Here is a 47,367-nt window from a genome sequence, read left to right as displayed (position 1 = left end):
AAGGAAGCCGGCCTGCCGGACGGTATCCTCCAGGTTGTTCATGGCGACAAGGAGATGGTTGATGCGATCCTCGACCATGACGAGATCAAGGCGATCAGCTTCGTCGGCTCCTCCGACATCGCCCAGTATATCTATGCGCGCGGCGACATCCAGCGCGGCCTCGAGGTGATCGAATATGCCTGCGGCATCCCGCACGCGCTGAAGGGCGAATATACGCAAGGGGCCGGCCCCGGCATCGACGTCTATTCGATGCGCCAGCCGCTCGGCCTGGTCTGCGGCATCACCCCGTTCAACTTCCCGGCGATGATCCCGATGTGGATGTTCGGCGTCGCCATCGCCTGCGGCAACGCCTTCATCCTGAAACCCTCCGAGCGCGACCCGTCGGTGCCGGTGCGCCTTGCCGAGCTGATGAAGGAAGCGGGGCTGCCCGACGGCATCCTCCAGGTCGTCCACGGCGACAAGGAGATGGTCGACGCGATCCTCGACCACCCGGAGATCCACGCGATCAGCTTCGTCGGTTCCTCCGACATCGCCCAATATATCTACGGCCGCGGCACCGCCAACGGGAAGCGGGTGCAGGCCTTCGGCGGGGCAAAGAACCACGGCATCGTCATGCCGGACGCCGACCTCGACCAGGTGGTGAACGACCTGACCGGCGCCGCCTTCGGCTCGGCCGGCGAGCGCTGCATGGCGCTGCCGGTCGTCGTTCCGGTTGGCGAGAAGACGGCGAACGATCTGCGCGCCAAGCTCATTCCGGCGATCGAAGGCCTGAGGGTCGGCGTCTCGACCGATGCCGAGGCGCATTACGGGCCGGTTATCAACGCCGCCCACCGCGAGCGGATCGAGAGCTATATCCAGATGTGCGCCGACGAGGGCGGCGAGCTGGTCGTCGACGGGCGCGGCTTCACGCTCCAGGGCCATGAGGAAGGCTTCTTCATCGGCCCGACCTTCTTCGACCATGTGAAGCCTGATTTCCGCTCCTACCAGGAGGAGATTTTCGGCCCCGTCCTGCAGATGGTCCGCGCCGACAGCTTCGAGGACGCCGTCCGCCTCCCGTCCGACCATCAGTATGGCAACGGCGTCGCCATCTTCACCCGCAACGGCCACGCCGCCCGCGAATTCGCCGCCCGCGTCAATGTCGGCATGGTCGGCATCAACGTGCCGATCCCGGTGCCGGTCGCCTACCATACGTTCGGCGGCTGGAAGCGCTCCGGCTTCGGCGACATCGACCAGCACGGGCCGGAGGGCGTGCGCTTCTGGACCAAGGTCAAGAAGATCACCCAGCGCTGGCCCGACGGCTCTGTGACGGGCGAGAACGCCTTCGTCATCCCGACCATGGGTTGAGGCGATGAGGCTTATCCGCACGCTCCTCGCCCTCCTCCTCGTCCCGCTGGTCGCCACAGCGGCGCACGCCGCGCCCGAGCACAAGCGAATCGCGCTCACCTTCGACGACGTGCCCCGAATGCCCGGGGCCTTCATGACGCCCGATGAGCGGACGCGGCGGCTGATCGAGGCGTTGCGCCGGGGCGGCGTCCGGCAGGCCGCCTTCTTCGTCAATCCAAGCGGTATCGAGGGACCTTCGGGCCAGGCCGGCGCCGAGCGGATCGCGGCTTACGTGCGCGCAGGCCACGTCATCGCCAACCACAGCTACAGCCACCAGCATCTCTCGCAGCTCACCGCCGACGCCTATATCGCGGATCTCGACCGGGGCGCTGCCTGGCTGAAGGGCCGGCCCGGCTTCCGCCCCTGGTATCGCTATCCGTTCCTCGACGAGGGGGGGAGCGACATCGCCAAGCGCGACGCGCTGCGCGCAGCGCTCCGCGCGCGCGGCCTTCACAACGGCTACATCACCTCCGACAGCAACGACTGGCTGATGGAGCAGCTCACCGTCGAGGCGAAGCGGGCGGCGCAGCCGATCGACATGAAGGCGCTGCGCGACCTCTACGTCCGCACCGTCGTCGGCTCCGCCGACTTTTCGGACGCGCTGGCGAGGAAGGCGCTCGGCCGCTCGCCCATTCAGGTCATGCTGATGCACGAGACCGACGTCGAGGCGCTGTTCGTCGCCGATGCGATCCGCGCCCTCAAGGCGGATGGCTGGGAGATCGTCACCGCCGACCAGGCCTTCGCCGATGCGATCGCGCGGGAGGAGCCGAACTCTATCCGACTCCCGATGGGGCAGATCGGAGCCATGGCGGACGCCCGCGGCGTCCCGGTGCGCGAGATTTACAACCCGGCTTTCCAGCAGGAGTGGATCGCCGCCGCCTTCGCGACCGAGGTTCTTCACAAGGCCCCTGCCCCATGAGCCAGTACGATCTCACCGACGAGCAGCGCCAGATCCAGGAGATGGCCCAGGCCTTCACCGCCGACGCGATCACGCCCCATGCCGCCGAGTGGGACGAGAAGCACATCTTCCCGCGCGACACGATCCGTGCAGCGGCCGAGCTCGGCTTCGGCTCGATCTACGTCAGCGAGGAGAGCGGCGGCATCGGCCTCGGGCGGCTCGAGGCGGCGTTGATCATGGAGGCGATGGCCTACGGCTGCCCCTCCACCTCTGCGTTCATCTCGATCCACAATATGGCGAGCTGGATGATCGACCGCTTCGGCTCGACAGCGGTGAAGGAGAAATACCTTCCCAGCCTCGTGACGATGGAGCGGATGGGCTCCTACTGCCTCACCGAGCCTTCCTCCGGCTCCGATGCCGCCGCGCTCAAGACCAAGGCGGTGAAGGACGGCGACGCCTACGTCGTCTCCGGCTCCAAGGCCTTCATCTCCGGCGGCGGCGAGAACGAGATCTACGTCGTCATGGCCCGCACCGGGCAGGAAGGGCCGAAGGGCATTTCCTGCCTCGTCGTCGAGAAGGACATGCCCGGCGTCAGCTTCGGCGCGCAGGAGAAGAAGCTCGGCTGGCACTCCCAGCCGACGGCGCAGGTTAATTTCGACGAGGTGAGGGTGCCGGCGGAGAATCTGGTCGGCGCCGAGGGCGAGGGCTTCCGCATCGCGATGATGGGGTTGGACGGCGGCCGCCTCAACATCGGCGCCTGCTCGCTCGGCGGGGCGCAGCGCTGCCTCGACGAGGCGGTGAAGTACACCAAGGACAGGAAGCAGTTCGGCCAGGCCATCGCCGACTTCCAGGCGACCCAGTTCACCCTCGCCGACATGGAGACCGAGCTGCAGGCCGCCCGCACCCTCCTCTACGCGGCGGCGGTGAAGGTAACGGAGAATGCGCCCGACAAGACGCGCTTCGCCGCCATGGCCAAGCGCCTGGCCACCGACACCGGCTCGTCCGTGGTGGACCGCGCCCTGCAGCTCCACGGCGGCTACGGCTACCTTCAGGATTACCCGATCGAGCGCTTCTGGCGCGACCTTCGCGTCCACTCGATCCTCGAAGGCACCAACCAGATCATGCGCGTGATCGTCGCACGGGACATGCTCCGCCAGTGATCCTTTTGTCTGCATTTCCCCTCTCCCGAGGGGAGAGGGGCAGGGGTGAGGGGGTACGGAAGCCGAGATCTTCCGCCCACGCCGTGAACCCCCACCCTGCCCTCCCCCTCAGGGGGAGGGGAAAGTGAGCGACGTCCTCACCCTCACCGACCACAAGGTCGGCCGCCTCCGCCTCGATCGTCCGAAGGCGATCCACGCGCTCACCCGCGACATGTGCTCGGCGATGATCGCGGCGCTCCTCGAGTGGCGGGAGCGACCGGAGGTCGAGGCGGTGATGCTCGATCATGCCGAGGGGCGCGGCTTCTGCGCCGGCGGGGACGTGGTGATGCTGGCGCGCAGCGGCGCCGGCGACGGCAGCGAGGCGCGGGCTTTCTTCTTCGAGGAATATCGCCTCAATCATCTCCTCTTCACCTACGCCAAGCCGACGCTCGCCTTCATGGACGGCATTACGATGGGCGGCGGTGTCGGCATTTCGCAGCCGTGCAAGTATCGCGTCGCGACGGAGAATACCCGGTTCGCCATGCCCGAGACGGCGATCGGCCTGTTCCCGGATGTCGGCGGCGGTTGGTACCTGTCACGGCTTCCGGGGCGCGTCGGCCAATATCTGGCGCTGACCGGCGCCCGGCTCGACGGCGCCGAATGCCTCGCCCTCGGCCTTGCCACCCACTACGTGCCGTCGCTCGGGCTCGAAGACTTGAAGGCCCGCATCGCCGCCGATCCGCAGCGGATCGAGGCGCTGCTCGAAGAGGCGTCTGCGCCGGCGCCGGAGGCAAAAATCACGGCGCACCAGTGCGACATCGATCGCCTGTTCGCCGCCGAAGATTATGAGGACGTGCTCGCCGCGTTGGAGGCGGACGGCTCCGAGTGGGCGAAGAGCCAGCTCGAGACGCTGAGCAGCAAGAGCCCGCAGGCCTGTAAGGTCTCGCTCCGTCTGCTCCACAATGGCGGTCTGATGCAGGCCTTTGCCGACGAGATGCGGCAGGAATATGCGGTCGCATCGCGGGTCGTTCAGCGGCACGATTTCGTCGAGGGCGTCCGCGCCCTGCTCGTCGACAAGGACAGCGCCCCCGTCTGGGCCCCGCCGACCCCGGAAGCGGTCACCCAGCATTTGATCGACACCATCTTCGCGCCGATGCCCGAGGGAGAGGAGTGGACGCCGTTATGACCTACGAAAACATCCTGGTGGAGCAGCGCGGGGCGGTGACATTGATCACGCTCAATCGGCCCAAGGCGCTGAATGCGCTCAACACGGCGGTGCTCGGCGAGTTGATCACCGCCTTCGCCGCTTATGACGCCGACGACAGCCAGCGCTGCGCCGTGCTGACGGGGAGCGAGCGTGCGTTCGCGGCGGGCGCCGACATCAAGGAAATGTCGAGCCAGGGCTTCGCGCAGATGTACGCCTCCAACTTCTTCGCAGGCTGGGAGAAGGTGACGGCGACCCGCAAGCCGTGGATCGCCGCGGTCGCCGGCTACGCTCTGGGCGGCGGGTGCGAGGTGGCGATGATGGCAGACTTCATCATCGCCGCCGACACCGCCCAGTTCGGACAGCCCGAGATCCGGCTCGGCGTCACGCCGGGCATGGGCGGCTCCCAGCGCCTCACCCGCGCGATCGGCAAGGCAAAGGCGATGGAAATGTGCCTTACCGGCCGCAACATGGGCGCGGAGGAAGCGGAGCGCGCCGGCCTCGTCGCCCGCGTGGTACCGGCGGCGGGCCTGGTCGACGAGGCGCTGAAGGCGGCGGAGGCGATCGCAGGCATGGCGCCGCTCGCCGCAATCGCCACCAAGGAGATGGTCAACGCCGCCTTCGAAATGGGTCTCGCCCAAGGCATCGTCTTCGAGCGCCGGCTGTTCCACGGCCTGTTCGGCACCGAGGACCAGAAGGAAGGCATGGCCGCCTTCGTCGACAAGCGTAAAGCGGCTTGGACGGGGCGGTGACGTCATCCTGACGAAAGTCAGGATCCATGAACATGGAAGTTGAAGTTCGGAGCCGCCGGTGTTCATGGATGCCGGATCGGGCCCCGTCAAAGTACCACTTTGATAGGGTCCCATCGGTCCGGCATGACGGGGTAGAACAATGGCACGCGTAGCATTTATCGGTCTCGGCAACATGGGCGGCGGGATGGCCGCGAACCTCGCAAAGGCGGGGCACGCCGTTACGTCGTTCGACCTTTCCGAGGCGGCGCTCGCCAAGGCGGAGGGGAATGGCTGCACCCGCGCCGCTTCGGCGGAGGAGGCGGTGAAGGATGCCGAGGCGGTAGTGACCATGCTCCCTGCAGGGAAGCACGTCCGCGAGGTCTATGAGACCAGCGTCATCGGCAAGGCGCCGGCCAGCGCCATCCTCATCGACTGCTCGACCATCGACGTCGCCACCGCGCGGGAGGAGATCGCGAAGGCGGAGAGCGCGGGATACCGCATGGTCGACGCGCCCGTTTCGGGCGGCATCGCCGCGGCCGACGCCGGCACCCTCACCTTCATGGTCGGCGGGGCCGACGAAGCCTTCGAAGCGGCGCGGCCGTATCTCGATCAGATGGGCAAGGCGGTGATCCACGCCGGTGCCGGCGGCGCCGGCCAGGGGGCGAAGATCTGCAACAACATGCTGCTCGGCGCCTCGATGGTCGCGACCTGCGAAACCTTCATCCTCGCCCAGAAGCTCGGGCTCGACGCACAGACATTCTTCGACATCGCGTCGAAGGCTTCGGGCCAATGCTGGTCGATGACCACCTATTGCCCCCTTCCCGGGGTCGGCCCCGTCACCCCGGCTGACCGCGACTATGAAGGCGGCTTTGCGGCGGCCCTGATGCTGAAGGACCTGCGGCTGGCGATGGAAGCGGCGCAAAGCGTCGACAGCTATACGCCGATGGGCGCCGCGGCCGAGGAGCTCTACACTCGCTTTGCCGAGTCGCTGGGCGGCGGCGGCAAGGATTTCTCCGGCATCATCAAGATGATCGACGATAGCTGGACCGCCCGCTGACACGGCGGTCGGTCGCGTGAAGGCGGCCGAGCTCCCGGGGATCCCGCGGCGACATGGGTAGCCGCACCGGCCCGGACCGCCGGCGGAGGTCTTCGACGCAGCGGCCGGCCGTCTTCCCGTCCCAAAGCGCCGGCCGCCGGACGGCTCGCGGCGCCGTCAGCGCCTTTTCGAGGTCGAGCAGCAGGGTTTCGGGGGCGGTCAGCCGGTTGCTGCCCTCGCTGATCGTCACCGGCCGTTCGGTATTCTCGCGCAGCGTCAGGCAGGGAATGCCGAGATAGGTCGTCTCTTCCTGGATGCCGCCCGAATCGGTGATGGCGGCCGCCGCCCCGGTCACCAGGCTCATGAAGCGGACATAAGGCAGCGGCTCGACCAGCCTGACGCCGGCACGCAGCAGGCGGCTTTCGAACAGCCCGGCCCCGAGCCGCTTCGCCGTGCGCGGGTGGACCGGAAAGACGAGCGGCAGCCTCCGCTGCGCCTCGATGAGGACGTCGACCAGCCGCAGCAGCTGCGCGGGCTCGTCGACGTTGGACGGCCGATGCAGCGTGACCACGCCGTAGCCGCCGCGGGGAAGGCCGAAGGCTTCGGGGACGCCCGCCGTCTCGATCGCCGGACGGACCAGCTCGAAACTGTCGATCATGATGTTGCCGACGCGCGTGATGCGCGTGTCGGCGATGCCCTCCGCCCGCAGATTCTCGTCGGCATCCGTCGACGGCGTCCAAAGGACATCGGACAGGACGTCGGTGACCAGGCGATTCAGTTCCTCCGGCATGGCGCGGTCGCGGCTGCGCAGCCCGGCCTCGAGGTGCACCACGGGAATGCCGAGCTTCGTGCCGACCTGGGCGCAGGCGGCGGTGGAATTGACGTCGCCGACGACGATCAGCCAGTCGGGACGGTTACTTAGCGCGACCTTCTCGTACGCGATCATAACGCCGCCGGTCTGCTCGGCATGGCTTCCAGACCCGACGCCGAGATGATGCTTCGGCTCCGGCAGGCCGAGATCCTTGAAAAAGGCGTCGGACATGTTGGCGTCGTAATGCTGGCCGGTGTGGACCAGCACCGGCTCGAAATCCGGCGCCGCGGCGAGCGCGCGCCAGAGCGGCGCGACCTTCATGAAATTGGGACGCGCGGCGGCGATCAGGTGGACATGTTGGACCATGCCCGCCGCATAGCCCGCAAGGTTTTAAGAATGCGTCAGCGCCGGGGGGCGGGCGTCACTTGTCCTTCTTTTTCAGCCGCGCCGACTTGATCTCGCCGACGATGCCGATGGTGGAGACATCGGCGACGCTCTGGCTGACCGTCACGCAATTCTTGAACATCGCGTTGCCGCAGACCTCCCAGACATCGCCCGGCTGCAGCGAGAGGCTGCCCGCATCCCAGCGCAACTCGAGGTTCGAATTGGCTTTGCGGACGTCGTAGCTCTCGCCGCTGTAAGCCTTGTCGTGATAGATGGTGAGTTCGTTCGGCAAGGTCCTGACGCCGGCGAGATCCTTGGCCGTGGCGGGTACGGCGATCGCGGCCATGGCGGCCGCGGCAATCGCAATCTTCCTCATGATCATCCCCTTTATTGCGGCTCGGGCGGCCGCTGGGAAAATTTCTATTCCGAACGATATGCCTTAGCAACGCTCAGCGCAGCACGCTGGCGAGCGCGGCGTGCCACCCCGCGATACGACCGCGAGTCGCCGCCTCAGGGGTGAACCGCTCGACTGCCCCCCGCATCGAGGCGGCCTCCTCCAGCGAGGCAAACATCCCGCACCCGACGCCCGCCAGCATCGCCGCGCCGAGCGCCGTGGTCTCCACATAGGACGGCCGCTCCACCGGCAGGCCGAGGACATCCGCCAGATCCTGGGCGAGCCAGGTATTTGACGCCATGCCGCCATCGATACGAAGCACCTCCCACTGAGCGCCATCGGCGGCGAACGCGGTCATCAGATCATGCGTCTGGTGGACCATGGCCTCGAGCGCGGCGCGGACGATGTGGGCGCGGCCGGTGGAGAGGCTGAGGCCGGAGATGGCGCCGCGGGCGTCGGCCCGCCAATGGGGGGCGCCGAGCCCGGAGTGGGCCGGCACGATGTGCACCCCTCCGCAGTCCTCGACCGAGCGCGCAAGCACTTCACTCTCCTCTGCGGAGGCGATCAGGCCAAGATCGTCGCGCAACCATTTGATGAGCGCACCTGCAACGAAAACAGAGCCTTCCAGGGCATAGCTCCGACTACCTCCCAACTGCCACGCGACGGTGGAAAGCAAGCGGTGCGCGCTTGGACGCGGTACAGCACCCGTGTTGGTGAGGACGAACGCGCCCGTGCCGTAGGTTGCCTTGGTGTCGCCGGCCGTAAAACACGCTTGTCCGATCGATGCCGCCTGCTGGTCGCCCGCCATCCCGCAGATCGGCAACGTCCGTCCGAAATGCTCGGCGAGGGAGGTACCGAAATCGCCCGCGCAGTCGACGATCTCCGGTAGCGCCGCTCGCGGCACGCCCCACATCGCGATCAGTTCATCGTCCCAGCCGCTCTCAAGCCCCATCAACGCGGTGCGCGAGGCGTTGGTGGCGTCGGTGACGTGGAGCCCGCCGCTCAAGCGGAAGACCAGCCAGCTCTCGACCGTGCCGATGCAGAGGTCGGCGCCCGCCTCCTTGAGCTGCGGCCAGTGCTCTAGCGCCCAGGCGGTCTTCGATGCGCTGAAATAGGGGTCGAGAAGCAAGCCGGTCCGTGCGTGGACCAACGATTCCCGCCCCTCCTCCTTGAGGCGGAGGCAGGCGTCGGCGGTGCGGCGGTCCTGCCAGACGATCGCCGGCGCCAGCGGCTTGCCGGTGCGCCGGCTCCAGAACACCACGGTCTCGCGCTGGTTGGCGATGCCGATCCCGGCGATCGTGTCGCTACCGGCGGCAACGGCGCGCGCGCAGGCGAGGCTCTCCCGCCAGATCTCCTCCGCGTCATGCTCGACCCAGCCCGGCTGCGGATAGCTCTGCGTCAGCGCCCGCTGCTCGACGGCGAGGCAGGTGCCGTCCGCGGCGAAGAGCATCGCTCGCGTGCTGGTGGTGCCTTCGTCGATGACGAGCAGAGTTTCATCCATGCGCTTTGGTGACACGGTCTCTGCATGGATTCCAGCCTTGGCCGGAATGAACTAGGGTGGCGCCGTGGACAGCTACGACCTCCTCATCGTCGGCGGCGGCATCAACGGCGCCGCCATCGCCCGCGACGCTGCGATCCGCGGTGCGAAAGTGCTGCTGATCGAGAAGGACGATCTCGCGGCCCACACAAGTTCGGCCTCGTCCAAGCTGATCCACGGCGGCCTTCGATACCTCGAGCTGGGTCAGATCCGCCTGGTGCGCGAATCGCTGCGGGAGCGTGAGATCCTGCTGAAGACGGCGCCGCACATCGTCCGGCCGCTTCGGTTCGTCCTCCCGCACTGCCCGGGGATGCGACCGCACTGGATGGTCCGCGCGGGGCTGCTCCTCTACGATGCGCTGTCGCTGCGCCGCAGCCTGCCCCGCTCGCGCCGGGTGACGGGGCGGGAGGCGGCGCTCCAGGCCCCTCTGGCGGACCGCCGCCGCCTCCTTTCCTATTGGGACGCCTGGGTCGACGATTCGCGGCTCACGGTGCTGAACGCCGTGGCCGCGGCCGAGGCGGGGGCCGAGATTACCACGCGCACGGAGCTTCTCTCCGCCCGCCGCCACGGAGGCGCCTGGGCGGCGGAGCTGAGCGGCGGCCGCACGGTCGAGGCGAAGGCGCTCGTCAACGCCGCAGGCCCATGGGTCGCGGAACTCCTCGCGCGCCTCGGCGAGCGCAGCGACAGCCGCGCCCGTCTCGTCAAGGGAAGCCACATCATCGTGCCACGCCTCTGGGACGGCGAACAGGCGTACATCCTCCAGCAGGCGGACCGGCGGGTCGTCTTCGCCCTGCCCTTCCAGGACGATTACACCCTCATCGGCACCACCGACGTCGAGGTGTCGAGGCCCGAGGGTGCGGCGATCACCCCGGACGAAATCCGATATCTTTGCGAGGCGGCCGACCGCTACTTCCGGAAGCAGGTGGTGTCGGCGGACGTGGTCTGGTCCTACTCTGGCGTGCGGGCGCTCCACGACGACGGCCACGGCGCCGCCCGCGCCGTCACCAGGGACTATCATCTGGAGCTCAGCTCCACGGCCGGCGCACCTCTCCTCTCCGTCTTCGGCGGCAAGATCACCACCGCCCGGGCCCTCGCCGCCCATGCGGTCGACATGCTCAGGATCGACGGCCGCCGTTCGACCGGCTGGATGATGCTGCCGGGCGGCGATCTGTACCCGGCGTATGTCGATTGGCTGCGCACCCTCATGGAATGGATGCCGCTGCCGATGGTCGACCGCCTGTCCAAAGCGTACGGAACACGCCTGAAGGACCTCCTGGGCGACGCCGACAGGCTCGCGAACCTCGGCCGCCACTTCGGCGCAGGCCTGTACGAAGCGGAAGTACGCTGGCTGGTCGAGCGAGAGTTCGCCCGAACGGCGGAGGATGTGCTGTGGCGCCGCACCAAGCTCGGCCTCCGCTTCACGCCCGCCCAGGCGAAGGCGCTCACAACCTGGCTCTCAGGGCGCCGCTGAGGCTTTCATCGCCAGCGCGTCGCGCGCGGCCTCGGCGAGCGCCTGGACGCTGAACGGCTTGGCAAGGAAGGCGACACGGTCGAGGTCGATCGACGCCCGCAGCTGCTCCTCCGCGTAGCCGGAGATGAAGAGGATCGGCAGGTCGGGGTGCGTCTTGCGCGCCTCGCGGGCGGTGGTCGGCCCGTCCATCGTCGGCATCACCACGTCCGAGATCATGAGGTCGATCCCGGTCTCGCGGCCGAGGATTTCGAGCGCCGCCTCGCCATTCTCCGCCGTCAGCACCGTATAGCCGTTGCGGGTCAGCGCCCGCTCGGCGACCGCGCGCACCGTCGCCTCGTCCTCGACGAGGAGGATCGTGCCCGTCCCCCACAATTCGCCCGCCGTCTGCTTCTTGCGCGGGGCCTTGGCCGGCGCCTCGGCGCGATGGACGGGGAAATAGAGGGTGAAGCTGGTCCCCTCGCCCGGCTTGCTCTCGGCGAAGACGAAGCCGCCCGATTGCTTGACGATGCCGTAGACGGTGGAGAGCCCGAGGCCCGTCCCCTTCCCCACCTCCTTGGTGGTGAAGAACGGCTCGAAGATCTTCGGCAGGAGGTTGGGCGGGATGCCGGTGCCGGTGTCGCTGACGCGGAGCGCCGTATAATCCGCGATGGGAAGGATCTCGCTCCCCATCCGCCGCACGTCCTCGGCGCTGACCGAGAAGGTGTGGAGGGTGAGCGTGCCGCTGCCGTTCGGATCCTTGGCGAGGATGGCGTCGCGGCCGTTGACGGCGAGGTTGACGATGACCTGCTCGAGCTGCCCGGGATCGGCGCGCACCGCACCCAGGCTGCGGCCGTGCTTCACCTGCAGGGCGACATGCTCGCCGAGCAGGCGCTTCAGCAGGGTGGAGACCTCGGCGATAACGTCGGGAAGCTGGAGGACTTGCGGCCGCAGCGTCTGCTGGCGCGAGAAGGCGAGGAGCTGGCGCGTGAGGCTGGCGGCGCGGTTCGAATTGGAGCGGATCTGCTGGATGTCGTCATAGTCGCTGTCGCCGGGTGCGTGGCGCATCAGCATGAGGTCGCAATGACCGATGATGGCGGTCAAAATGTTGTTGAAATCGTGGGCGACGCCCCCGGCGAGCTGGCCGACCGCCTGCATCTTGGTCGCCTGCGCGACCTGACGCTTGAGGCGGTCCTCCTCGCTATTGTCCTTCATCGACAGCAGCACCGCCGCCTCGCCCAGCCCGCGCGCGCCCGCCACGGTGAGCGCCACCGGCTCCTCCGGGCGCGCCTTCAGACGCACGGCAATGTCGCCGGACATGGTCGGCCCGCGGGCGAAGCGGCGGACCTGGTCGGCGACCGCGGCCTTGTCTTCGTCGACGACGAGGTCGCTCGGCCATGCGGGCGCGGCGTTGCGCGACAGGCCGGCGGCCCGGCGGAAGGCACCGTTCAGATAGAGGAATCGGCCGTCGCGATCGACGAGGGCGAGGCCGATGGGCAGGATTTCGACCAATGCGTTGAGGTTCGCGCCCGAGGAGCCGCCGACGGTGCCGAGTTCGTCGAGCAGGAAGAACAGGATCGGTCCCTCCCCCTCCGCCGCACCGGACGAAATCTGAACGAGGCGAAGCGCGCCGGCCTCCTTGCCCTCGCGCGCGAAGCTGATGCGGCCGTCCTCGCCGAGCGCGAGCAGGTCGATCAGCGGCGCCCCTTGCGGCGCCGTCTCGCTTTCGAGAAAGGCGCGAGCGAGAAAGGCGCGGTTGGCCGCGAGGAGGTTCCCGGCCGCATCGACGAGGGCGGTCATGATCCCCGCCGCGCCGAACCGGTCTCCCGGGCCGCCGGCGGTGAGCGCCCGCGCCTCCGCGGCGGCGTCCGGAGCCTCGCTGCGGGTGAAGCGCCAGACCAGCCGGTCCCCGCCCGCACCGGCGCGCCGGAGTTCGACGGTGCGGCCGTCTCGCTCCAGAGTGGCGCTGCCGTCCCGCCGTGCGGCCTCGATCGCCCCGGAGAAGTCGCCGTCGAGGAGGTCGGCCGCTCCCTCGTTGGCCGCGATTAGACGGCCGTCGAGATCGGTGACCGCTGCAGGCTCGGCCGAAGCATCGAGCGCGGCCCGCAGCAGCGCGAGGTCCAGAGCGGGCTCGCCCACCCCGGCTGCGGCCGTAGCCCCCGACCCCCGCCCGGTCAGCGCGAGCGACACCCCCAGGGCCAGCACGCCGGCGAAAAAGGCGGCGGCGACCACCGGGCTCGGCAGGGCGACGAACAGCAACGCGGCCGAGGCGGCCGCGGCGAGCGCCACCAGGGCGATTGCGAGGCCGCCGCGCCCCGCCGCTGCCGGCGCCGCGCTCGCCACCTTACCAGATGCGGACGCGCTGCTGCGGCGTCAGATAGAGCTTCTGGCCCGGGGTCGGGTTGAACGCCGCATACCAGGGATCCAGGTTGCGCACGACGGCGGCGCGCTGCTCGCCCGGCGAGTGCGGGTCGGTGAGGAGGCGCTGGCGCAGCGCCGCCTCGCGCCAGTTGATCCGCCACACCTGCGCCCAGCCGAGATAGAAACGCTGGTCGCCGGTGAAGCCGTCGATCACCTTGGGCGTCCGCCGGCCCAGCGACGCGTGATACGCGTCGTAGGCGACGGTGAGGCCCGCGAGATCGGCGACGTTCTCGCCCATCGTCAGCCGGCCCTTCACATGCAGCCCCGGCAGCGGCTCGTAGGCGTTATACTCGGCCTCGAGCGCGTCGAGGCGGGAGTTGAACGCGCTGACGTCGGCCGGCGTCCACCAGTCGATCAGCCGGCCCTCGCGGTTATACTTCGCGCCCTGGTCGTCGAAATGGTGGCTGAGCTCGTGGCCGATGACCGCGCCGATGCCGCCGTAATTGACCGCGTCGTCGGCATTGGGATCGAAGAAGGGCGGCTGCAGGATCGCCGCCGGGAAGACGATCTCGACCATGCCGAAATTGGCGTAGGCGTTGATCGTCATCGGGGTCATGCCCCATTCCCAGCGATAGATCGGCTTGCCGAGCTTGTTGACGTTGTAGGCATGCTCGAATTGCGAGGCGCGCATGGCGTTGCCGAGCACGTCGTCGCGGCGAATCTGCAGCCCCGAAAAATCGCGCCAGCGGCTCGGATAGCCGATCTTGGGCGTGAAGGCGGCGAGCTTGGCGTGGGCCGCCGTCTTCGTGGCAGGACTCATCCACTCAAGCTTGTCGATGCGCCGGTTCATTGCGGCGATGATGTTCTTCACCAGCCGGTCGGCCGCCGCCTTCGTGGCGGGCGGGAAATAGCGGGCGACGTAGATCTTGCTGACCTCGTCGGAGAGGGTGCGGCTGGTGAAGCTCACCGCCCGCTTCCAGCGCAGCTCCTGCTGGGGTGTGCCCGAGAGCACCGTGCCGTAGAAAGCGAAGCGCTCGTCGTCGAACGCCTTGGGCAGATAGGCCGCATAGGCGTCCAGCGAGCGGACCAGCATCTGGTCCTTGAGCACCTGGAGCGGCGCCGCAGCGACCGCCGCCGCGATGCCGTGGATGGCGCTCGGCTGGGCGACCACGACCGTGTTCACCGGCGTGCCGATGCCGCGGAAGTAAGCGGCGAAGTCGAAGCCCGGCGCCTCCTTGATGAGCTGCGCCGTCGCCATCTTGTTGTAGGTCTTGGTCGCGTCGCGACTCTCGACCCGGTCCCAATGCGCCTTGGCGATCTGCGTCTCGTAGCCGAGGATCCCTTCGGCGCGGGCCGCGGCGTCCATCTCCCCGGCCAGCGTCAGCACCTTCTCGAGGTGCTGGCGATAGGCGTTGCGGGTGGCGACGAGCTTGGGGTCGTCCTTCAGGTAATAATCGCGGTCGGGCATACCGAGGCCCGCCTGGCCGAGCCCGAGCACATATTGGTTCGGCTCCTTGTCGTCCTGGCCGACGCCGGCGCCGACAGGGCCCCCGATGCCGTTGCGATCGGCTTCGGCGACGAGCGCGGCATAGCCCTCCTTCGAGGAGAGCGCGCGGACGCGGTTCAGCCAGGGGTTGAACGGCGCCAGGCCCTTCGCCTCGATGGCGGCGGTGTCGAGATAGCTCGCATACGCATTGCCGATCTTGCTGTTCGGGTCGTTCTTCGCCTCCTCGAGGATTTCGCGCGTGCGGCTGCGCGATATGTCGTCCAGGCGGGTGAACATGCCGTAGCTCGACTTATCCTGCGGGATCGGCGTGGTCCGCGCCCAATTGCCGTTCGCGAAGCCGTAGAAATTGTCGCCCGGCGCCACGGACCGGTCCATGCCGGCTTCGTCAAAGCCGAAGGTGCCGAGCTCGGGACGGCCGTTGTTGACGGCCGCCGCCGGGCTGGCGGGCGGCGCGGCGGCGTAAGCGGCGGCGGCGGTGACGGTGGAAGCGGCGAGGGCGAGGAGAAGGCGCTTGCGCATGGCCGGTAAGAACTCCGCTGGAGAGGATGGCGGTGCTCTTAGCAGGGCCGCCCGGGGTTTCAAATCTATGTCAGGCTGAGACGGCGCGATGCCGCCGGCGCCATTTCGCGCGGACGCGCTGCCGCCACAGGAGGGCGGAGACGAGGTAGCCAAGCGTCGCCGCCGAAGCCGAGAGCGTAAGGATCCCGAGCGCGATCGGCCCCGAGGCATGATGGGCCCAGAACAGCATCCTGCCGAGCTCGCCGCCGGCCTGCGCCGCCGCCTGCGGATCGATCACCCCGGCGTCGTGGCGCAGCTCCCATTTCCCGATCCGGTAGGCGGCATAATACATGGGCGGGATGGTGAGCGGATTGACCACGAGGGTCGTCGCCGCCGCAATCATCACGTTGGCTCGCGCCGGAATCGCGAGCATGGCGGCGAGCGGGATGTGCATGAACGGCATGATCACGCCGACGCCGAGCCCCAGCGACACGGCGCGGGGCACCGAGCGGTGGTTCATGTGCCAGAGGCTGGGATGCCGCAGCCGCTTCGCGAACGGTCGCAGCAGGCGGTAGCTGTCGATCGTCTCCCGGGTCGGCAGGTGGCTCCGCAGCCAGCCCTGCTTCTTCCCCCCCTGATCTGGACCGGCACTGCCGGCTTCGCCCCCCGGCTCAACCATGCTGGCGCAGGAGGCGGCCCTGCTCCTTCTTCCAGTCCTTTTCCTTCTCGTGCTCGCGCTTGTCGTGGGCCTTGCGCCCCTTGGCGATGGCGAGCTCGACCTTTGCCCGGCCGCGGCCGTTGAAGTAGATGGAGAGCGGCACCAGGGTCATGCCCTGCCGCATCACCGCGCCGAACATCTTGTTGATCTCACGTGCCGTGAGGAGGAGCTTCCGCGGCCGCTTGGGCTCATGGTTGAAGCGGTTGCCGTGGCTGAACTCGGGGATGTTGGCGTTGATCAGCCACACCTCCCCTTCCTTCACCTCGGCATAGCTCTCGGCGATCGAGCCCTCGCCGAAGCGGAGCGACTTCACCTCGGTCCCGGTCAGCGCGATCCCCGCCTCATATTTGTCCTCGATGGCATAATCGTAGCGCGCGCGCCGGTTCTCGGCGACGATCTTCTGCTTGTCGAACGGGATGGGACGCGGACGGGCCATGGGGCGGACATAGAGAGGGGTGCGCGGAAGGGGAAGGCAAGGACTCGCCCTCCCGTGCTTTTGCAGGGCGGAGAGGACTAGATGAGGCCCGCATGCTCCAGGGCGGCGTCCACGGCGCGGCGGCTCGCCTGCGACGGCGGCGTCAGCGGTAGGCGCGGCGTCGCCGGGAATTGCGGACGGACCTTGTTGAGCGCGTATTTCACGGGCCCCGGCGAAGCGTCGCTGAACAGGGCGGCGTGGAGGGGGTAGAGCTTGTCCTGAAGTCTCAGGGCCTCATCCCAATTCCCTGATAAGCAGGCGTTTTCGAAGTCCGCGCAGAGCTTCGGCGCCACGTTCGCGGTCACCGATATGCAGCCCCGCCCACCCATCGCGATGAAGCCCAAAGCCATGTCGTCATTGCCTGAGAGCTGGATGAAGTGCTCCCCGCAGGCGAGGCGCTGGGCGGTGACGCGGGCGAGGTTGCCGGTGGCGTCCTTGACCGCCACCACGTTGGCGATACTCGCCAGCCGCGCCATCGTCTCGACGGAGATGTCCGTTATCGTCCGCGACGGCACGTTGTAGAGGACGACCGGGATGTCCACCGCCGCCGCAATCGCTGCGAGGTGGGCGTAAATGCCCTCCTGGTTTGGGCGATTGTAATAAGGCGGGACGTGGAGCGCGGCGTCGGCGCCGCATTCCTTGGCGACCTTGGTCAGCGCAATGGCATGGGCGGTGTCGTTCGAGCCGCAGCCGGCGATCACCGGCACCTTCCCCGCCGCAGCCTTGACGCAGATCTCGATCACCCGCCGGTGCTCCTCGGGCCGCAGGGTCGCCGATTCGCCGGTCGTTCCCGCCGGAACGAGGCCATGGCTTCCCTCGGCAATCTGCCAGGCGACGAAATCGGCGTAGGCGCCCTCGTCCAACGCTTCGTCGCGAAACGGCGTCACCAGAGCCGGGATCGACCCGCGAAACATCATTTCTCTCCTTCACTGGGAGCGGCGTTGTGCAATGATCGTTTGTGAAGCCGGAGCGCCGTTCAGGGGCTGATAAGGAGGGTTCCGCCATTCTGTCCAGCATGCACAGGAAGCTGTTGACGATCGGATTGCTCGGGGTGTCGGCAGGCTCGCTCGCCGCGGTGACGGCCGGCGTCCACAATCTGAAGATCGCGAGCGTCCTTCCCGCCGCGATGCAGTCTATCGTCGCACCGACCGGCAATCCGGCCCTTCCGATCGCTCCGGAAGCCCCCGCCTACGGCGTCTCCCCCGCCGTCGCCTCGGCGCTCAGCCAATGGAACACGCTGCGCCAGAGCGACGGCAACAGCTTCTCCTCCTACGCGACCTTCCTGATGAGCCACCAGGGCTGGCCCGGCGAATCGGGGCTCAGGAAAGCGGCGGAAAAGGCGATCAACTCCGACGGCGACAGCGCCGGACAGGTGGTGAGCTTCTTCCGCGTCTTCCCCCCGACGACGACGGTCGGCGAGGCCCGCTACGCCTTCGCCCTCTACGCCACGGGCCAGCAGGACCAGGCGCGGGCGGCGGCGCGGCGGGCGTGGGTCGGGGGGGCCCTCCCCCAGAACGACGAGAGCCGCATCCTCACCCTGTTCGGTGGTTCCCTGACCCCCGCGGATCATGACGCGCGCATCGACGCCCTGCTTTCGAACGGCGATCGTCAGGCGGCGCAGCGGATGCTCCCCCTCGCCACGCCGGCAATGCGCCCGCTGTTCGATGCCCGTCTGGCGCTCCAGACGAACGCGAGCGACGCCGGCACCCGCCTTGCCGCCCTCCCCGCCGACGCCGGCTCGAACGCCGGGCTGCTGCGCGACAAGGTCAATTGGCTGCGCAACGCCCAGCAGGCCAATGCCGCCCGCGCCCTGCTCGCCAACCGACCGCCGCTGACGGTGCGGCCGGCGGTGCCGGAGAAATGGTTCGAGACGATGCTGACCCTCGCCCGGGAGGCGGCGGCGGACCGGCAGTGGAGCACAGCCTACGATATCGCCTCGAAGCTCGACGACGCCTACGCTCCCGGCACCGACGTCAGCGAGCGGCCCTATGGCGAGCGCGACGATTATACGAGCCTCGCCTGGCTCGGCGGCTATGTTGCGATGAACAAGCTCGGCCGGCCAGCGGACGCGCTCAAGCTGTTCCTGCGCTACGCCGGAGGTGCCCGCTCGCAGCAGACGCGGGCCAAGGGCTTCTACTGGGCCGGTCGCGCGGCGCAGGCTTCCGGCGACAGCGCGACCGGCGAAGGCTATTTCCGCGAGGCGGCGTCCGCCCCAGATCTCTTCTACGGCCAACTCGCCATCGAGAAACTCGGCCGCCCGATCCCACCGCCCGAGCAGCAGCTCTCGGCGATCGACCCCGGCACACGCGCGCAGTTCCAGAATCGCAGCCTCGTCCAGGCGGCCCGTGCGCTAGGGCAGATGGGCCGTTATGGCGACCAGACCCTGTTCGTCCGCGCCATCGCTCAGAATGCCGCGACGGACAGCGACCGCATCCTCGGCGGCGAACTCGGCCGGTCGATGGGACGCCCCGACCTCGGCGTGTGGGTTGCCCGCGAAGCGCGCAACCGCGGCGCCACTTTCTATGCCCGTCCCGCCTTCCCCGACGTCACCCTCTCGCCGGGATTCGGGCGCTACTGGTCGATCGCCCACGGTATCACCCGGCAGGAAAGCTCGTTCGACCGCGCGGCGGTAAGCGGCGCCGGCGCGCTCGGCATGATGCAGCTGATGCCCGGCACCGCCAACGAGACGGCGCGCAAGATGGGCATGGGCTACACACGCTCGCGTCTCACCAGCGATCCGAGCTACAACATGACGCTGGGCACCGCTTATTTCTCGACCCTGCTCGACCAATGGGGCGGCAGCGTGCCGCTGGCGGTGGCGAGCTACAATGCGGGCGCCGGCAACGTCCGCAAATGGGTGGCACAGAATGGCGACCCCCGCCTGCCCGGCGCCGACATGGTGAAGTGGATCGAGGAGATCCCATTCCAGGAAACCCGCAATTACGTCCAGCGCGTGCTCGAGAACACCGTCGTCTACGACACGTTCGCGGCGCAGGGCGGCGGCACCAGCGGGCGCCTGTCTTACTATCTCGGCCGCTCGTTCAGCGCACCGGCCCCGGTCTATTCCTCCGCCGCGCCCGCCCCGGCGCAGTGAACGACCGCCCGAACACCATCACGCCCGACGGCTACCGGCGCCTGCGCGAGGAATATGAGCAATTGTTCGGCGGCGAGCGGCCGAAGCTGGTCGAGACGATCAGCTGGGCCGCCGGCAACGGCGACCGCTCCGAGAATGGCGACTATATTTACGGCCGCAAGCGGCTGGGCGAGATCGACCGCCGGATCGGCTGGCTCTCGAAGCGGATGAAGGCGGCGCAGGTCGTCGATCCCGCGCAGCAGCCGGACCGCGCCAAGGTCTTCTTCGGCGCCATCGTCACCCTGGTCGACGAGGAGGACAAGGAGCGCATTGTCACTTTGGTCGGCGAGGACGAGACCGACGCCGGCAACGGCCGCATCGCCTGGACCTCCCCCATCGCCCGCGCCATCCGCGGCGCCGCGGTGGGCGACGTGGGCGCGTGACGCTGCCGGCCGGCGAACGGGAGCTGGAAGTGGTCGCGATCCGCTACCCTGACTAAGCCGTCATGCCGGGAAAAGCCGGAACCGCCCGAGTTGAACCGTCGTCCCGGCGAAAGCCGGGACCTCGTGACGGAGAGGCACAGTGGGTCTCTTGGAGATCCCGGCTTCCGCCGGGATGACGGGCTAGGCGCCGAAAGCCTTCTTCGCCAATGCCTCGACCTCGGGATCGGCCTTGGGCGGCTCCATCGGTACCGCCGCCTCCAGCGCGTCCGCAACGGCCGTGAGCGCGGCGATACGAGCCGCCTTCTTGTTGTTGCCGTCGATGATCGTCCACTGCGCCCAGGGCGTGTTGGTATGGGAGAACATGTCCTTCACCGCCGCGATATAATCGTCGCGCTTCTCGCGGTTGCGGAAATCCTCGGCGGTGACCTTCCAGCGCTTCCACGGGTGGTCGAGGCGCGCTTCCAGCCTTTTGTCCTGCGTCTCCTGCGTGACGTGGAAGAACAATTTGACGATGGCGGTGCCGCCATAGGCCTGCTGGGCCTCGAACTCGTTGATCTCGTCATAGCCGCGCCGCCATTCGGCCTCCGAGGCGAAGCCCTCGACCCGCTCGACCAGCACCCGGCCATACCAGCTGCGGTCGAAGATCGCGACCTGGCCGGCGCCCGGCATCTTGCTCCAGAACCGCCACAGGAAGTGGCGCGCTTTCTCCTCCGCGGTCGGCGCCTTGATCGGCCAGACCCGGAAGGCGCGCGGGTCCCATTGGCCGGTGATGCGCTGGATCGCCCCGCCTTTCCCCGCCGCGTCCCACCCCTCGCAGACGATGAGGCTGCTCTTGCCGTGCACCATTTGCGCGACGAGGATGTGCGACAGCCGCTCCTGCAGCGCGCACAGGTCCGCTTCGTAATCGCCTTTGTATTTCTTGCCGGATTCGTAGTCGGAGAGGTTGAGGGTCATGGTCGCTCCTAGTGCCTCCCCGGCCCCGCCGGGGAGGGGGACCAAGCGTAGCTTGGTGGAGGGGTAACTGACGAGGCCTGCTCCAGTTACCCCTCCACCACCATTCTGGTAGTCCCCCTCCTCATCTGACGATGGGGAGGAAAACCCTATTCCGGCGCCACCACCTTCGCAGGGTCCTTCTTCGCCGCCCCAGCCGGCTCGACCACGCGGATGTGGAGCTCGCGCAGCTGCTTCAAGGTGACGTCGCCCGGCGCGCCCATCATCAAATCCTCGGCCCGCTGGTTCATCGGGAAGAGCACGACCTCGCGGATGTTGGGCTCGCCGGCGAGCAGCATGACGATGCGGTCGATGCCCGGTGCCGATCCGCCGTGCGGCGGCGCGCCATATTTGAAGGCATTGATCATGCCGGAGAAGTTCGTGTCGACATCGGCCTTGGAGTAACCGGCGATCTCGAACGCCTTGTACATGATGTCCGGCCGGTGGTTGCGGATCGCGCCCGAGGACAGCTCCACGCCGTTGCAGACGATGTCGTACTGGTAGGCGAGGATATCGAGCGGGTCCTTCGTCTCCAGCGCCTCGAGCTCGCCCTGGGGCATCGAGAAGGGATTGTGGCTGAAATCGACCTTCTTCGCTTCCTCGTCATATTCGAACATCGGAAAGTCGACGATCCAGCAGAAATCGAAGCGATTCTCGTCGATGAGCCCGAGCTGTTCTGCGACCCGCGTCCGCGCCGCGCCGGCGAGCTTTGCCGCCTGCCCTTCCTTGCCGGCGGCGAAGAAGATGCCGTCGTCGGGGCCGAGGCCGAGCTCTGCGACCAGCTTGCGCGTCACCTCCTCGCCATGGTTTTTTGCGATCGGGCCGCCCAGCTCGCCGCCCTTCTGGGTAATGTAGCCGAGGCCTGCATGGCCTTCCGAGCGGGCCCATTCGTTCATGTCGTCGAAGAATTTGCGGCTGTGCCCCGCCGTGCCCGGCGCCGGAATGGCGCGCACGACATTGCCGCCCTCCACCATCCGGGCGAAGAGGCCGAAGCCCGAGCCGCGGAAATGCTCGCTCACGTCCGAGATGAGGATCGGGTTCCTGAGGTCCGGCTTGTCCGAACCGTATTTCAGCATCGCCTCGCGGTAGGGAATGCGCGGGAAGGTACCGGCGGGGGTGACGGAGCGGCCGTTGGCGAACTCCTGGAAGACCCCGGCCAAGACGGGCTCGATCGCCTGGAACACGTCCTCTTGCGTCACATAGCTCATCTCGAAATCGAGCTGGTAGAATTCGCCGGGCGAACGGTCGGCGCGGGCGTCCTCGTCGCGGAAGCAGGGGGCGATCTGGAAATAGCGGTCGAAGCCCGCCACCATGATCAGCTGCTTGAACATCTGCGGCGCCTGCGGAAGCGCGTAGAACTTTCCCGGATAGACTCGGGAGGGAACCAGATAGTCCCGGGCGCCCTCGGGCGAAGAAGCGGTGAGGATCGGCGTCTGGAACTCGGTGAACCCGCTGTCGACCATGCGCCGCCGGATGGAGGAGATGACGTTGGACCGGAGGATGATGTTGGCGTGGATGCGCTCGCGGCGCAGGTCGAGATAGCGGTAGCGGAGGCGAATCTCCTCGGGATAATCGGCCTCGCCCGCCACCGGCAGCGGCAGCTCCTCGGCCGCGGATTGCACCGTGACCGTGTCGGCGGGAACCTCGATCTCTCCGGTGGGAAGGTTCGGGTTTCGCGCTTCCGGCCCGCGGGACACGACGGTTCCCGTCACCGTGACCACACTCTCGGCCCGCAGATGCTCGAGCACCCGCAGCGGCTCGGAGCCCGCCTTGCAGACGATCTGCGTGATCCCGAAATTGTCGCGCAGGTCGACGAACAGCACGCCGCCATGGTCGCGCTTCCGGTGGATCCAGCCCGACAGCCGCACCGTCTCGCCGACGTTGTCGCTACGGAGCTGGCCGCAATTGTGGGTCCTGTACGCGTGCATCCGGGCCGCCTTGCAAGTCGCTATTTTCGTGAAAGGAACGGCCCGGCGCTTCGCGGCGGAGGCTTGCTTTGTCAAGCGCGGAGGCCCTCGCTATAGCCCCCGCCGATGAACATTCACCCGCTTATCACCGACACCGAGTCGCTTAACTCCCTGTGCGAACGCCTCTCCCGCTCCCCCTTCGTGGCGGTGGATACGGAGTTCATGCGCGAGAACACCTATTGGCCGGACCTGTGCCTGATCCAGATCGGCGACGAGGAGGAGGCCGCCGCGGTCGACCCGAAGGCCGAGGGGCTCGACATGACCCCCCTCCTCGACCTCCTCGTCGACAATGAGGACGTGCTCAAGGTGTTCCACGCCGGCGGCCAGGACGTCGAGATCATCTACAACCTCACCGGCAAGACCCCCCATCCGATCTTCGACACACAGATCGCGGCGATGGCTTTGGGTCTCGGCGAGCAGGTCGGCTATTCGAACCTGGTCGAGAGCCTGATCGGCAAGACGTTGGACAAGGGCGCCCGCTTCACGGACTGGGGCCGCCGTCCGCTCGACAAGCGCCAGATCGACTATGCGATCGGCGACGTCACCTATCTTGCCACGCTCTTTCCCAAGATGCTGGAGCGGCTGCGCAAGACCGGCCGCGGCGCCTGGCTCGACGAGGAGATGGAGCGGCTCGCCGACCCGTCCAATTACGAGAACGATCCTGCTCTCGCCTGGAAGCGAGTCCGCGTCTCCAGCCGCAAGCCCGACGTGCTCGGGCGCTTGCGGGCCATCGCCGGCTGGCGCGAGCAGGAGGCGCGGCAGAAGAACCTGCCCCGCGGCCGCATCATGAAGGACGAGACGCTCGCCGACGTCGCCTCCCACCCGCCGACGAGCCAGGATGCGCTCGCCCGGGTCCGCGGCCTCTCCCCCGCCTGGGCCGGCAACGACATAGGCGGCCGGCTGATGGCGGCGCTGGCGCAGGCGAAGCCGCTCAGCGCCGAGGAGCTGCCGCCGCGCGAGGACCGTCCAGGCCTCGGCAAGGAAGGGGCCCTCGTCGCCGATCTCCTCAAGCTCCTCCTCAAGATCCGCTCGCGCGAGACCAATGTCGCCGCCCGCCTCATCGCCCGCACCGAGGAGCTGGAGCTGCTCGCCGCCGGCAAGCGCGACGGGCTCGCCATCCTCAATGGCTGGCGGTTCAAGGAATTCGGGCGCGACGCGCTCGACTTGGTCGAGGGCCGCCTCGCCTTCGGGGTCAAGGGCGGCAAGCTGCTGATGACCCGGACCGAGATCGGCCAGTGACCGCCGCCGAGGCCGGCAGCGAAGAGGGCGACCCGCCGAGCGAGATCGACGAATCGCGCGCCCCCCTCCTGTCGCACCTCGAGGAGCTGCGGTCGCGCCTCATCCGCTCGATCGCCATCTTCATCCTGGTCTTCATCGGCGCCTTTTTCATCAGCGATCGTCTCTACCAGATCATGACGATGCCGCTCCACGACGCGCTCGGCGCCAATGCGCGGCTGATCACCACCGAAGTCACCGGGCAGTTCTGGGTGAAGGTCGAGGTGGCGAGCTATTCGGCGTTGATCGTCGGCTCCCCGTTCATCGCCAACCAGCTCTGGCTGTTCGTCGCGCCCGGCCTCTACCGCTCGGAGCGCAAGCTGCTGAAGCCCTATCTGTTCGCGACCCCGGTGCTGTTCTCCGCGGGCGTCGCGATGGGCTATTTCCTGATGCCCTATGCGCTCCGGGCACTGCTGATCGGGCCGTTCGCGCTCGTCGACAAGAAGTCGGTGATCCCGGTGTCGGTGACGCCGGACGTCCACAAATACCTGACCTTCGCCAAGCAGATGATGTTCGGCTTCGGCATCTCCTTCCTGTTCCCGATCCTGCTGATGGTGCTCGTCCAGTCGGGCGTCCTCACCGTCGAGCAGTTGAGGAAGGGCCGCCGCTACGCGATCACCGGCGCCTTCCTCATCTCCACCCTCCTCGCGCCGCCCGACGTGCAGAGCCAGCTGATGCTGGCCATTCCCCTGTGCCTGCTGTTCGAGGTGACCCTCCTGTACCTGCGCTACATCAAGCGGGCGAAATAGGGTGCGCCCCGCAACCGGGGTTTGCCGTTTGCCGGCGCGGAGCTAAGGCAGCCGCATCTGGAGAGATGGCCGAGTGGTTTAAGGCAGCGGTCTTGAAAACCGCCGTGGGTGCAAGCTCACCGTGGGTTCGAATCCCACTCTCTCCGCCAACCCGCTCACCGCGCCGCCGCCGGCCCCGCATTCGCCAGCCGCTGAAAGTCACTCTCGGGCGGCGTGATCACCTTTGCAAGATCGATATGCTGGAGCGTCGGCTTGCCGCCGAGGCTGCGGTTGAAGCGGACGATGAAGGAGAAAGGGTCGGGCGTGGGATCGTCGATCGCCGGGCCGTAATGGGCCTTCACGCCGGCGCGGTCGTAGCCCATCAGGCTGAGGAGGGTCGGAAAGATCCTGAAGCCGCTCATGCCGTTCCGGTTCGTCGGCAGCGTGCGCGACCAATCCGCCGACGCCCGCCCGTCGATCACCACCAGCGGCACCAGCCCCTCCTGCTCGACGGGCTGGCGGGTGCCGCAATGGGTGTTGATGCCCGGGTTGCGGCGCTCGTGCAGGTCCTGGCCGTGGTCGGACGTGTAGATGATGGTGGCGCGCCGCAGGTCGGCCTCGGCAAAGAGTCGCCGGAAGAAGCCGCCGACGTTCCACAGCAAGGTGTTGCGATAGGAATTGCGGTACTGGACCCATTCCTCCGGGGTGCCGTGGAAGCCGGTACGATCGCTGGTCCAGGCGATGCCGGCCTGGCGCCCGCGTGGAAGCCCCGGCTGGTAGCGGTAGTAGGCGTCCGGGAACTTGTCGGCGACGGGGAAGTGGGCACCGAGCTTGTTCACGTAGATGAGCTCGGGCACGCCGTTGTTGATGTGCCGCGCCAAGGCGTCGGCCGCCGCCATGTCGCGGTCGACCACCGGCACCGCGCCAAATTGCTCGAAATCGTCGATTTCGGCCCGCTCCGCCGAACTCATCAAATTCTGGAGCGCCCCTCCGGTGGACTGGGCGTCGAGATAGACGGTGCGCATCCCCGCCTTTTTCGCATACCGCCAAAGAGAGGGACCGCGGACGATGGTGTCGCGATAGTTTTCGCGCGTGCCGCCGAAGCGCAGGACCTGGTTCACCGTCGCGCTGCAATTGTGGATCGAGGCGGCGTAGCCGTAATTGGCCAGCACCACGCCGGCCGGCGGCGTCGCAAGGCCGCTGTCGACGCCGGCGTCATTGTCGATGTCGAGATAATTGCCGGATATGCTCTCGTCGACGATGAGGACGATGTCGCGGTCCGGCCGCGTCGGCGGACGCGCGATCGTCACCTCGTCCCGCGGGCCGTGATAGGCCGTCGCCTGCTCCAGCCCCATCAGCACCGTGTACGAGACCGGCGTGAAAGCGGCGGGGAGACCGCGTGAGCCTTCCCCGCCGCGCAGGTAGAAGATCGCGCTGAGCGCCAGCACCGCCGCGGGCGGTGCCGCCGCGGCGGGCCAGGCTCGCCTGCCGCGAGGCCCCGGCGGAAGCAGCAGTCCGGCGGCGAGGATCAGCGTCGGCGGCAGCGTGTGCCACAGCACGCCGCCATATTGCGCCAGCGCGTCGGCGATATTGCCCCGCGCCTCGATCATGTTGGCGAAGCCGTCATAGGTGAGGATTCCGGCGGTGCTCCACTCGACCGACTGTTGAAAGAGCGAGGCGGCGCACAGGAGGAGCGCCACGATCACGCGGAGCGCCACCGGCCGGATGAACGCCGCCAGCATCAGCGCGCCTGCCAGCAAGGCGAGCAGCAGCACGTAGACGCCAAGCTCCGGCGACACGCCGAGCGACGCCACCCGCGCGCCGATCGCCGGCGCGTCCCACAGGAGATAGAGCCCGATCAGCGCCGGCTTGACGATGCGCGGGTCCCGGCGAAGCGTCGCAATGGCCATCCACGCGCTCTAGCGACCGCCGTTTAAGTTTCGCTGAAAGGGGCGCTGCGGAGGCTGGGGAGGCCGAGGGGTTGCGCCCGCCGTCCCCCTTCGGGCAAGGCCGGAAGGGAATTCATCTTCACCTCGGGAGCGGGCATTTGGCCGAAGCGGCAATCGGAAGGTTCGACTGGGCGGATCCGTTGGGGCTCGACGCGCAGTTGTCGGACGAGGAGCGGCTCGTCCGCGACACGGCCGAAGCCTATGCGCAGGAGAAGCTCCAGCCGCGGGTGACGTCGGCCTTTCTGGACGAGCGCTTCGACCGCGACATCATGACGGAGATGGGCGAACTCGGCCTGCTGGGTGCCACCATCCCGCCTCAGTACGGCGGGGCCGGCCTCAACTATGTGAGCTACGGCCTGGTCGCCCGCGAGGTGGAGCGGATCGACAGCGGCTACCGCTCGGCGATGAGCGTCCAGTCCTCGCTCGTCATGCACCCGATCCATGCCTACGGCTCCGAGGAGCAGCGCACCAAGTACCTGCCGAAGCTCGCCACCGGCGAGTGGATCGGTTGCTTCGGGTTGACCGAGCCCGACGCCGGCTCCGACCCGGGCAGCATGCGCACCCGCGCCGCCAGGGTGGACGGCGGCTACCGCCTCTCCGGCTCGAAGATGTGGATCACCAACTCCCCCATCGCCGACGTCTTCGTCGTCTGGGCGAAGTCGGAGGCGCATGACGGGGCGATCCGCGGCTTCATCCTCGAAAAGGGCATGGCGGGCCTGTCCGCGCCCAAGATCGGCGAGAAGCTGTCGCTGCGCGCCTCGGTCACCGGGGAGATCGTCATGGACGGCGTCGAGGTGCCGGAGGAGAACCTCCTCCCCAACGTCCAGGGGCTGAAGGGCCCGTTCGGCTGCCTCAATCGCGCCCGCTACGGCATCGCCTGGGGCGCGATGGGCGCGGCCGAGGCCTGCTACGCCGCCGCGCGCGGCTACACGCTCGACCGCAAGCAGTTCGGCCGCCCCCTCGCCGCCACCCAGCTCGTCCAGATGAAGCTCGCCAACATGGCCAGCGAGATCGCCCTCGCCCTCCAGGCGGCGTTGCGGGTCGGCCGGCGGATGGACGAGGGGGTCCTGATCCCCGAGACGATCAGCCTCATCAAGCGCAACAATGTCGGCAAGGCGCTCGACATCGCCCGGACCGCGCGGGACATGCACGGTGGCAATGGCATTTCGGCGGAATATCAGGTGATGCGCCACGCCATGAACCTCGAAACGGTCAACACCTATGAAGGCACACACGACGTCCACGGCCTGATCATGGGCCGCGCTATCACCGGGATTTCGGCTTTCTAGTGGACCAGCCCCTCACCGGCCTCAAAGTCCTCGAGCTCGCCCGCATCCTCGCCGGGCCGTGGGCGGGGCAGCTGCTGGCGGACCTGGGCGCGCAGGTGATCAAGATCGAGCGGCCCGGCGTCGGCGACGACACCCGGCATTGGGGCCCGCCGTTTGCAGCCGACGGCGCCGCGGCCTATTTCCACGCCTGCAACCGGGGCAAGAGCTCGGTGGCAATCGACCTCGACACCGAGGAGGGCCAGGCGCAGGTCCGCGCGCTAGCCGCCGAAGCCGATGTGCTGATCGAGAATTTCAAGGTCGGCGGCCTCGCCCGCTACGGCCTCGATTTCGCCACCCTCTCCGCGCTGAACCCGGGCCTCGTCTATTGCTCGATCACCGGTTTCGGGCAGGACGGCCCCTATGCCGGGCGGGCCGGCTACGATTTCATCATCCAGGGGATGGGCGGCGCGATGTCGCTGACCGGCGAGCCGGACGGGGCGCCGCAGAAATCGGGCATCGCTTATGCCGACCTCTTCACCGGCCTCTATGCGAGCGTCGCCATCCTCGCGGCGCTGCGGGAACGGGACCGCACCGGCACCGGCGCGCATATCGACATGGCGCTGCTCGACACCCAGGTCGGGGTCCTCGCCAACCAGGCGCTGAACTGGATGATGTCGGGCAAGGTGCCGCACCGGATGGGCAACGGCCACGCCAACCTCGTCCCCTACCAGGCCTTCGACACCGCCGACGGCCCGGTGATCGTCGCCGTCGGCAACGACCGCCAGTTCGCGCGACTATGCGCCATCCTCGGCCTTCCCATCGTCGCTGAGGACGAACGCTTCCGCACCAACCCGGCAAGGGTCACGAACCGCGCCGAGCTCATCCCCCGCCTCGCCGCCGCAATCGCGCTGCGCCGCCAGAAGGAATTCTCGGACGCGCTGGAGGCCGCGGGCATCCCCGCCGGCCCAATCAACGCCGTCGACCAAGTGTTCGCCGACCCGCAGGTGCAGCAACGCGGCATGCAGCTCGACGGGGACCTGCCCGGCCTCGCCTCGCCCATCGTCATCGACGGCAAGCGCCAGGTCGCCGAGCGCCGCAGCCCGTCCCTCGGAACGGGCGGGCCGTCGTTCGAAACGTCCGCCCCTACGCCGTCCCGAAATCGGCGGTGAGCATGGCCGGGTCGATGCCGGCGCTGCGGAAGGCGCTCGCCCAGCGCGAGCCGACGTCGCTTTCGTAGAGGAGCTGCTCGTCTCCCGGGGTGGCGAACCAGCCGTTGCCGCACAATTCCTGCTCGAGCTGCCCGGCGCCCCAACCCGCATAGCCCAAAGCCGCGATCCACCGCGTCGGCCCTCTCCCCGCGGCGATGGCCTTGAGGATGTCGAGCGTCGCGGTGAGGGTCCAGCGGCCGGCGACGGCGACGCTGTCCTGCCCGCCCCAGTCGTTGGAATGGAGCAGGAAGCCGCGCTGCGGCTCGACCGGCCCGCCGAGATGGATCGGCACGTCCGGCGCGACGCCCGGATCGATGTCGAGCTGCTTCAAAAGGTCATGAAAGCCGATGCGGGGCACGATCCGGCCAAGCCCGATGCCGAGCGCGCCATTCTCGTCATGGACGCACATCGCGATCACCGCCTTCTCGAAGCGCGGATCGCCGATGCCGGGCATGGCGAGGAGCAATTGCCCGACCAGAAACTTCGGCTCTTCCATCCTTCGGGCCTATAGGCGGGGCCGGAGACGGCTGCTAGGGCGCGGCGAGCCTTACCGGCCAAGCGAAAGGAACATCGGATGAGCATCACAGTCGGCGACCGCCTCCCCAAGGCGACCCTGATCAAGGCGACCCCGGACGGGCCGCAGCCGGTCGACAGCGAGGAGTATTTCAAGGGCCGCCGCATCGCCCTCTTCTCCGTCCCCGGCGCCTTTACGCCGACCTGCTCGGCCCGCCACCTGCCCGGCTTCGTCGACAAGATCGATGCGCTGAAGGCGAAGGGCGTCGACGAAGTCGCCTGCACCGCGGTCAACGACGCCTTCGTGCTCCAGGCCTGGGCGCAGAGCGCCGGCGCCGAGGGCAAGGTGACGATGCTCGCCGACGGCAGCGGCGAGTTCGTCCGCGCCCTCGGCCTCGATGCCGATTTCACCAAATTCGGCATGGGCCATCGCGGCCAGCGTTTCTCGATGCTGGTCAATGACGGCGTCGTCGAGCAATTGAACGTCGAAGAGCCCGGCGCCTTCAACGTCTCCAGCGCGGACTATCTGCTCGAGCGGCTCTGAGGCTTTTCTCGTGCGGCGGGGCAACGCCCCCGCCGCCCGCGCGTTCAAGGCGCGGCAAAGGCGGGAGAAAGTTTGATGTCGGACGGCAGCGACGAGCGGCGCGAAGGAAAGTCTGCGGCGCTTCGCCTTGCGGAGGAAATGCGCCAGCGTCCCTTCACGACGGCCGCCATCGCCGGCGGTGCCGCGGCGGCCGCGGCGGCGGGTTATCTCGGCGCCCGCGCCCTGGCCCGCAAGAACGGCGCCTGCCCCGAGCGCCCGCTCAACGACGTGCTGAAGACGGCGATCACCGCGGCGCAGTGCAACGGGCCGGCGCCGGTGGTGCCGGATACGCCGACACCGGACCCGGAGATCGGCCTCGACGGCAGCTAGGCTTCGGCGAGGAAGTCCGCGATGGCGCGGCCGAGCTCCGGCTTGGTGACGGCGCTCATATGGTTTCCCGGCACCTCAACGAAGCGAGCGTCGGGGAGCAGGTGGGCGAGGTCCTCGGCCGAGCCATTGTCCCGATCCTCCGCCCCCGCGAGCACCAGCGTCGGCATGGTCAGCCCCCGCAGCTCCGCCTCGCTCGAGTCGACGAAGCTGCCGAGCAGAGGCAGCAGCGCCTGCGGATCGCCCTTGGTGGTCTTGAGGAAGGCCTCGGCAAGCCATTCGGGCGAGCCGCGGGGATGGGTGCCCATTCCCGTCAGCACATGCCGGAAATGCTCGGATCGACCGGTGGTGTGGAGGAGCCCGCGAAGCCCCATGCCGCTGACGATGAGCCGGCGCGGCGCGGCGCCCATGATCGCCATCCGCACCGACGTCCGCGCCCCCAAGGAGTAGCCTCCGAGGTCGTAGTGGGTGAGGCCGAGATGGGCGATGAGGGCGAGGCCGTCATGCGCGAGCACGTCGGGCGGGTAGGCGGCCGCCTCGTGCGGCTTGCCGCTGTCGCCGTGGGCCCGCAGATCCGGCATGATCACCCGGAAGCCGCGCTCGGCAATCGCGGCGGCGTGGCCGAAGCGGATCCAGTTGGTCGCGGCGTTCGAGAACAGGCCATGGAGCAGCAGCACCGGCCGGCCCTCGCCCACCTCGTGCCAGGCGAGACGGACGCCGTCCGGCGCTTCGAATGTCTGGGTGGTCGCCATGGCCGCCGCCCTAGCGTCGCCCCGAAGCCCGCGCCAGCCTAAGCAGGGACCGGTGCGATACGACGAAGTCGCCGCACGACGCCGAACCAGACCAGCACCAGCGCCAGCGCCACAAGCACCGCGGCAAGCAGGAAGGCCCCGCCCGGCTCGCCCCGCTCCGCTCCGAAGGCGAGCGCCTGCGTCATCGCCAGCGGCCCGGCGATGGACGCGACGCTGCCTACGCTGGCCATGCCGCCTTGAAGCGCGCCCTGGTGCGAGGCGTCGGTCATGCGCGACAGCAAAGCGTTGACCGACGGGTAGACGAGGCCCTGGAGCGCGCTGACGAAGATGATGGGATAGACCATCCAGCCCCGGCTCACGAAGACATAAGCGAGGAAGCAGGCGCCGCCGGCGAGCATGCCGATCATCACCGTCCGCTCCTCGCCCAGCCGAGCGATGGCGCGGCCGGTGACGAACACCTGGGCGAGCGCCATGGCGAGGCCCGATGCGGCGAGCGACCAGCCGATCGCCGCCGCGTTCCAGTGCAGCGCCAGCCCGCCCCAGAAGGCCCAGGTCGCCGGATAGACGTTGTGGGCGATCTGCCAGAGCAAGGCGGCGGCGATCAAAGGCGCCGCCCCACCCGCCGCCAGCAGCGGCTTGAACGCGCCGAAGACGTTGGCCTGCCGCCAGTCGAACGGCCGCCGCCGCTCGGGCGGCAGCGTCTCGGGCATGGCGAGGAGAATCCAGACCGCGTTCACCCCCGCCAAGGCGGCGGCGGCAATGAACGGCGCTCTCGTGCCGAGCCCGGCGAGGAGCCCTCCCGCCGCCGGGCCGAGGATGAAGCCGAGACCGAAGGCCGCCCCCATCAGCCCGAACACCGCCCCGCGCCGCTCGGGCGGAGTGACGTCGGCGAGCACCGCGTTGGCGGGCGAGTAGGTAGCGCCGGTGATTCCGGCGATGAGGCGTCCGACAAACAGCCATCCAATGGTCGGCGCTGCGGCCATCAGCCCGTAGTCGATGGCGAAGGCGAGCATGCAGAGCAGCAGCACCGGCCGCCGCCCGAACCGGTCGCCGAGATTGCCGAGGATCGGCCCGGCGAGGAACTGCATCCCGGCATAGGCGACGAGCATGTAGCCGGCGATCCGGGTCGCCTGAGAAAGGCCGACATGGGCGAGATGGACGACGAGGTCCGGCAGCACCGGCAGCACGATGCCGAAGCCGATCGCGTCGATGAGCAAAGCGAGGAGGACGATCGGCACCGCCCGGTGGTGAAACCTCATCGCAATCTCCGCCCCCTGCCCCGCTTCAGCCCGGCTGCTGCCCCGCCGCCGCCCATTTGGCCATGATCGGAGCATACTCCTCGGTCCGCATCTCCGGCAGTCCGCTGGTGCAGAGCCAGGCCCGGTGCATGCTCTCGGCACCGAAATGGTGCGTCGGCCGGAATCGCGCGGGGTCGTCGAACGAGGCGATTGTGAGGTCGATCCTGGCGCTGTCCGGATAAGCGAAGCCGAGCGACGCCCCGCAGCGGCTGCAATAAGGGCGGACCGCGATCGGCGAGGAGGTATACCAGTCCGGCTCGCCGTCCCAGGCAAGGTCCGCCTTCAGCACCTGCTTGAACGCGATCGAGACGGAGCCGGTGGCCCGCTGGCACATCCGGCAATGGCACAGATAGGCCTCGTCGCCCTCGACCTGCACTGTGTAGCGCACCTTCCCGCACGCACAGCCGCCCGTCATCTCCTCTGCCACCCGCACCTCCTGAAACGACTCTGAAAGGCTACCGGCACCTAGCGGGCCGCGCAACGGCGGTTGACATGCCGGTCCCCCCGTATGATCGTTTCCGGGATATCGGGGGAGACAGACATGATCGCACGGGCTCTCATCGCCGCCGCTTCGCTCGCCGCCACCGCGCCGGTCGCAGCGCAGAACGTCACGGCCGATCCGCAAAAGCTCGCCGCAGTCCTGCAAGCCGCCGGCTACCAGGCCGAACTCGGCAAGGACAATACGGGCGACCCGATGATCACAAGCGCGGCCGCCGGCAGCAAGTTCGTCGTGCTCTTCTACAATTGCACCGACCACGCCGCCTGCTCGACCGTCCAGTTCCAGACGGCGTGGGCGATGAAGGCCAAGCCGACGCTCGCCGCCATCAACGAATGGAACCACGGCAACCGCTTCGGCCGCGCCTATCTCGACAAGGAGGGCGACCCCGGCATCATGATGGACGTCAACCTCGACAAGGGCGGGATGCCGGCGAGCCTGTTCCGCGACAATCTCGAAGTCTGGGCGGCAGTCATGGGCAATTTCAAGAAGCAGGTAGCGCAATAAAGCCGCAAGGCGCTCAGGCCCGCAGCGCCTTTGCCACCAGACGGTGGAGCTTCGAGTGGATCTCGCTGCTGGCGGCGAGCACCTGGCCCTTGGCCAAGCCGCCTTCAGCGCCGCGGAAATCGGTCACGAAGCCGCCCGCCTCGCGGACGAGGAGGATGCCGGCGGCGACGTCCCAATATTGGAGGTCCTCCTCCCAGAAGCCGTCGTAGCGGCCGGCGGCGACCCAGGCGAGGTCGAGCGCGGCCGAGCCGTAGCGCCGGATGCCGGCCACTTCGGGGCCGACGGCGGCGAGGACCTTCTGGAAGCGCTCGCTGTCGCCATGGCCGAGATAGGGCACGCCGGTGGCGATCAGCGCTTCATCGAGATTGCGGCGGCCCGAGACGCGAAGGCGCCGCTCGTTGAGCCAGGTGCCCCTGCCCTTTTCCGCCCAGAAGCTCTCGTCGGTAAGCGGCTGGTAGACGAGCGCCTGGGTGATCTCCGGCTTGCCCTGCGCGCCGCGCGGGTCTTCGACCGCGATCGAGATCGAGAAATGCGGGATGCCGTGGAGGAAGTTGGTCGTGCCGTCCAACGGATCGACGATGAAGCGCGGCTTGTCGGGATCGCCCTCGATCTGCCCGCCTTCCTCAAGGGTTAGCGCCCAGTCCGGCCGTGCGCGCCGAAGCTCCTCGACGATGGTCTTCTCGGCCTGGCGGTCGGCCATCGAGACGAAATCTGCAGGCCCCTTGCGGCTCACCTGCAGCAGCTCGACCTCGTTGAAGTCGCGCCGCATCCGCGGCGCCGCCTTGCGGGCCGCTTTCTGCATGACGGTGATAAGGCCGGAATGGGAAACCATTGTTCTTCCTAAACCCCTCTCCCCTTCAGGGGAGAGGCTGGGAGAGGGGGAGTCTTGGGCGCGTCTCTGACGCCCCCTCTCCCCGACCCTCTTCCCTCAAGGGGAGAGGGAGAAGCGCTCAATCCGCGCGCCTCACGTAAGTCTGCTCGTAAACGTCGACGACGATGCGGGTTCCCGCGCCGATGTGCGGCGGCACCATGACGCGGACGCCGTTCTCGAGGATCGCGGGCTTGTAGCTGGAGGAGGCGGTCTGGCCCTTCACCACGGCGTCGGCCTCGACGATCATCGCCTCGATCGTGTCGGGAAGCTGCACCGAGATCGGCCGCTCCTCCCACAACTCCATCACCACATCCATTCCGTCCTGGAGGAAGGCGGCGGCGTCGCCGAGGAGGTCGGCCGGGAGGCTGATCTGTTCATAGCTCTCCTTGTCCATGAAGGTCAGCATGTCGCCGTCCTTGAACAGGAACTGGAAGTCCTTGGTGTCGAGCCGAACGCGCTCCACCGTCTCCGCCGAGCGGAAGCGGACATTGTTCTTGCGGCCGTCGATGAGGTTCTTCATCTCGACTTGCATGTAGGCGCCGCCCTTGCCCGGCTGGGTGTGCTGAATCTTGACGGCGCGCCAAATGCCGCCCTCATATTCAATGATGTTGCCGGGACGGATGTCCACGCCGCTGATCTTCATGTCGGTCTCGCTGGAGAGGTTGTGGGTGAAAGCCGCTGGGCGCTCTAGCCGGGGGTGGCCTCCGGGGCAACCCGCGCGGCCTCGACGCGGGCGGCGGCATCGGCGCCGAGGAGCGGTGGATCGCCTTCCTGCGGCAGCGTTTCGAAAGCGGCGACGCCTTCCGGCACCGTCACCCAGCTATGCTTGCTGCGCACGAAGAAGTGCGCGTCGGGCAGGAGCCGCTCGCCTTCATCCAAGGTGCCGGCGCGCAGGAACAGGATGCTATCTCCGAAGAAACGGTGTGTGGACCAGAGCAGGACCGCGCAGTCCGGGCAGCGGGCTTGGCCGCTTGCGAGCGCCCCCGCCCCGGCGATTACCGTCACGCGCTCCCGCTCAATCATGGCGTTGATGGCGAAGGCGGAACCGGTCAGCTTCTGGCACTGGCGACAATGGCAGCAATTGACGAAGATCGGCGGGCCTTCGACCCGGTAGCGGACCCGCTCGCACTCGCACCCGCCGTCCATCGCCGCCCCTCCTGCCGAAGCGGGATGGCTAGCTCCCCGGCTTCTTGCCGGCAAGCAGCGGATAGGGATTGATCGCCTGGCCCTGATACCATTTCTCGCTCGGCGCCATGCGGTGGATGGCAAAATGGAGGTGGGGGCCGGCCGGGTTGGCGTTGCCGGTGGAGCCGACCAGGCCGATCGGATCGCCCTGCTTCACCACCTGCCCCTCGTGGAGGCCGGGGGCGTAGGATTGGAGGTGGGCGTAGTAGAAAGTGTAGAGCTGGTCCGGCGCCCGGACATAAACGGTGATGCCGCCGCCACCGTTCGAGAAGAACAGCTTCTCCACCGTACCGGGCGCCGCCGATACGACCGGCGTACCGTGCGGGGCCATGATGTCGATGGCGTCGTGGACCCGGCCGCCGGAACGCGCCTGGGTGAACGTGTCGCTGAGCTGCTCGGTCTTCACGCCGGCGACGGGGATGGCGAGGCCGGTCGGGCCCAGCACCAGCGGTCCGCCCGCGGCGACGTGCGGGGCGCCGCCGTCGCCCGGCGCGGCGGCGGCCGTCGCGGGATGCGGGACGGCCGCGCCGCTGACGGCGATCTGGCCGCGGTTGAAGGCGGCGAACCAGAAGGCGCTGGTCAGCGCGCAGCTGACGAGGGCGGTCAGGACTATGATCGAGATCAGTTTCAGGCGGCTCATGCACGCGTAACGCAACTTATTCCCGACCCGTTCCGTTCGAGCCGAGAATGACTGGGACCGTCCGCATCGGCTGCTCGGGGTGGATCTACCGCCACTGGCGCGGCGCCTTCTATCCTGAGAAGATGGCGCAGCGCCTGTGGTTCGCCCACTATGCCGGGACGTTCGGAACGGTGGAGCTCAACACCAGTTTCTACCACCTCCCAAAGCCGGAAACGTTTGAAAAGTGGCACGCACAGGCACCACCGGACTTTCGCTATGCGGTGAAGGCGCCGCGCTTCATAACGCATATGAAGAAACTCAAGGATTGCGCTGAGCCCGTTGCGGAATTTCTCTCACGGGTGCGCAAGCTTGGAAGTTCGGTCGGCCCGATATTGTACCAACTTCCGCCGCGATGGGGGTTTAACGAGCAACGAATCCAAACATTCATCGACCTGCTGCCGGACGATCTTATCCACGTCTTCGAGTTCCGGGAGACGAGCTGGCTGACCCCCGAAGTGCTGGCGCTGCTCGACGCCCGCGGCGTCTCCTTCTGCGCCCACGACATGCCCGGCTCGCGCACCGAGCGGTGGGCGGCGGGGCCGATCGCTTACGTCCGCTTCCACGGCGGCGAGGGGAAATATTGGGGGCGCTATTCGGACGAGGGCCTGCTCGCCTGGACCGACTGGATCGTCGCGCAGACGAAAGGCGGTCGCGACGTCTGGTGCTATTTCAACAATGACATGTACGCACACGCCATCCACGACGCCCTGACGCTCAAGTCAATGGTGGGCCAGACTTTGCGCTAGCGGCCCGCCGGAGCGGCGAGCAGCGAGACTTGCTTCTGGGTGAGACCTACATATTCGGCTTCCAGCGCGACCAGAGGCCGATTGAGGCTCGGTCCGTCGGCAGCGCGAAGCTGAGCGGCGGTGAGCTTTGCATAGCCGTCCGCGATGGCCACGAGACGGTCGGCGATGTCGTAGCTTCCCTGGTCGAGGGCGAAGGCCGTGCGGGCCTTGTCGAGCACGCTCCTGTCGTCGGCAGAAAGGCCCGGCCGGCTCCTCTCTGCTTCCACCTCGGCCAGCTCGCGGCGAAGGTTCTTGCGCCCTTCGGCGGCGGCGGCGCGAAGGTCGGTAGCGGCAGCGGCGGCCTGCTCGCGCAAAGCCGCTGCGGCTTTCTCGGCCCCGGCCAGGTCGCGGGCCGCGAACCAGGCGCGCATGCCGATCTCCATCAGGCGGTAGAGGCCGACGCCGACGCCGATCGAGTAGCGGTTCGAATCCGTGGGCGCGTACATGAGCCGCCGGCTCTCGAGCATCATGCGCTGGCCCGCGATGAGCGTCAGCGTCCCCTCGCTGATCTTCGGCATCTCGCGGCGCAGCGCCGCAAGATCGCCCTTGGCAAACGCGATCGCGAAGGCGTCGAAGCTGTCGACGAGGCCGAGCATACGGACATTCTGCTGTCGTGCGTCGGCGACGACCCGCTCCGGCGGCACGCCGATGTCGATCCCCGCCGCGTAAGGCGGCAGCGCATCGAGCATGGCGTTGGCGTGCTGGAGGTTGCCGCGCTCGCGCGCCAGCAGCGCTCGAAGCGCCGGCAGCGTCGCCTCCGCGGCCTGACGGCTGGCCATCGAAGCCTGCATCTGGGCGTTGATCTCGGGCCACAATTCGGCGCCGACAGTGTAGGAATCCAGCACCGGCTGGAGCCATTGCGCCGCCTTGGCAAGCGCCTGTCCGGCTTCCGCGGCATTGCGCGGGGCGGCGGCTGCAGGAGCGACCGGCGCAGCGAGGAGTATCGCCGCGGCGAGGATGGAGAGGCGCACGAAGATTTCCCCCGGAAAGAACGGCAAGATCAGGTGCTTACAGAATTCTGCCGAGGGGGCGCAAGGCTGACGGACTTCACCACGCTTAACGTCGCGGGCTCAGCCGCAGCCGCCGTCCCTTCCCCATTTGCGCAGGCGGCGGGTGGCGAAGAGGCCGGGGATGAGGGGCAGCCACAGAGTGAAGCCGCGCAGCAGCAGAGTGGCGGCGATGGCGGCCTCGAAGCCGACGCCGAGCAGGCGGAGCATGCCGGCGCAGGCGCCCTCGAAGGCGCCGAGGCCGAGCGGAACGGGACCGAGGGTGACGGCGATCTGGGCGATGATCATCGCGACATAAGCGGTGGCGAAATCGTCCGGCGTGCCGAGGGCGAAGAGGCAGACCCACAAGGTGGCCGCGTCGGCGACGAGGACCAAGGCGTTGAGGATCGTGACCTTGAGCAGCAAAGGCACGTCGCGCAGCAGGTTCGACGGCGCTTCCCCGACCGTCTCCAGCGTCCGGCGCAAGGGGGCGATGCGCTGCACCCAGCGGGGCATCGGCTTGCGGCCGCGGCGCCGCAGCCACAGCGCCAGCGCAGGGATGGCGAAGGCGACGAGGAGGAAGAGGCCGATCGTGCCGCCGAGCAGCCACGTCGCCTTGCCCTCCCACCACAAGATTGCGAGCGCGCCGACGCCGAGCAGGGCGAAGCCGGCATAATAGCCGATCATCGAGAGGATCAGCGCCGCCGCGGCGTGGCCGCGCGGGATGCCGCAGGCGATCAGCCGGTCGACCATCAGCACGTTGCCGCCGACGCCGGCAGTCGGCACCGCCTGGTCGGTGAACAATTTGGCGAGCGCGAGGCTGAACAGGCGGCGGAGCCTGAGGTGCGAGCCTCCCGCCTCGAGGATGACGTACCAGCCGGCGGCGACGAAGGCGTAGGTCAGCCCTTGCAGCCCGGCGGCGGCGAGGAGCCAGGCCGGGTGCGCGCGCCTCAGCAAGGCGGCGAACTGCCTGAGATCGCCGAAATGGAGCGCAGCGCCCACGATCGCGGCAAGGAGAATGACCGCCAAGGCCCAACGCTGCCAGTTGCGGCGCGGGCGCGGCGGCGCCTCGTCGGGCGCACAGGGCGGGGCGAGCGTCGCCATCGAGAGCTGAACCGCGCGAACCGCCGCTGCGTTCCGCAAAAGCGGTGGCAAAGCGGGGCCCGCTCGCTTAGGATAGCGCCTTCAAAGCCGAACCGGGAGCACAGCGCGTGGCCGAGCGAATCGCCATCGCATCCGATCATGCAGCCGTGGCCCTCAAGGCCGATCTCGCCGAGCATCTGCGCGGCCTGGGCCATGAAGTGCTCGACCTCGGGCCCGAAGGCGCCGATCCGGTCGATTACCCCGATTATGGCTACAAGCTCGCCGAGGCGATTGCAGCCGGCGAAGCGCAGCGCGGCATTGCCATCTGCGGCTCCGGCATCGGCATCTCGATCGCCGTCAATCGCCACCCCGCGGCCCGCGCCGCCCTCGTCTCGGAGCCCCTCTCGGCGCGGCTGGCGCGGGAGCATAACGACGCCAACGTCATCGCTATGGGGGCACGGCTGATCGGTATCGAGATGGCCAAGGCCTGCGTCGACGCCTTCCTCGCCACCCCGTTCGGCGGCGCGCGCCACCTGCGCCGCGTGGAGAAACTTTCGCATCCCCCCTTCGCCACCGCTTCAAAGGAGCCCGCATGAGCACCCGCCTTTCGCAAGATTCGGCTGCCAACGACCTTTCCGGCGTCCAGCACCGGGGCTTCTTCACCGAGCGGCTCAAGGATGCCGACAGCGCCGTCGCCGAGGCGATCGCCGCCGAGCTCGACCGCCAGCAGAACCAGATCGAGCTGATCGCGTCGGAGAATATCGTCTCGCGCGCCGTGCTCGAGGCGCAGGGCTCGGTGCTGACCAACAAATATGCGGAAGGCTATCCTGGGCGGCGCTATTATCAGGGCTGCGCGCCCTCGGACTCGGTGGAAACGCTGGCGATCGAGCGGGCGAAGCAGCTGTTCGGCTGCGGCTTCGCCAACGTCCAGCCGCACAGCGGCGCGCAGGCCAACGGCGCGGTGATGCTGGCGCTGACGAAGCCGGGCGACACCATCCTGGGCCTCTCGCTCGACGCGGGCGGCCACCTCACTCACGGCGCCAAGCCGGCCATGTCCGGCAAATGGTTCAACGCCATCCAATACGGCGTACGGCCGGACGACCAGCTGATCGATTTCGACCAGGTCGAGCGGCTCGCAAAGGAGCACAAGCCGACTTTGATCATCGCCGGCGGATCGGCCTATCCGCGCCACATCGATTTCGCCCGCTTCCGCGCCATCGCCGACGAGGTCGGAGCGTTGTTCCTGGTCGACATGGCGCATTTCGCCGGGCTGGTGGCGGCGGGCGAGCACCCCTCCCCGTTCGGCCACGCCCACGTGGTCACCACCACCACCCACAAGACCCTGCGCGGGCCGCGCGGAGGCATGGTGCTGACCGACGACGAGGCCATCGCCAAGAAGATCAATTCGGCAGTATTCCCGGGCCTGCAGGGCGGTCCGCTGATGCACGTCATCGCCGCCAAGGCGGTGGCGTTCGGCGAGGCGCTGCAGCCCGAGTTCAAATCCTATGCCAAGGCGGTGATCGCCAACGCGAAGGCGCTCGCCGGACGGCTGCAGGAGCGCGGCGCCGATCTGGTCGCGGGCGGCACCGACACGCACTTGGCGCTGGTCGACCTGCGTCCGCTCGGCATCACCGGCAAGGATGCCGACGAGGCGCTCGAGCGCTCCTCCATCACCTGCAACAAGAACGGCATCCCGTTCGACCCGCTGCCGCCGGTCAAGACCAGCGGCATTCGCGTCGGCTCCCCGGCCGGCACCACCCGCGGTTTCGGGGTCGAGGAATTCCGCGACATCGCCGACATGATCGCCGATGTCCTGGAAGGGCTCCGCGACGCGGGCGAGGAAGGCAATAGCGGCGTCGAGCAGGAAGTCCGGCGGCGGGTGCGCGCGCTTTGTGCGCGCTTCCCGATTTATCAGGATCTCTGATCGTTGCGCTGCCCGTTCTGCTCCCACGAAAACAGCCAGGTGAAGGACAGCCGTCCCGCTGAGGACGGCGCGGCCATCCGTCGCAGGCGGCAGTGCGAGGATTGCGGGGCGCGGTTCACGACGTTCGAGCGGGTGCAGCTGAGGGATCTCACCATCGTCAAGGCGGGGAACCGGCGGGAATCGTTCGACCGGGTGAAGCTGGAGCGCTCGATCGCCATCGCCTGCCGCAAGCGGCCGGTGGCGCCGGAGCGGATCGACCGTCTGGTGTCCTCGATCCAGCGGCAGGTCGAGACGTCGGGCGAGAGCGAGATCCCTTCGAGCGAGATCGGCGAGATGGTGATGGCGGGCCTGAAGGCGCTCGATCCGGTCGCCTACATACGCTTCGCCAGCGTCTACAAGGACTTCCGGGAAGCGCGGGATTTCGAGGAATTCGCCGGCGCGGTCAGCGAGGCCGGCGGCGAGCCGGACTGAGGTTTATTCGGCGGGGGCGAGGACGGGCCTCTGCCGCGCCCGCCGCTTCCACCAGCCGAGCAGCCACGCCTGGGCGGGGCGCTCGAAGCCGTGATAGAGGACCGCCGACGCGGCGAGCACAGCGATGAGGTAAAGCGCGAGCCGCGCCGGCGACACCGCCTCTCCTGCGGTCACCAAGAAAAACTTGAACAGAGTCAGCAGCAGATAGTGCGACAAATAGGTCGCGTAGCTGATGCGGCCGAGCCAGACGAGGCCCGGTGCCTCCAGCAGGCGGGCCCGCGGCAGGAGAGCGAGGCCGAGGATCAGGGCCGCCCAGGCGAGCGGCGCGGTGGGCGCGTTCCAGAAGATGAAGGCGAGCGCCAGCAGGGCCGCGGCGGCGATGGCCAGTGGCGGCACCCAGCGCTGCCTCGGCAGCCGCAGCCAGAGGCCGTACAGCGCCATGCCCATCGCGAACTGGACCACGCAGCGGAACAGGCCGGTTTGAGCGACCGCGTTCGGAAATGGGTAGTCTAGCAGCCAGAAGAAGGGCTGCACCGACAGGCCGGGGAGCAGCACGACGCCCGCGAGGAGCCACAGGGGGCGGAGCTTCGGCATCAGCAAGACGAGCAGGGCGGGAAAGAGGAGATACGCAAAAGCCTCGGTCGAAATCGACCAGGCGGGGACGTTCCAGGCGGTGGCGCTGGAGAATCCCCAGTTCTGGAGGAGCAGGACCGATTCCCAGAAATAGCCCCAGTTCTGCGTCTCGATGCTCGCGTCGCCGAACCGGACGGCCGCCAGCGCATAAGCGGCGAAGCCGAGCAGGATCAGGAGGTGCAACGGGTAGATGCGGGCGAAGCGGCGGAACAGGAAGTCGCCATAGCCGCGCCACCCGCCTCCCGCGACGCGGTCGCCATAGTTCAGCGCCATCACGAAGCCGGAGAGGATGAAGAACAGGTCGACGGCGAGGTTGCCCTGGGCGAGCACCGCGATCACCCAGCCGGGCGCCGAGGGCGCGATGAGGTGGCGCAGGTGGAACAGCACCACCCACCAGGCGGCGAGGCCGCGAATGGCGGTGAGCGGCAGCAGCTCGGGCGTTGGGGCGTCGGGGGCGGAGGCCATTGCGGCCCATTTAACCGCTCGCCCGTTGCGATTTCGCTAAGCGCGGCCGTAGATTTGATCGAGGACGCCGGCGACGTCGACCAGCCGCTCGGCGGCGGGGTCGAAGCGTTCGCCGCGGCCCAGCCGCTCCGCCCAGTCGGCGGCGGCGCGCCCGCCCCAGGCGTCGGGCGGCGACGACAGCATCTCGGTGGAGGTGCCATGGAAGCGCTCGGCGGTGAAATCGTAGAAGGAGCCGCCGACGTTGCGCAGCGCCGCGCCGCCATTCGTCCCGTAGAAGGCGGCGGAGATCACCGCCTCGCAGCCTGCGGGCAGCCGCCACGAGCAGGCGAGGCGGGCGGAACCGCCGCCCTCCAGGGTGAGATTGGCGACCGCATAATCCTCGACCTGGCCCTCGGCGAGCGGCGCTCCTCCTGAGAGCAAATGTGAACTCACGCGCTCAACCTTCGGGAAATCCAGCGCCCAGAGCGCGATATCGACGAGGTGCACGCCGAGGTCCATGACGCAGCCGCCGCCCGACAATAGAGGGTCGTAGAACCACGCTTTGTCGGGGCCGTAGGCGTTGTGAAAGACGAGATCGACAGCGTACACTTGGCCCAGCGCGCCCTCCTCGAGCAGCGCGCGGATGCGGCGCATGCCTTGGGTGAAGCGGTAGGAGAGGTCGACGGCGAGAAGCCGGTCGGCCGCCCGCGCCGCCTCGACCACCGCCTGCGCTTCCGCGGCGGTGCGGCCGAGGGGCTTCTGGCAGAAGACGGCGGCCCCCGCTTCGAGGACGCGGATCGACTGCTCGGCATGCATCGCGCTGGGTGTCGCGATGACGATGCCGTCCAGCTGTTCCGCGAGGAGGCCGTCGAGGCCGTCGACGCGCTTCGCATCCGGTGCGAGCTTGAGCGCTTCGGCGGCCATCTCGTCAGAGGGGTCGGCAATGGCGGCGGCTTCGACGGCGCCGGTGGCGAGCATCCCCTCCATGCGGTGGCGGCCGATCCAGCCCACACCGAGGAAGCCGACGCGCGGACGCGGCGTCATGGCGTCACCAGCGCCTTGAGGAAGCCGTCCGGCCGGTCCCGCGTCGCGTCGAGTGCTTCGCCGAGCCGGTCGAGCGGAAAGCTGTGGGTGTAGAGCGGCGACGGGTCGAGCCGGCCCGAGGCGACGGCGTCGACGGCGTCGCGAATGCCCTGCATCGCCACTTCCGGATCGCGCTCGTGGGCGTTGACGACGTCGATCCCCTTCCAGTTCCACATCTGCATGTTGACCTGGCGCGGGCCGTCCTGGTGGTAGCCCGCGACGATGAGCTTGCCGCCTTCGCGGACCAGCTCTCCCGCAAGGTCGAGTGGCCATTGCTTGCCGACCGCCTCGATGACCCGGTCGCAGAAGGTGCCGCCGGTGAGGTCCTTCACCTGCTCGATGATCTGCCAATGATCGTCCATCGGGATCGTCTCGGCGGCGCCGAAGCGGCGGGCGAGGTCCAATGAGAAGGGGCGGCGGGAAATGGCGATGACGCGGGCGCCGGCGTCGGTGGCGAGGCGGGTGAGGATCGCGCCCAGAAAGCCGATGCCGACGATGGCGACGGTGTGGCCGGCGTGGATGTCGGCGCGGCGGAAGATGTTGAAGGCGCAGCCGAGCGGCTCGCCCGGAAAGGGCTTCCCGGCGAGTCCCTCCGGGAGCTTCACCACCGCCGAGGCTTCGGCAATGTCATATTCGCCATAGCTCTTGAACGAGAGCGCGGCGACGCGGTCGCCGGCTGCGAGGCCCTCGACCCCCTCCCCCATGGCATCGACGCGGCCCCAGCCTTCGTGGCCCAGCGCGCCTGGCTCGGTCGGGAAGGTCATCCATTCGGGCCCTTCCCACGGCGTCAGGTTCGAGGCGCAGACGCCGCAGCCTTCGAGCTTCACGCGCACCTGGCCCGGGCCCGGTTCGGGCCGCTTTACTTCGGCGATCTTCACCCGCCCCGGCCCTTCGAGGACCGCGGCCCGCATCGTGTCGTTCAAATTCGTCTCCCCAAGAGGTGCGCTCCCCGACGGGAGGCGCTACCGGGAACGCCGCGCCGCGCGGAAGGTTGCGGGGCCGAAACCTGGAGATTGGCCGCCCGTGGACGTCCTGAAGCGCTCCTTCCCGCCGGTGACGGATGCGCGGACCCGGGTGCTGATTCTCGGCAGCCTGCCGGGCGAGGAATCGCTCGCCCGCCAGCGTTACTACGCCCATCCGCGCAACCAGTTCTGGCGGCTGATCGGCGCGGTGGCGGCGTTGGAGCTGGAGCCGCTTCCCTATGAGGCGCGGCTCGAGGCCTTGCTCGCCCGCGGCATCGGCCTGTGGGACACGGTCGGCGCGGCCAGGAGGCAGGGAAGCCTCGACGGCAATATCCGGGACATCGAGCGCAATGCGCTGCCGGCGCTAGTGGCTTCGCTGCCGCAGCTGAGGGCGGTGGGCTTCAACGGCGGCAAGTCGGCCTCGCTCGGCCTGCCGCAGCTTGGCGGGCGGGAGGATCTCGCGCTCGTGCCGCTGCCGTCGAGCAGCCCGGCCTACACTTTCCCGTTCGCCGCAAAGCTCGAACGGTGGAGGGCGCTAGAGGCGTTCCTCGGCCCGCGTTCATCGTAGCGAAAGGCGCGCGCGGCCACGGGATGCGACCGCTACGGTTACAGTGTAACCTTCCCGGCCGGGCCGATGCTGCCTGCCGATTTTGGAGACCGACACCCTTCATGGCACGCTTGCTGCGCCTGTTCCTGATCATGGCCCTCGTCGCCACGCAAGGCACGGTCATGGCCCAGGCGGTCTGCCGCCATCAGAATGCGCATGAGCATATGCTGGCGCGCTCCAGCCTCGACCTCAAGATCGCCTCCGTGTCTATCCGGGAAGAGGCGGCCGAGGCTACGGCGGCGAAGAAGGCTGCACAGTCGCAGGACGCCTCCAGCCATTGGCCGAGCGAAATGCTTCCGGCCGAGGCGGAGATGCCGCGCCTTCCCGTGCTGGAGCGGACCTGGTTGCGCCCCGCCTCCCAAAGCTCGCTGTCCTCGGCCTCGATACCACCGCTGCTGGAGCCGCCGTCGGCCTGATCTGCGGGCTGCGCGACCGCCCTCGGCACCACCAGTGGCCGGCGGCGTTTTTCCGCGAAGTCCGATGTCAGAGCCTTCACGGCCGCGTCCCACGGGCGCGGCCGATGCGCCCACAGCAGACCGTACAGGATACCCAATGATTCGCACCCTTCTCTTCACCGGCACCGCCGCGATGGCCGTGGTTTCGACCGCCGCCGCCGCGCACGATGCGCCTCCCGCCCCGGCGACCTCACAGACGGGCGCGAGTCAGCCGCCGGCTCCGGCTACTACAGCGCCGCCCACTTCGGCGCCGGCGGCGGCGGACACGCCCACGGGCGAGGCGACGATCGTCGTCACCGGCCGCCGCCTCGATCTCGCCCGCGATGCGATCACCCCCTCGCTCGGCGCCAGCCAGTACACGTTTGACCGCGAGGCGCTCGAGAAGCAGCCGGGCGGCACGAACCTCTCGCTGAACAAATCGCTGCTGCAGGCGCCCGGCGTGGTCCAGGACAGCTATGGCGTCATTCACGTCCGCAACGAGCACGCCAACCTCCAGTACCGGTTGAATGGCGTCATCGTGCCCGAGAGCATCAGCGGCTTCGGCACGACCTTCGATCCGCGGATCGCAAGCTCGATCCAGCTCATCACCGGCACGCTCCCGGCGCAATACGGCTATCGCACCGCCGGCGTCGTCAATTTCAAGACCGAGTCCGGCCTGCTCGGCAACGGCGGCGAGATCGGCGTCTACGGCGGCACCTTCGGCTGGTTCGAGCCCAACGCGATGATACAGGGCTCAACCGGCAACCTCAGCTATTTCCTGTCGGGCAGCTATTTTCGTAACGATCTCGGCATTGAAAACCCACTGCCGACGAAGAACGCCATCCACGATCGGACGACCCAGATCCGGCCCTTCGCCTATGTCTCGGACGTCCTCTCCGAAAAAAGCCGGATCGCGGTCTTCGCCGGAAGTTTCATCGGCCATTTCCAAATCCCGAATGTCACTGGCGTACAAGAGGGATTCGCCGTCAACGGCGTCGACACCTTCGATGCCGCCAAGCTCGACCAGAACCAGCGCGAGATCACGCATTACGGCGTAGCCGCCTATCAATATGCCGGCGACACGCTGAACTTCCAGGTCGCGCCCTTCGTCCGCTACTCGCAGACGAAGTTCACGACCGACCCGAATATGGGCGACGTCATCATCAACGGCTTCGCCGATGCCGCCACCCTGTCCAGCCTCGCCGCCGGCGTCCAGGCCGACGCCAGCCGGCAGCTCGGCAAAAATCACACCCTGCGGTTTGGTGTCTTCTTCCAGAATGAGCACACTACGTCGAAGGTCGCCTCGACGGTTCTTCCGTC

46 protein-coding genes, 1 tRNA gene and 1 pseudogene are annotated in these 47,367 nt (G+C 68.2%); 24 read left to right on the top strand and 24 right to left on the bottom strand.

The window, feature by feature from the left end; translation table 11 throughout:
* From VGC56_RS02995 to mmsB, 6 genes are all read left to right on the top strand, one after another.
* On the top strand, positions 1–1,344 hold a 1,344-nt coding region (locus VGC56_RS02995; RefSeq protein ID WP_464123200.1), incomplete at its 5' end, for a CoA-acylating methylmalonate-semialdehyde dehydrogenase.
* Between the two features lie 4 nt (positions 1,345–1,348).
* A complete protein-coding gene (locus VGC56_RS02990) occupies positions 1,349–2,302 on the top strand; it encodes a polysaccharide deacetylase family protein (protein ID WP_464123198.1) in 954 nt (317 codons plus the stop codon).
* Positions 2,299–3,441 carry an acyl-CoA dehydrogenase family protein gene (locus VGC56_RS02985; protein ID WP_464123196.1) on the top strand — a complete coding sequence of 381 codons (1,143 nt, stop codon included), beginning with the start codon at positions 2,299–2,301 and terminating at the stop codon, positions 3,439–3,441. The genes VGC56_RS02990 and VGC56_RS02985 overlap by 4 nt, the downstream gene beginning before the upstream one ends.
* Before the next feature lie 124 nt (positions 3,442–3,565).
* Positions 3,566–4,606, top strand: coding sequence for an enoyl-CoA hydratase/isomerase family protein (locus VGC56_RS02980; RefSeq protein WP_464123194.1), 1,041 nt, complete (start codon positions 3,566–3,568; stop codon positions 4,604–4,606).
* A complete protein-coding gene (locus VGC56_RS02975) occupies positions 4,603–5,376 on the top strand; it encodes an enoyl-CoA hydratase (RefSeq protein ID WP_464123193.1) in 774 nt (257 codons plus the stop codon). The genes VGC56_RS02980 and VGC56_RS02975 overlap by 4 nt, the downstream gene beginning before the upstream one ends.
* A gap of 139 nt (positions 5,377–5,515) precedes the next feature.
* Positions 5,516–6,412 carry a 3-hydroxyisobutyrate dehydrogenase gene (mmsB, locus tag VGC56_RS02970; RefSeq protein ID WP_464123191.1) on the top strand — a complete coding sequence of 299 codons (897 nt, stop codon included), beginning with the start codon at positions 5,516–5,518 and terminating at the stop codon, positions 6,410–6,412.
* Here mmsB and wecB read toward each other — a convergent pair.
* The 3 genes from wecB to VGC56_RS02955 all read right to left on the bottom strand — a co-directional run bounded on the left by wecB (position 6,378) and on the right by VGC56_RS02955 (position 9,481).
* A complete protein-coding gene (wecB, locus tag VGC56_RS02965; protein WP_464123190.1) occupies positions 6,378–7,568 on the bottom strand; it encodes a non-hydrolyzing UDP-N-acetylglucosamine 2-epimerase in 1,191 nt (396 codons plus the stop codon). The two genes, mmsB and wecB, sit on opposite strands and share 35 nt — an antisense overlap.
* 55 nt (positions 7,569–7,623) lie before the next feature.
* Positions 7,624–7,962 (bottom strand): hypothetical protein, encoded by a 339-nt coding sequence (locus VGC56_RS02960; protein WP_464123188.1) that lies wholly within the window; start codon positions 7,960–7,962, stop codon positions 7,624–7,626.
* Between the two features lie 73 nt (positions 7,963–8,035).
* Entirely contained in the window at positions 8,036–9,481 is a 1,446-nt protein-coding gene (locus tag VGC56_RS02955) for an FGGY family carbohydrate kinase (RefSeq protein ID WP_464123186.1), read from the bottom strand.
* A gap of 64 nt (positions 9,482–9,545) precedes the next feature.
* Between VGC56_RS02955 and glpD the strand changes: the two genes are divergently transcribed.
* On the top strand, positions 9,546–10,988 hold the full coding sequence (gene glpD, locus VGC56_RS02950) for a glycerol-3-phosphate dehydrogenase (protein ID WP_464123185.1): 1,443 nt from the start codon (positions 9,546–9,548) through the stop codon (positions 10,986–10,988).
* Here the strand turns inward: glpD and VGC56_RS02945 are convergent.
* From VGC56_RS02945 to dapA, 5 genes are all read right to left on the bottom strand, one after another.
* Complete coding sequence (locus VGC56_RS02945; RefSeq protein ID WP_464123183.1) at positions 10,974–13,307, bottom strand: hybrid sensor histidine kinase/response regulator; 2,334 nt, start codon at positions 13,305–13,307, stop codon at positions 10,974–10,976. The genes glpD and VGC56_RS02945 overlap by 15 nt on opposite strands.
* 1 nt (position 13,308) lies before the next feature.
* Entirely contained in the window at positions 13,309–15,351 is a 2,043-nt protein-coding gene (locus VGC56_RS02940; protein ID WP_464123181.1) for a M13 family metallopeptidase, read from the bottom strand.
* A 70-nt stretch (positions 15,352–15,421) separates the two neighbouring features.
* Entirely contained in the window at positions 15,422–16,009 is a 588-nt protein-coding gene (locus tag VGC56_RS02935) for a DUF2062 domain-containing protein (RefSeq protein WP_464123178.1), read from the bottom strand.
* Positions 16,002–16,484: an SsrA-binding protein SmpB gene (gene smpB / locus VGC56_RS02930; protein WP_464123176.1), complete on the bottom strand. Its 483-nt coding sequence runs from the start codon at positions 16,482–16,484 to the stop codon at positions 16,002–16,004. The genes VGC56_RS02935 and smpB overlap by 8 nt, the downstream gene beginning before the upstream one ends.
* Before the next feature lie 77 nt (positions 16,485–16,561).
* Positions 16,562–17,437 carry a 4-hydroxy-tetrahydrodipicolinate synthase gene (gene dapA, locus VGC56_RS02925; RefSeq protein WP_464123205.1) on the bottom strand — a complete coding sequence of 292 codons (876 nt, stop codon included), beginning with the start codon at positions 17,435–17,437 and terminating at the stop codon, positions 16,562–16,564.
* A gap of 101 nt (positions 17,438–17,538) precedes the next feature.
* Here dapA and VGC56_RS02920 point away from each other — a divergent pair, with 101 nt between their 5' ends.
* Together VGC56_RS02920 and greB are read left to right on the top strand one after the other, a co-directional pair.
* Positions 17,539–19,617 (top strand): lytic transglycosylase domain-containing protein, encoded by a 2,079-nt coding sequence (locus tag VGC56_RS02920; protein WP_464123174.1) that lies wholly within the window; start codon positions 17,539–17,541, stop codon positions 19,615–19,617.
* Positions 19,614–20,095 (top strand): annotated as a pseudogene (greB, locus tag VGC56_RS02915) (transcription elongation factor GreB). The gene VGC56_RS02920 and the pseudogene greB overlap by 4 nt, the downstream one beginning before the upstream one ends.
* A 124-nt stretch (positions 20,096–20,219) precedes the next feature.
* Here greB and VGC56_RS02910 read toward each other — a convergent pair.
* Together VGC56_RS02910 and aspS are read right to left on the bottom strand one after the other, a co-directional pair.
* Positions 20,220–20,993, bottom strand: coding sequence for a polyphosphate kinase 2 family protein (locus VGC56_RS02910; protein WP_464123171.1), 774 nt, complete (start codon positions 20,991–20,993; stop codon positions 20,220–20,222).
* A gap of 146 nt (positions 20,994–21,139) precedes the next feature.
* Positions 21,140–22,957: an aspartate--tRNA ligase gene (gene aspS, locus VGC56_RS02905; RefSeq protein ID WP_464123170.1), complete on the bottom strand. Its 1,818-nt coding sequence runs from the start codon at positions 22,955–22,957 to the stop codon at positions 21,140–21,142.
* A gap of 105 nt (positions 22,958–23,062) precedes the next feature.
* Between aspS and rnd the strand changes: the two genes are divergently transcribed.
* From rnd to VGC56_RS02890, 3 genes are all read left to right on the top strand, one after another.
* The gene (gene rnd, locus VGC56_RS02900; RefSeq protein WP_464123168.1) at positions 23,063–24,235 is read left to right on the top strand and encodes a ribonuclease D; all 1,173 of its coding nucleotides are present in this window, start codon (positions 23,063–23,065) and stop codon (positions 24,233–24,235) included.
* On the top strand, positions 24,232–25,020 hold the full coding sequence (gene tatC, locus VGC56_RS02895) for a twin-arginine translocase subunit TatC (protein ID WP_464123166.1): 789 nt from the start codon (positions 24,232–24,234) through the stop codon (positions 25,018–25,020). The genes rnd and tatC overlap by 4 nt, the downstream gene beginning before the upstream one ends.
* Before the next feature lie 59 nt (positions 25,021–25,079).
* Positions 25,080–25,169: transfer RNA gene (locus VGC56_RS02890), tRNA-Ser, on the top strand.
* Positions 25,170–25,175: 6 nt separating this feature from the next.
* Here the strand turns inward: VGC56_RS02890 and VGC56_RS02885 are convergent.
* Positions 25,176–26,909 (bottom strand): sulfatase-like hydrolase/transferase, encoded by a 1,734-nt coding sequence (locus VGC56_RS02885; RefSeq protein ID WP_464123164.1) that lies wholly within the window; start codon positions 26,907–26,909, stop codon positions 25,176–25,178.
* Between the two features lie 152 nt (positions 26,910–27,061).
* Here VGC56_RS02885 and VGC56_RS02880 point away from each other — a divergent pair, with 152 nt between their 5' ends.
* Positions 27,062–28,237, top strand: coding sequence for an acyl-CoA dehydrogenase (locus VGC56_RS02880; protein ID WP_464123203.1), 1,176 nt, complete (start codon positions 27,062–27,064; stop codon positions 28,235–28,237).
* A complete protein-coding gene (locus VGC56_RS02875; RefSeq protein WP_464123162.1) occupies positions 28,237–29,385 on the top strand; it encodes a CaiB/BaiF CoA transferase family protein in 1,149 nt (382 codons plus the stop codon). The genes VGC56_RS02880 and VGC56_RS02875 overlap by 1 nt, the downstream gene beginning before the upstream one ends.
* Here the strand turns inward: VGC56_RS02875 and VGC56_RS02870 are convergent.
* Positions 29,360–29,920 carry a YqgE/AlgH family protein gene (locus VGC56_RS02870; RefSeq protein WP_464123160.1) on the bottom strand — a complete coding sequence of 187 codons (561 nt, stop codon included), beginning with the start codon at positions 29,918–29,920 and terminating at the stop codon, positions 29,360–29,362. The two genes, VGC56_RS02875 and VGC56_RS02870, sit on opposite strands and share 26 nt — an antisense overlap.
* A 78-nt stretch (positions 29,921–29,998) precedes the next feature.
* Here VGC56_RS02870 and VGC56_RS02865 point away from each other — a divergent pair, with 78 nt between their 5' ends.
* A complete protein-coding gene (locus VGC56_RS02865) occupies positions 29,999–30,481 on the top strand; it encodes a redoxin family protein (RefSeq protein WP_464123158.1) in 483 nt (160 codons plus the stop codon).
* Positions 30,482–30,556: 75 nt separating this feature from the next.
* A complete protein-coding gene (locus tag VGC56_RS02860) occupies positions 30,557–30,850 on the top strand; it encodes a hypothetical protein (protein WP_464123156.1) in 294 nt (97 codons plus the stop codon).
* On the opposite strand, the gene VGC56_RS02855 is transcribed toward VGC56_RS02860, so the two are convergent.
* The 3 genes from VGC56_RS02855 to VGC56_RS02845 are packed head-to-tail and all read right to left on the bottom strand — an operon-like array spanning position 30,847 to position 33,324.
* The gene (locus VGC56_RS02855) at positions 30,847–31,599 is read right to left on the bottom strand and encodes an alpha/beta fold hydrolase (RefSeq protein WP_464123155.1); all 753 of its coding nucleotides are present in this window, start codon (positions 31,597–31,599) and stop codon (positions 30,847–30,849) included. The two genes, VGC56_RS02860 and VGC56_RS02855, sit on opposite strands and share 4 nt — an antisense overlap.
* A 38-nt stretch (positions 31,600–31,637) precedes the next feature.
* The gene (locus VGC56_RS02850) at positions 31,638–32,858 is read right to left on the bottom strand and encodes an MFS transporter (protein WP_464123153.1); all 1,221 of its coding nucleotides are present in this window, start codon (positions 32,856–32,858) and stop codon (positions 31,638–31,640) included.
* 25 nt (positions 32,859–32,883) lie between these two features.
* Positions 32,884–33,324 carry a GFA family protein gene (locus tag VGC56_RS02845; RefSeq protein ID WP_464123151.1) on the bottom strand — a complete coding sequence of 147 codons (441 nt, stop codon included), beginning with the start codon at positions 33,322–33,324 and terminating at the stop codon, positions 32,884–32,886.
* Between the two features lie 114 nt (positions 33,325–33,438).
* Here VGC56_RS02845 and VGC56_RS02840 point away from each other — a divergent pair, with 114 nt between their 5' ends.
* Complete coding sequence (locus VGC56_RS02840) at positions 33,439–33,900, top strand: YbjN domain-containing protein (RefSeq protein WP_464123150.1); 462 nt, start codon at positions 33,439–33,441, stop codon at positions 33,898–33,900.
* 13 nt (positions 33,901–33,913) lie between these two features.
* On the opposite strand, the gene VGC56_RS02835 is transcribed toward VGC56_RS02840, so the two are convergent.
* The 4 genes from VGC56_RS02835 to VGC56_RS02820 form a co-directional block, all read right to left on the bottom strand.
* Positions 33,914–34,732 (bottom strand): inositol monophosphatase family protein, encoded by an 819-nt coding sequence (locus VGC56_RS02835; RefSeq protein WP_464123148.1) that lies wholly within the window; start codon positions 34,730–34,732, stop codon positions 33,914–33,916.
* A 118-nt stretch (positions 34,733–34,850) separates the two neighbouring features.
* Positions 34,851–35,414, bottom strand: coding sequence for an elongation factor P (gene efp, locus VGC56_RS02830; protein ID WP_464123146.1), 564 nt, complete (start codon positions 35,412–35,414; stop codon positions 34,851–34,853).
* Between the two features lie 44 nt (positions 35,415–35,458).
* On the bottom strand, positions 35,459–35,917 hold the full coding sequence (locus VGC56_RS02825) for a GFA family protein (RefSeq protein ID WP_464123144.1): 459 nt from the start codon (positions 35,915–35,917) through the stop codon (positions 35,459–35,461).
* A gap of 28 nt (positions 35,918–35,945) precedes the next feature.
* Positions 35,946–36,596, bottom strand: a complete 651-nt coding sequence (locus VGC56_RS02820; RefSeq protein WP_464123142.1) for a M23 family metallopeptidase — start codon at positions 36,594–36,596, stop codon at positions 35,946–35,948.
* A gap of 47 nt (positions 36,597–36,643) precedes the next feature.
* On the opposite strand from VGC56_RS02820, the gene VGC56_RS02815 reads away from it, so the two are divergent.
* Positions 36,644–37,381, top strand: coding sequence for a DUF72 domain-containing protein (locus VGC56_RS02815; protein ID WP_464123140.1), 738 nt, complete (start codon positions 36,644–36,646; stop codon positions 37,379–37,381).
* Here the strand turns inward: VGC56_RS02815 and VGC56_RS02810 are convergent.
* Positions 37,378–38,418 (bottom strand): hypothetical protein, encoded by a 1,041-nt coding sequence (locus tag VGC56_RS02810; RefSeq protein ID WP_464123137.1) that lies wholly within the window; start codon positions 38,416–38,418, stop codon positions 37,378–37,380. The genes VGC56_RS02815 and VGC56_RS02810 overlap by 4 nt on opposite strands.
* 72 nt (positions 38,419–38,490) lie before the next feature.
* A complete protein-coding gene (locus VGC56_RS02805) occupies positions 38,491–39,510 on the bottom strand; it encodes a lysylphosphatidylglycerol synthase transmembrane domain-containing protein (RefSeq protein WP_464123134.1) in 1,020 nt (339 codons plus the stop codon).
* 107 nt (positions 39,511–39,617) lie between these two features.
* Between VGC56_RS02805 and rpiB the strand changes: the two genes are divergently transcribed.
* The 3 genes from rpiB to nrdR are packed head-to-tail and all read left to right on the top strand — an operon-like array spanning position 39,618 to position 41,884.
* Entirely contained in the window at positions 39,618–40,085 is a 468-nt protein-coding gene (rpiB, locus tag VGC56_RS02800) for a ribose 5-phosphate isomerase B (RefSeq protein WP_464123133.1), read from the top strand.
* Positions 40,082–41,413 (top strand): serine hydroxymethyltransferase, encoded by a 1,332-nt coding sequence (gene glyA / locus VGC56_RS02795; RefSeq protein ID WP_464123131.1) that lies wholly within the window; start codon positions 40,082–40,084, stop codon positions 41,411–41,413. Before rpiB ends, glyA begins: the two co-directional genes overlap by 4 nt.
* Positions 41,414–41,416: 3 nt before the next feature.
* The gene (nrdR, locus tag VGC56_RS02790; protein WP_464123129.1) at positions 41,417–41,884 is read left to right on the top strand and encodes a transcriptional regulator NrdR; all 468 of its coding nucleotides are present in this window, start codon (positions 41,417–41,419) and stop codon (positions 41,882–41,884) included.
* A gap of 3 nt (positions 41,885–41,887) precedes the next feature.
* On the opposite strand, the gene VGC56_RS02785 is transcribed toward nrdR, so the two are convergent.
* The 3 genes from VGC56_RS02785 to VGC56_RS02775 are packed head-to-tail and all read right to left on the bottom strand — an operon-like array spanning position 41,888 to position 44,967.
* The gene (locus tag VGC56_RS02785) at positions 41,888–42,982 is read right to left on the bottom strand and encodes an acyltransferase family protein (RefSeq protein ID WP_464123127.1); all 1,095 of its coding nucleotides are present in this window, start codon (positions 42,980–42,982) and stop codon (positions 41,888–41,890) included.
* A 36-nt stretch (positions 42,983–43,018) separates the two neighbouring features.
* A complete protein-coding gene (locus tag VGC56_RS02780; protein WP_464123125.1) occupies positions 43,019–44,005 on the bottom strand; it encodes a Gfo/Idh/MocA family protein in 987 nt (328 codons plus the stop codon).
* Entirely contained in the window at positions 44,002–44,967 is a 966-nt protein-coding gene (locus VGC56_RS02775) for an MDR/zinc-dependent alcohol dehydrogenase-like family protein (protein ID WP_464123123.1), read from the bottom strand. Before VGC56_RS02775 ends, VGC56_RS02780 begins: the two co-directional genes overlap by 4 nt.
* 100 nt (positions 44,968–45,067) lie before the next feature.
* Here VGC56_RS02775 and VGC56_RS02770 point away from each other — a divergent pair, with 100 nt between their 5' ends.
* From VGC56_RS02770 to VGC56_RS02760, 3 genes are all read left to right on the top strand, one after another.
* Entirely contained in the window at positions 45,068–45,574 is a 507-nt protein-coding gene (locus VGC56_RS02770) for a DNA-deoxyinosine glycosylase (protein WP_464123121.1), read from the top strand.
* A gap of 101 nt (positions 45,575–45,675) precedes the next feature.
* On the top strand, positions 45,676–46,029 hold the full coding sequence (locus VGC56_RS02765; protein ID WP_464123119.1) for a hypothetical protein: 354 nt from the start codon (positions 45,676–45,678) through the stop codon (positions 46,027–46,029).
* Between the two features lie 136 nt (positions 46,030–46,165).
* Positions 46,166–47,367 (top strand): TonB-dependent receptor (locus tag VGC56_RS02760; protein WP_464123118.1); only part of this gene is annotated, 1,202 nt, incomplete at its 3' end.

The sequence above is a fragment of the Allosphingosinicella sp. genome (assembly GCF_036403745.1).
Lineage (GTDB): Bacteria > Pseudomonadota > Alphaproteobacteria > Sphingomonadales > Sphingomonadaceae > Allosphingosinicella.
Note: the sequence above shows the minus strand (reverse complement) of the source record. Positions and strands in the feature narration are given on the sequence as shown.

Excerpts from the sequence above, each read along its gene's own strand:
- efp (WP_464123146.1), bottom strand. The coding sequence starts at position 35,414 with ATGAAGATCAGCGGCGTGGACATCCGTCCCGGCAACATCATTGAATAT.
- VGC56_RS02920 (WP_464123174.1), top strand. The coding sequence starts at position 17,539 with ATGCACAGGAAGCTGTTGACGATCGGATTGCTCGGGGTGTCGGCAGGC.
- VGC56_RS02860 (WP_464123156.1), top strand. The coding sequence starts at position 30,557 with ATGTCGGACGGCAGCGACGAGCGGCGCGAAGGAAAGTCTGCGGCGCTT.
- VGC56_RS02765 (WP_464123119.1), top strand. The coding sequence starts at position 45,676 with ATGGCACGCTTGCTGCGCCTGTTCCTGATCATGGCCCTCGTCGCCACG.
- VGC56_RS02835 (WP_464123148.1), bottom strand. The coding sequence starts at position 34,732 with ATGGTTTCCCATTCCGGCCTTATCACCGTCATGCAGAAAGCGGCCCGC.
- VGC56_RS02975 (WP_464123193.1), top strand. The coding sequence starts at position 4,603 with ATGACCTACGAAAACATCCTGGTGGAGCAGCGCGGGGCGGTGACATTG.
- glyA (WP_464123131.1), top strand. The coding sequence starts at position 40,082 with ATGAGCACCCGCCTTTCGCAAGATTCGGCTGCCAACGACCTTTCCGGC.
- VGC56_RS02985 (WP_464123196.1), top strand. The coding sequence starts at position 2,299 with ATGAGCCAGTACGATCTCACCGACGAGCAGCGCCAGATCCAGGAGATG.
- aspS (WP_464123170.1), bottom strand. The coding sequence starts at position 22,957 with ATGCACGCGTACAGGACCCACAATTGCGGCCAGCTCCGTAGCGACAAC.
- dapA (WP_464123205.1), bottom strand. The coding sequence starts at position 17,437 with ATGTTTCGCGGGTCGATCCCGGCTCTGGTGACGCCGTTTCGCGACGAA.
- VGC56_RS02780 (WP_464123125.1), bottom strand. The coding sequence starts at position 44,005 with ATGACGCCGCGTCCGCGCGTCGGCTTCCTCGGTGTGGGCTGGATCGGC.
- VGC56_RS02785 (WP_464123127.1), bottom strand. The coding sequence starts at position 42,982 with ATGGCCTCCGCCCCCGACGCCCCAACGCCCGAGCTGCTGCCGCTCACC.
- VGC56_RS02910 (WP_464123171.1), bottom strand. The coding sequence starts at position 20,993 with ATGACCCTCAACCTCTCCGACTACGAATCCGGCAAGAAATACAAAGGC.
- VGC56_RS02885 (WP_464123164.1), bottom strand. The coding sequence starts at position 26,909 with ATGGCCATTGCGACGCTTCGCCGGGACCCGCGCATCGTCAAGCCGGCG.
- VGC56_RS02850 (WP_464123153.1), bottom strand. The coding sequence starts at position 32,858 with ATGAGGTTTCACCACCGGGCGGTGCCGATCGTCCTCCTCGCTTTGCTC.
- VGC56_RS02805 (WP_464123134.1), bottom strand. The coding sequence starts at position 39,510 with ATGGCGACGCTCGCCCCGCCCTGTGCGCCCGACGAGGCGCCGCCGCGC.
- VGC56_RS02870 (WP_464123160.1), bottom strand. The coding sequence starts at position 29,920 with ATGGAAGAGCCGAAGTTTCTGGTCGGGCAATTGCTCCTCGCCATGCCC.
- VGC56_RS02865 (WP_464123158.1), top strand. The coding sequence starts at position 29,999 with ATGAGCATCACAGTCGGCGACCGCCTCCCCAAGGCGACCCTGATCAAG.
- VGC56_RS02955 (WP_464123186.1), bottom strand. The coding sequence starts at position 9,481 with ATGGATGAAACTCTGCTCGTCATCGACGAAGGCACCACCAGCACGCGA.
- VGC56_RS02855 (WP_464123155.1), bottom strand. The coding sequence starts at position 31,599 with ATGGCGACCACCCAGACATTCGAAGCGCCGGACGGCGTCCGTCTCGCC.
- VGC56_RS02820 (WP_464123142.1), bottom strand. The coding sequence starts at position 36,596 with ATGAGCCGCCTGAAACTGATCTCGATCATAGTCCTGACCGCCCTCGTC.
- wecB (WP_464123190.1), bottom strand. The coding sequence starts at position 7,568 with ATGGTCCAACATGTCCACCTGATCGCCGCCGCGCGTCCCAATTTCATG.
- smpB (WP_464123176.1), bottom strand. The coding sequence starts at position 16,484 with ATGGCCCGTCCGCGTCCCATCCCGTTCGACAAGCAGAAGATCGTCGCC.
- VGC56_RS02825 (WP_464123144.1), bottom strand. The coding sequence starts at position 35,917 with ATGGACGGCGGGTGCGAGTGCGAGCGGGTCCGCTACCGGGTCGAAGGC.
- VGC56_RS02935 (WP_464123178.1), bottom strand. The coding sequence starts at position 16,009 with ATGGTTGAGCCGGGGGGCGAAGCCGGCAGTGCCGGTCCAGATCAGGGG.
- VGC56_RS02940 (WP_464123181.1), bottom strand. The coding sequence starts at position 15,351 with ATGCGCAAGCGCCTTCTCCTCGCCCTCGCCGCTTCCACCGTCACCGCC.
- VGC56_RS02840 (WP_464123150.1), top strand. The coding sequence starts at position 33,439 with ATGATCGCACGGGCTCTCATCGCCGCCGCTTCGCTCGCCGCCACCGCG.
- rnd (WP_464123168.1), top strand. The coding sequence starts at position 23,063 with ATGAACATTCACCCGCTTATCACCGACACCGAGTCGCTTAACTCCCTG.
- mmsB (WP_464123191.1), top strand. The coding sequence starts at position 5,516 with ATGGCACGCGTAGCATTTATCGGTCTCGGCAACATGGGCGGCGGGATG.
- VGC56_RS02990 (WP_464123198.1), top strand. The coding sequence starts at position 1,349 with ATGAGGCTTATCCGCACGCTCCTCGCCCTCCTCCTCGTCCCGCTGGTC.
- VGC56_RS02815 (WP_464123140.1), top strand. The coding sequence starts at position 36,644 with ATGACTGGGACCGTCCGCATCGGCTGCTCGGGGTGGATCTACCGCCAC.
- VGC56_RS02960 (WP_464123188.1), bottom strand. The coding sequence starts at position 7,962 with ATGAGGAAGATTGCGATTGCCGCGGCCGCCATGGCCGCGATCGCCGTA.